We start from the raw sequence: 55,718 nt of genomic DNA, 5'->3' as shown, positions 1-55,718 counted from the left end.
TAACCCACGCGTTGAGCAGCATGGTCAGCACGAGGATGCCGCCTACCACGCCAAGCGAGACGGCGATCGGAATATGGAAGAAATCGACAATCAGCATCTTGATGCCGATAAACACCAGAATGACCGACAAACCATATTTGAGCATTGAGAAGCGCTCCGCCACGCCCGCCAGCAGGAAGTACATCGCACGCAGGCCCAGAATCGCAAACAGGTTTGAGGTCAGCACGATAAACGGATCGGTGGTCACGGCAAAAATAGCCGGGATACTGTCGACCGCAAAAATCACATCGCTCAATTCGACCAGAATCAGCACCAGCAATAATGGCGTCGCGAACAGCAGGCCATTTTTGCGCACGAAAAAGTGCTCATTTTCGATGGTATCGGTCATGCGTAAATGGCTGCGCAGCCAGCGCACCAGCGGCTTGTCGCCGATGCCGGTTTCATCCTCTTTCGCCAGCGCCATTTTCACGCCGGTAAACAGCAGGAACGCGCCAAAAACATACAACAGCCACGAGAACTGGGTGATAAGCCAGCTGCCAGCGAAAATCATAATCGTGCGCAGCACAATCGCGCCGAGCACGCCGTAAACCAGCACCCGGCGCTGCAACGCGGCAGGCACGGAGAAGTAGCTAAACAGCATCAGCCAGACGAAGACGTTATCGACCGCCAGCGCTTTTTCAATCAGATAACCGGTGAGGAACGCCAGCGCCTGCGTGTCGGCAACAGCGCGTCCTTCGGTTTGCGTGAGATACCACCAGAAGGCGGCGTTGAACAGCAGGGAGAGGCTGACCCAAACCACAGACCAGGCGGCCGCCTGCTTCATGGTCATCGTATGGACGCCGCGACGCCCCTGAAGCAGAAGGTCGACGGCCAGCATAATCACGACCACAATCGCGAAGCCGCCCCATAACATCGGTGTACCGACAGTATTCATTGTGTGAATCCTTACCTAAAAACAAAAACGGCTAACGTCGGAAGAGGTTAGCCGTTTGCTTTAGGTGCAATGGATCCTCGCCTTCCGGCAAGGTCTCACTTACGTCTGTGAAGACGCCCGGCGACCGGATGCATATACGCATCGTAATGGCGATCCACCGGCAATGAAGTTACTCCCCTTTGCAGGTAACAAAATATGTCAGCATATTGATTCCGTCAATGTGAAGCCATCTATGCTTTACGAACCTTTACGCCGGCAGCTGTTCGCCGATGTCATCCGCCGGGAAAACGACGCCGATCTGGCGGCGAATTTCGGTCAGCAGTTTTGCCGTGACCCGGCTTACGTCCAGCCCAGGGTGGTTGACTTCGTTCTCTTCCACCAGGCGGGCAAAGGTTTCCGCTTCATATAGCATGGTATTGATGTGCTGCGGCTGTGTCAGTTCCTGCGCTTTGCCGCCGCGCGGCACGAACGAGACTTTCTGGCATTCGGAGATTTTCTCGATCACCAGCGATCCGGCCTCGCCCTGAATTTCGCTCGGCAGCACGGAATCACTCACTTTCGAGTGTTGCAGCGTGACGCTGAAATCACCGTAATCCATCACCACCACGCCGTGGGCATCCACGCCGCTTTCCAGCAGGCTGGCGGTGGCCTGAACGCTGTGCGGCTCGCCCCACAGCGCCACGGCGGACGCCAGGCAGTAGAAGCCAATGTCCATAATCGAGCCGTTGGAAAACGCAGGATTAAAGGTATTCGGGTTTTCTCCGTCCAGGTAACGCTGGTAGCGCGACGAATACTGGCAGTAGTTGATAAAGGCTTTACGGAGCTTGCCCGCTTTGGCCAGCGTTTGTTTCAGCAAAATAAAATTCGGCAGGCTGGCGGTTTTGAACGCTTCAAACAGCACCACCTGATTTTCCCGCGCGCAGGCGATGGCCGCTTCCACTTCACGCAGGTTGGAGGCCAGCGGTTTTTCGCAGATCACATGCTTTTTGTGACGCAGAAAAAGCTGCGTCTGTGGGAAATGCAGGGAATTCGGGCTGGCAATATAAACCGCGTCAATCGCATCGCTTTGTGCCATATCTTCAAGCGAGGTAAACAGATGTTCGACCGGGTAGTCGTTGGCGAACGTTTGCGCCTGTTCAAGGCTGCGGGAAAAAACGGCGGTGAGTTTATATTTGCCCGTTTCATGGGCGGCATCGACGAACTGGCGGGTGATCCAGTTCGTACCTATGACAGCGAAACGTATCATACAGGCGCTAATTCTCCGTAGGGGGGTCTTCGATCACTCTAGCACGACGAGATGACAAAACCAGTGCACTGCCCCGCACAAGCACAAAAGGTGATGGCGAAAATCTCACCCGTTACGATCCAGCGTCAGATGCGTTAGCCACAACCGCGTATCAAACTCGAGCTGGTGGTACTGCGGCTCCATATAGCAGCACAGCTGGTAGAACGCTTTGTTGTGATCTTTCTCTTTCAGATGCGCAAGTTCGTGAACCACGATCATCCGCAAGAAGGCTTCTGGCGCGTCGCGAAACACCGTGGCGACGCGGATTTCCGCTTTGGCTTTTAACTTGCCGCCCTGGACGCGGGAGACCGCCGTATGTAAGCCGAGTGCATTGTTTAACACATGGATTTTACTGTCATACATCACCTTATTCACCGGCGCGGCGTTACGCAGATACTGATTTTTCAGCGCTTGCGTATAGTGATAAAGCGCTTTATCGGTGGTGATGTCGTGGCTTTCCGGATAGCGCTTTTTCAGCACCTCGCCCAGCCGGTTCTGTTCAATCAGGGCGGTAACCTGCGTCAGCAGGGATTCAGGGTAGCCCTGAAGATAGGTCAGCTTGTTCATGGCGAAATGTGTTTACATCTCCGGATAATTAAGCGATAAAACGCGCGAATTTTAGCATTGCGGAGGGGCGATGAGCCAGGTTGAGTTAAACGGACAATCATTCACTTTAGACAGATTCCCTGTCGGCGTGGAAGAGGCGTCGCTACAGGCGTGGGACGCGGCGGATGAATATCTGCTGCAACAGGTGAATGAGGTCGATGGCCCGGTTCTGATTTTTAACGACAGCTTCGGCGCGCTGGCCTGTGCGCTGGCGTCGCATCGCCCGGTTTCCGTCAACGACTCCTATATAGCAGAGCTGGCGACACAGCATAACCTGCGCATTAACGATCTGGACGAAACCGCCGTCACGCTGCAAGACAGCCTGCACCCGCTGCCTGCAAACCCGGCGTTAGTGCTGATTAAAGTGCCAAAACAGCTGGCGCTGCTCGAGCAGCAACTGCGCGCGCTACGCGAGGTTGTCACGCCGAGCACGCGGATTATCGCCGGGGCGAAAGCGCGCGATGTCCACAACTCGACGTTAGCGCTGTTTGAAAAAATTCTCGGGCCGACCACCACCACGCTGGCATGGAAAAAAGCCCGGCTCATCAACTGCACGTTTAACGCGCCTGCGCTTGAGGAGAGTTCTGTGCTCGCCAGCTGGAAGCTGGACGGCACGAACTGGACTATTCATAACCATGCCAATGTCTTTTCCCGCAGCGGGCTGGATATTGGCGCGCGATTTTTTCTGCAACATCTTCCCGAAAACGTGGAAGGTGAGATGGTTGATTTAGGCTGCGGCAACGGTGTGATTGGTTTAAAACTGCTGGCGCAAAACCCGAACAGCCGTGTGCTGTTCGCCGATGAGTCGGCGATGGCGGTGGCTTCCGCGCGGCTGAATGTGGAAGCGAACCTGCCACAAGCCGTTGAACGCAGCGAGTTTATGATCAACAACTCGTTGTCCGGCGTGGAGCCGGACAGGTTTGACGCAATCGTGTGTAACCCGCCATTCCATCAGCAGAGCGCGATTACCGATCATATTGCCTGGCAGATGTTCAACGATGCGCGTTTCTGCCTGAAATATGGCGGCGAACTGCGCATTGTCGGCAACCGCCACCTCGACTATTTCCGCAAGCTAAAACGCGTATTTGGCAACTGCGAAACCCTCGCCACTAACAACAAGTTCGTGGTGCTGAAAGCGGTGAAAGTGCGTAAGAAACGCTAATGGAAAGTGGCCCGCTTTGCGGGCCACTTTGTTATCCATAGAAAACTTTCAGCCAGGCTGGGGGGCCGGAAAGCGTTAAGCCAGTTATTTTAAATCGCCAGCGCCAGTTTTGTCCCTTGCGCAATCGCCCGGCGGGCATCCAGCTCCAGCGCCACATCGCATCCACCTATCAAATGAACTGTTTTGCCCGCTTCACGCAGCGGTTCCGCCAGCTCGCGTTTTGGCTCCTGGCCTGCGCAGATCACCACATGATCAACAGCCAATAGCTGAGGTTCACCGCCGATCAACAGATGTAAACCGGCATCGTCGATCTTTTGATAACTGACCGCCGGGATCATTTTCACGCCACGCGACAGCAACGTGGCGCGGTGGATCCAGCCGGTGGTTTTCCCCAGACCTTCACCAGGCTTGCTGGCTTTACGCTGCAACATCACAATGCGGCGCGGGCTTTTCGGCAACTGCGGTCCTTCCGGGCGCAGACCGCCCACTTCATTCAGGCTGGTATCAATTCCCCATTCCACACAAAATTCGGCGATGTTCTGGCTGGTTGGTTCGCCCGGCTGGCTTAAATACATTGCGGTATCAAAGCCGATCCCGCCGCAGCCAATAATGGCCACACTTTCACCCACCGGTGCTTTATCGCGCAGCACATCGAGGTAGTTCAGCACTTTCGGATGGTCGATCCCGTCGATTGGCGGCATCCGCGGTTCAATACCGCTGGCAAGGATCACCTCGTCAAACCCCAGTAGGGTGGCCGGATCGACGCGTTGATTCAGGCATAACGTAACGCCGGTCAGATCGATCATCCGCCGGTAGTAACGCAGCGTTTCGTAGAACTCTTCTTTGCCGGGGATCTGTTTGGCGACATTAAACTGCCCGCCGATCTCCGCCTGGGCATCAAACAGCGTTACGCCATGCCCGCGTGCCGCGGCATTAATGGCGAACGCCAGCCCGGCAGGGCCTGCGCCGACCACCGCCAGGTTTTTCTTTTGCACAGTCGGAAGTACCGGCATCAGCGTTTCATGGCAGGCGCGGGGGTTAACAAGGCAGGAGGTGACTTTACCGGCGAAGATCTGATCCAGGCAGGCCTGGTTACAACCGATGCAGGTATTGATCTCATCCGCGCGACCATTTTGTGCTTTCGACACAAACCCGGCATCGGCCAGAAACGGGCGCGCCATCGATACCATATCGGCATCACCACGCGCGAGGATCTCGTCGGCCACCCCAGGATCGTTAATGCGGTTGGTGGTAATAAGCGGCACCTTCACTTTGCCTTTCAGCTTGCGCGTTACCCAACTGAATGCGCCGCGCGGCACCGGCGTGGCAATGGTCGGGATGCGCGCTTCGTGCCAGCCAATACCGGTATTAATCAGCGTTGCGCCTGCGGCTTCCACCGCCTGCGCCAGCGCGATGGTTTCTTCCAGCGTGCCGCCGCCTTCGACAAGATCCAGCATCGACAGGCGGTAGATAATAATAAAATCGCTGCCGACGCGCTCGCGCACGGCGCGCACCACTTCCACGGCAAAGCGCATACGCCGGGCATAATCGCCGCCCCATTCGTCCTCACGGTGATTAGTGCGCGCGGCGAGAAATTCGTTAATCAGGTAGCCCTCAGAACCCATCACTTCAACGCCGTCGTAACCGGCCTGCTGTGCCAGCGCAGCGCAGCGGGCGAAATCATCAATCAGCGTGAGAATTTCATCATGGCTCAATTCATGCGGCGTAAAGCGGTTGATCGGCGCCTGTAACGCCGATGGCGCGACCAGCTGCGGCTGATAGCTGTAGCGTCCGGTGTGCAGAATTTGCAGGGCGATCTTGCCACCTTCCTGATGCACCGCTTCAGTGATTTGCCGGTGATGGGGAAGCTGGCTGGTATCGTTCAGCACCGCGCCGCCCTCCATGGTGACGCCGGAAAGTGCGGGCGCAACCCCGCCGGTGACTATCAGCGCGACGCCATGACGGGCGCGTTCAGCATAGAATGCCGCCAGCCGCTCTGCGCCGTCCGGGCGCTCCTCCAGCCCGGTGTGCATCGAACCCATCAGCACACGGTTTTTTAGCGTGGTAAAGCCCAGATCGAGTGGGGTAAACAGCGACGGGTAATGGCTCATGCTCTCTTCCAGTGTAAAATTATTGTTATGTGGTCGGATGAGTTCTACTTTAGCCGTCGCGGCAGAAAAGGGAAAAGGCGGAGCGAATGATTGTGATGGGATTCAAATATCCCTCTCCCGTAACGGGAGAGGGAAAAGCGCGTCAGGCGCCGGTTGTCAGGCCGGGTGCCTGCCACAGGGATGTGGTTAAACCGCTGTCGACGAGGCCGAGTTGTTCTGCGTAGATTTTCTGCCACTTCAGCATCATGGTGTCGTACAGCTCGCGATGTTCCGGGTTCGGCGTAAATTCCCGGCTCCAGCGCACCAGCCGCTCGCTGGTGGCTGCCATATCGTCATACAACCCGGCACCCACACCCGCGGCGATAGCACAGCCCAGCGCGGTGGCCTCTTTCACTTCCGGCACACGTACCGGCAGGCCCGTGACATCGCTTAAAATCTGGCTCCACAGCGCGCCTTTCGCACCGCCACCGGCGAAGACCAGGCTGTCAAACTGCACGCCGGAAAAGCGTGAAATCTGCGCCAGATTGCAGGCGGAAACAATGGCGGCGTTCTCTTCCAGCGCGCGGAACAGCGTGGCTTTGTTGCATTTTTCCGGGTCGATGGAGAGGTTAATAAACGACGGTGCAGCGTGATACCACTGCTTGAAGTGCATGGCGTCGGAGAAAATGGGCATCACGCCCCATGAACCCGCCGGTACCCGGCCTGCCATCTCTTCCAGTAAGGTGTAGGCGTCAATGCCCATCCGCTCGGCAATCAACTTTTCTTCGGCGCAAAACGCGTCGCGGAACCAGCGCATGGTCAGGCCGGTGAAAAAGCTTATCGACTCCGCTTGTACCATGCCAGGAATGACATGCGGATTGACGCGGATATTCATTTCGGGGTCGGTGCGCACTTGCGGCAGGTTCACCACTTGCTGCCAGAATGTACCGCCGAGCACGGCGGTTTGTCCGGCGCGCACCACGCCAAGGCCAAGGCTGCCGAGCTGTACATCACCGCCGCCCATCACTACCGGCGTGCCTTCGCGCAGACCGCACTCTTGCGCCGCCTGGTGAGTGACTTCGCCCAACAGGCTGCCGGTCTCTTTCACCGGTGATAACAGATCCGGGCGTAACCCGGCCATATCCAGTAAGTCGGGTCGCCAGTCACGCGTGAAAAGATCGAGCATACCGGTGGTGCCGGCATTGGAAGGATCCACCGCTAACCAGCCGGAGAGGCGCGAGGCCAGCCAGTCGCTGATCATGGTGATGGTGGCGGTATCGCGGTAAATGTCGGGGCGATGGTGCGCCAGCCACAGCAGACGCGGCATGGCGCTGAGCGCCAGCGTCTGCCCGGAAACGCTGTAGACTTCGGCTTCAAACTGCCAGTCATGGATCTCTTTTAACTCGGCGACTTCATGGCTGGCGCGGGAATCCACGTTGGCGCACGCCCAGATGGCGTCGCCATTATTGTTATACAGCACAATGCCTTCACGCATGGAGCAGCAGGCGACTGACTGGATATCCGCGCCGCTAAGACCGGCGGTTTTCAGCGCCTGGCGGATGCACTGGCAGGCCAGTTGCCAGTTGGTGTTGAGGTCGAACTCCATTGAGCCGGGGACGTTTTCCACGCTGAGGTGTTTCCACTCGGCCTGGCCGACGGCAATTTGCCGCCCGCTTAAGTCGAAGATCACTGCCCGAATGCTGCCAGTCCCTGCATCTAACGCTAAAAGGTAACTCATGGGTTTTGCCCCCTCGCAAGCATCATAGATAAAACTGTGATCCTCGTACGGTCGTAAATATAGTTCAGCGCCTACGCTTTTGAACATTCATCAGTCACAAAATCACTTGTTCTATCACAGCTTTTTGCGGGAGGCAGGATGGCGGATGTAGATGACATCAAAGATGGCAAAGACTTTGGCCTGGGCACCGCGCAGCAAAATGTGCCTTTCACCCTGAAGGGCTGCGGTGCGCTGGACTGGGGCATGCAATCGCGGCTGGCAAGGATCTTTAACCCACAGAGTAACCGCACGGTGATGCTGGCCTTCGATCACGGCTATTTTCAGGGACCGACGACCGGGCTTGAGCGTATTGATCTATCGATTGCGCCGCTGTTCGCACAAACCGATGTGCTGATGTGTACGCGTGGCATTTTGCGCAGTGTGGTGCCGCCCGCCACCAATAAACCGGTGGTGCTGCGCGCCTCTGGCGGCAACTCAATCCTCGCCGAACTCTCTAACGAATGCGTGGCGGTGGCGATGGAAGACGCGCTGCGGCTCAACGTCTGTGCGGTGGCGGCGCAAATCTATATCGGCAGTGAACATGAACACCAGTCGATTAATAACATCATCAAGCTGGTGGACGCGGGCAACCGCTACGGTGTGCCGACGATGGCAGTGACCGGTGTAGGTAAAGAGATGACGCGCGATGCGCGTTATTTTTCGCTGGCCAGCCGTATCGCCGCCGAAATGGGCGCGCAGTTTGTGAAAACCTACTTTGTAGAAGAGGGGTTCGAAAAGGTCACCGCCAGTTGCCCGGTGCCGATCGTGATTGCTGGCGGGAAAAAGTTACCCGAGCAGGAGGCGCTGGAGATGTGCTTCCGCGCCATTGATCAGGGCGCGTCGGGCGTGGATATGGGGCGCAACATTTTCCAGTCCAGCGCGCCGCTCGCCATGCTCAAGGCGGTGAAAAAAGTGGTACACGAGCACATGCACGCCCGTGAGGCGTACCAGTTCTGGCTGGAGGAAAAACAAGGAGAGCAACCATGAATGTGACGCTGGTGGAAATCAATATCAAACCGGACAGAGTAGATGAGTTTTTACAGGTCTTTCGTGCCAATCACGAAGGCGCTATCCGCGAGCCGGGGAATCTGCGTTTTGATGTATTACAGGATCCAAAAGTGAAAACCCGCTTTTTTATTTATGAAGCGTATCAGGATGACGCCGCCGTCCAGGCGCACAAGGAGACACCGCACTACCTGGCGTGCGTGGAGAAGCTGGAAGAACTGATGTCGGAGCCGCGCAAAAAACGCAGCTTTATTGGTTTACTGCCGAAGTAAACATCCGCTTTCATGGCAGCATTGATTGCGCCTGAAAGCGCATACCGCACCTGCAAAAGACATTTCTGCGAGAGTGTGAAATTGCAAGACAGCAGGGCAGAAAACCAGAGCGTGTTGATGATCCCGGATTTTCTGTGAGCAATAAAAAACCCTCTCCCGCCGGGAGAGGGTTTTATGCGTCTGTTTACGCCAGTTCTTCAGAAACACGCAGTGCCGCCAGCGCATTAGCTGCTGCTTTTAGCACCTGCTCACACTGTTCAATCGTCAGCGTCAGCGGCGGTTCGATACGAATGGTTTTCGCGTTATTGAGCGTTCCGGCAACCAGCACGCGCTGGCGGAACATCTCACTGGCAAAGTTGTAGCCCGTTTCGTTATCGACAAACTCAATCGCCATCAGCATCCCGCGACCACGCGCATCCTGCACCAGATCCGGATATTGACGCACCAGCGCGCGGAAACCGTCCAGCAACATGTCGCCTTTCTGCTCCGCCTGAGCGGGCAGGTTCTCTTCCAGCAGCACATTGATGGTCGCCAGCGCGGCCGCACAAGCCAGCGGGTTGCCGCCAAAGGTGGTGGTGTGCAGGAATGGGTTATCAAACAGCACCGAGAACACCTCTTCGGTAGCGACAGTCGCGCCAATCGGCATCACGCCGCCGCCCAGCGCTTTCGCCAGGCACAAGATGTCTGGCTGCACGTTTTCGTGTTCGCAGGCGAACATTTTGCCCGTACGCCCCATGCCGGTTTGCACTTCGTCAAAAATCAGCAGCGCGCCAAACTCATCGCACAGCTTGCGTACCGCTGGCAGATAACCGGCTGGCGGTAAGATCACGCCACCTTCCCCCTGGATCGGCTCCAGGATCACGGCGGCGACATCATCACCGGTTTTCCGGCATTCGCTAAGCAGCGTACGCATCGCGTCGATGTCGCCAAACGGTACATGACGAAAGCCCGGCAGCAGCGGCATAAACGGTTTGCGGAAGGTCGATTTTGCCGTTGCCGACAACGCGCCCAGCGATTTACCGTGGAACGCGCCGCTGGTGGCGACAAAGGTGAATTTACCGCGCGGTGACTGGTAGGCTTTCGCCAGTTTTAGCGCCGCTTCGACGGACTCCGTGCCGCTGTTGCTAAAGAAGCTGTATTTCAGTTTGCCAGGCGTCAGTGCCGCCAGTGTTTTCGCCAGCATGGCGCGTAACGGGTCGAGCAATTCCTGGCTATGCAGAGGTTGTTTTGCGAGTTGATTCTGTACGGCGGAAACCACAACTGGATTACGGTGCCCCACATTGAAAATTCCAAACCCACCCAGACAATCTAAAAACTCCTGCCCCTGGGTGTCGACAAGCGTGTTCAAACTGCCAGCTTGCCACTCTACGGCTCCGTAATCCCCGCCGGCGGTAACAGATTTTCGATACTCTAAAAACCCCGGATTGACATGCTCTTTAAAGTAATCCACCACCTCTCGGTTTAATGCTTTCATCTCCTCATGGTCGAGCGTTCGCTTTTCAATGAGATTCAGTGCGTGAGCGCTGCACGCTAATGCCGATGCGCTGGAAGGTAACCTGTTCAAAATGGGCTCCAGGGACTCGCGTATCACATGATACCGATTTAAGTATTGCAGGGATTACGCCACTTCGGTGCGGGGAGCATAAATCGGGATAAATGCCAGGGGAAAATGAAGGCGCACAAAATTTAATCATGCCGTCCCGTTAATATTTTGTATCTTTTGTGGTTAAAAATCATTCATTGCGGACGGAGAGATGGCTAAGTTGCGCCAATATAGTGCAATAAATGCGCGATAATGATGCATTCTCATGAGGTAATCGTGATGGTAACGCTACGAAATTATTAAAATCATAGGGTTAACGAGCCCACGAAAAACAGGGTTTTATTGCAAATTGCGATCTAAATCAAATTTAACAACTAAAGATAAACCCATTATCGCCGAAATAACATTCGCAGTAATTTTTAACAGCAATATAACCTGCATAGGACGCAATCATGTCTTCTCCTCCTTATGTCAGCCAACAGCGCTTTATGCTGGAGGATGACACCACGCTGATGTCGACAACTGACCAGCAAAGTTACATCACCCACGCCAACGACGCGTTTATCCATGCCAGTGGCTACTCCCACAGCGAATTGCTCGGCCAGCCCCATAATCTTGTTCGCCACCCGGATATGCCAAAAGCGGCTTTTGCCGATATGTGGTACACCCTGAAACAGGGCGAGCCGTGGAGCGGCATCGTCAAAAACCGGCGTAAAAATGGCGATCATTACTGGGTGCGAGCCAATGCTGTGCCGATGGTGCGCAACGGTAAAGTCACCGGCTACATGTCGATTCGCACCGAGGCGAAAGATGAGGAGATCGCCGCCGTTGAGCCGCTGTACAAAGCGTTAAATGAAGGGCGCTGCAACAAACGTGTCTATAAAGGCCTGGTCATTAGCAAGCACTGGTGGGGAAAACTGGCGGGCATGCCGCTACGCTGGCGTGCCCGTAGCGTCATGACGTTGTTGTGGGCTGCGCAATTTGCTGGCTTATGGTTCACCGGTGCAGGCGGCCTGGCGCTGGCGGTGAGCACGCTGGCAATGTTGCTGGGCTGCCTGACATTTGAGTGGCAAATCGTTCGCCCGGCGGAAAACGTGGCGCGTCAGGCGCTGAGTGTGGCCACCGGGGAACGCAATAGCGTGCAACCGTTGAACCGCAGCGATGAACTGGGGCTGACATTGCGGGCGATCGGGCAACTGGGGCTGATGTGCCGTTGGTTGATCAATGACGTTTCAACCCAGGTTCACAGTGTGCGTAGCGGCAGTGAAACGCTGGCGAAAGGTAATGAAGATCTTAATGAACGCACGCGCCAGACGGTGGTGAATGTGCAGCAGACGGTTGCCACCATGAGCCAGATGGCGGCATCGGTACAAAACAACTCGCAAACAGCATCGGCGGCAGACGAGCTCTCCAGCTCCGCCAGTAGCGCCGCCACGCACGGCGGTAAGGCGATGGAGACGGTGGTGAAAACCATGGACGAGATTGCCGACAGCACCGGGCGTATCGGCTCCATTACCAAGCTGATTAATGACATCGCTTTCCAGACCAATATCCTGGCGCTGAATGCCGCGGTAGAAGCGGCCAGGGCAGGCGAGCAGGGCAAAGGGTTTGCGGTCGTGGCGGGTGAAGTTCGCCACCTGGCGAGCCGCAGCGCCAGCGCGGCGAATGATATTCGTAAGCTGATCGATGCCAGTGCCAGTAAAGTGCAGTCTGGTTATGACCAGGTGCATGCCGCAGGCCGCACGATGGAAGATATTGTTAATCAGGTACAAAACGTCACTGCGCTGATCGGCCAGATTAGCCAGTCGACATCGGAGCAGGCTACCGGGCTTTCTGAACTGACGCGCGCAGTGGCGGAACTGGATGCCATCACGCAGAAAAACGCTGGTTTGGTAGAGGAGAGCGCGGCGGTTTCGGCAATGGTTAAACATCGCGCCGCCCGCCTGCAGGATGCCGTCGCCGTTTTGCACTAACAGCTTACCTTGCTCTTAAAAAACCACTGGCCGCGCGCTGGTGGTTTTTTATTGGTAAGCGCTTGATTTCTGCCATTTCATGTAAGTGCGATATATATATTTTGTTAATTTTATATTAAGCACAGTTCGCATTGTGAAGTATTAATATATTTTCGCGCCTCTTATTTTATGCAGAGTTAAATCTGATGTAGCGATATTAATATGCCCTGCGCTAATCTTTATTTTCGTATATATAACGATCGATTGATCATTATTAATAGTTGATTGCTATCAGAAAGTTCATTAAGTAACTAAAAAAACGATCAAACTCATAAAGTTAGCGCTAACGTTACCGATAACGGCTAGTGGCTGCATTCTTTTAATTTGCGCCAGGGACTTAAGCGCGCCATTAGGGTGAGGGCGCGGAACTTTCGTCAATAAAATAATCAAACCCATGGAGAATATATGTTTTTACATGATGTAAAAATCGGCACGAAATTATTTCTGGCGTTCGGCTTTTTTATTGCGTTAATGGTAGTGAGTTCCTGTCTGTCTCTCTTCAGCCTGAACCGCGCGAATAACGGAATGCAAGAGATTGTGCACGAGGATTACCCAACCACGGTAAAAGCGAATCAGCTTATTGATAATTTCCAGACCTTTGTCAGCACCCAGCAACTGATGCTGCTGGATAGCGACGGCAAATGGACCGGTGAGTCGCAAAAGCAGCTTGCTGAGATAAGCTCCCACATTACCGCTCTGCTGGAGGATTTATCTAAAAACCTGCGTGATGATAAATCGCAGAAAATCCTCGCCGACATCCGCACCGTGCGCCAGCAGTACCTCGACTCACGTTTCCGCATTCTCGATGCCGTTAAAAATAATGACCGCGCGGGTGCGATTCAGGAGATGATGACCAAAACCATTAACATCCAGAATGCTTATAAAGAGCGGGTGCTGGCGCTGATCGCCATTCAGGATGGGCAAATGCGTGCGGCGGGCGAGCAGGTGCAGAACGATTTCAGTTCTAACCGCCTGATGCTGATTCTGCTGGCGATTGCTAGCATCGGCATGGGCAGCCTGATTGGCTGGTATATCGTACGGATGATCACGCGCCCGCTGAGTGAGGCGGTTGCCTTTGCTGAAGCGATTGCCGATGGCGATTTGACGCGTACCATCGATTCTCGCCACCGCGATGAAACCGGCGTACTGCTGCGTGCGCTGATGGAGATGAAAAACCGTCTTGTTGAGATCGTTCATCAGGTGCAAAACGGCTCAGAGAGTATTTCCAGCGCGGCGGCGCAGATTGTGGCCGGTAACCAGGATCTGGCGGCGCGTACCGAAGAGCAGGCCAGCTCCGTCGAGCAGACGGCGGCGTCTATGGAGCAGATCACCGCGACGGTGAAAAACACTGCCGATCACACCTCCGAAGCGACCCACCTTTCTGCCGATGCGGCGACGGTCGTGAAGAACAACGGCGAGATGATGAAGCAGGTCACCGAAAAGATGCGCGTGATTAACGACACGTCCAACCGTATGTCCGACATTATCAACCTGATTGACGCAATTGCCTTCCAGACAAACATTCTGGCGCTGAACGCGGCGGTCGAAGCGGCGCGCGCCGGTGAACACGGTCGTGGTTTTGCGGTTGTGGCGGGTGAAGTTCGTCAGTTAGCCCAGAAGAGCGCTTCCTCTGCCAACGATATTCGCCATCTGATTGAAAGCTCTACCAGCCAGACTCGTGAAGGCATGGCGCTGGTCGAAAAAGCCAGTGCGCTGATTAACGGTATGGTCAGTAATGTGGAAGAGATGGATGTTATCCTGCGCGAAATTGGTCAGGCGAGCCGCGAGCAGACCGATGGTATTTCGCAGATTAACAGTGCGATTGGCCTGATTGACTCCACCACCCAGCAGAACTCCAGCCTGGTGGAAGAGTCGGTGGCAGCAGCAGCGGCGCTGAACGATCAGGCGTTACATCTGCGCGAGCTGGTGCAGGTGTTCCGCCTGCGCGACGTGCCACAGGCAGTTTAATCGAGTTGTGAAATCTCCAGCGCTGCGCGGTCGATAATGCCAATTATCTGTTTAAGCTGCGTGGCGCTGACTTCCCCCTGATTCACCCGTAAATCCAGTACCGCTTTAAAGTTCTCCAGCGCCCGTTTCATCTGTGGGTTTTTGCGCAGTTGATAGCCAACGTTGCGTGCTTTAATCCGCTCTTCAATCTGTGCCAGCGATGGCGCATTTTCCGCCAGCCACTGCATACCCTGCGGCGTAATGGCGATCATTCGGCGTCCGTTTTCTTCATCGCTAACGCTAATTAACTGCTGCGCTTGCAGAGCATCCAGAGTGGGGTAAATCACACCAGGGCTGGGTGTGTAGTTGCCCTGCGTCAGCGCTTCAATGGCTTTGATCAGCTCATAGCCGTGGCTGGCGTTTTGGCTGAGCAAATGCAGGATCACCAGACGTAATTCGCCGTGACCGAAAAAGCGCTGGCGTCGGCCGCCGTGTCCGTGGTGGTGCTCCCTGTCGGTATTGCCGTGATGATGACGCATAGCTGCTTACTCATTTAATTTGATATATCTAATTTATATCTAAAATAACCCGCTTGAACAACACTGACGGCGTTTTTTATTTAATAGAATGATTTTTAATGACTTTATTTCCTGGTTTAGCAACCGGTGCGCTTTCGTGTGGCTATATCTTAAAAAGATCTTGCCTTCTGCCTAATCAACAATCATTATCATTTGCACAACATTTAGATATATCGTATTCACGTTCACGAAGGCCGATTATGACAACCCACTCTCAACGCTATCCCCAGCGCGTGCGCAATGAGCTGCGCTTTCGCGAGTTAACTGTTTTGCGCGTCGAACACCCAGGTGCGGGCTTCCAGCGCATTGTGCTCGGCGGCGAGCAACTGGATGGCTTCACCTCTCGCGGCTTTGACGATCACAGTAAAGTCTTCTTCCCGCAGCCGGGTACGCACTTTGTACCGCCAGTCGTGACCGATGAAGGTATCGTCTGGGGCGATGGCCCGCGCCCGGCTTCCCGCGACTATACGCCGCTGTACGATGCCAGCCGCCACGAACTGGCGCTGGATTTCTATATTCACGACGGCGGCGTAGCGAGTAGCTGGGCGATGCAGGCGCAGGTGGGCGATAGATTGACTATTGGCGGGCCGCGCGGTTCGCTGGTGGTGCCGGAAGATTACGCCTGGCAGTTATATGTGTGCGATGAATCCGGTATGCCGGCGCTGCGCCGCCGCCTTGAAGCGCTCAGCCAGCTTGCTGTACGCCCGCAGGTCACAGCGGTGGTGAGCATTGCGGATGTTGCTTATCAAGATTATTTCGCGGATATAAACGGCTTTGATATTCAGTGGGTGCCGGGGCATCACCCGCAGGCCGTTGCCGACAAACTGGCGGCGATAAGCGTGCCGGCAAACGACTATTTTATCTGGCTGACCGGGGAAGGGGAGGTAGTGAAATCGCTGATGGATCGCTTTGAATCTGCCGACATCGATCAACAACTGGTGCGTGCGCAAGCCTACTGGCACAAGAAATAAACGCAAAGCCCGGCACGATTACCGGGCTCGTTGCGCTCAGGCCACTTCGTCGTACTCGGCTTCGCTGACCTGCTGCTCCAGCGTCTGGCGGATCTCGGCCAGCGCTTTCTCCTGCTGGCGGAAGTAGGTTTCCCTGTCGCCAAGCGTGGAGATCAACTGCCAGGATTCCTCTTTTTCCAGCGTCGCCAGCTCTTCAATCAGGCTGGCAATATGCTGTTTGACTTCAACAATGCGCTGGCGCAGACGCTGCAGATCGTTGAGACGATCGCTTGCCATTAATGGCTCCAGCCCTTTTTGCAGACGGGTCAAAATCGAGCGGATGGCGCTCAGATCGCCGCGCTGGCGCGCCTGGTTAAGCTGCACCATCATGCTGTGAGCGTCATTTTTCAGTTCGTTATCCACCAGGTCCGGGTGGCAGAGCTTACTGGCCTGGCGCCACAGGCGTTTCAGCTCATGCCGTTCGTCTTCGCTCATCTTCTGCTCGAAGCTAAAGCGTTTTTCCGCGTCGTGCTGCTGCTCCTGGTAGCTTTCATACTCCTGACGCGCTTCGTCGCGCGCCTGGCGAGTGGGCTCTTCCTCCCGCGTGAGGCCGCGCTCCAGCTCCTGCGCTTCGGCGAGCAGCGAGGCAATCAGCTCGCTTTGTTGTTGCAGATGCTTGCGCGCTTCCGCCGCCTGTAATGAGTGCGGTGGCATGCTCTGCCAGCGTTGCGTCAAGGTCACTAAAACGTCCACGGCTTGCGACAGGTATTTCTGGCAGCGCAGATAATCCGCCTCGCGACGGCGCGCTTCCGCTTCCTGGCGGCGCACCGCGGCTTCGGCCAGCGTTTTACGCAGCCGCAAAATTTGCGACATCAGTGGCCCAAGGCGAGTTAAGTAGAGATCGTTGAATTCATCCAGCAGCTGGATACGCGCATTGCGTTTATCAATGAGTTCGCGCATTTGCTCTTCCAGCGCTTTCAGTTCCAGCTTGCTGGCGGCCACTTGCGGATCCTGCCAGCTGACCACTGAGCGCTGGTTTTGCAGCCAGACGGTGATGGCGCGCATCGCTTCGCTGTAATTTTTCTCTTCAAGTGCGTGAACGATAAACGCTAACTCCGGGTCCGTAACTTCATTTTTGAGTAAAGGAAGCTGGCTGAGGATGATGCCGTCATCCTCCAGTTCAATGGCGTATTTGATGATTTCAAGCCGTTTTATAGGTTTGTTCATGGCGTTTCGTCAAAGCGCGTTGAGTGTGTTAAAGGGAGTTGTTAATTCATCAAATCTGGACCATGGATGCAAATCTCGCAATAGCCCGGAGCCATATTACATGGGACATATTTCAATGCGTTAGTCTTTCTGTGAAAATTGCGTTTATGGCGCCTTTTTGCCGCGAAATGAGCAAAAAATTGCTTTATGGCGGGGTGTTTGCCCCGCCTGCAACGATTTACCTCTCTGCAACATAACGACGCGATGACTCTCCCAATCGCGTACCGATCATGCCGATGCGGTGCTGTCTGGCAGCCCGCGAACCCGGATGGGTTCCTCAATGGCATTAGCCGCGAGCAAGCGTTGTAATGCCGAGATCGCCGTGTCGGTCAATTCGTGCCCTTTGGTCAGCACCATCAAGCCATTAGTGGTGCGGATATCTTCGTCTACCACCCAACCCGGCATCAGCTCGCGAATACGCGCAGAGCGCACGCCGGTCACATTGGAGCGGAAATCTGACAGGGATTTAATGATGTATTCAGGTAACGGTGGGTGCGCCGCCCGTAAAATTTCCCATGGCCGCTCCAGGCTCCATCCCCGCGCCGCATGTCGCTCCAGCTCAAGGGCTGCGCGCAGCAGATGGGCACCGCGTAAAACCTCAAGCGGCACATTCGGCGCCGGCTCTTTTGCCTGGTGGCGAATGATCCCGGCGACCAGTTCAAGACGGGGAATATTTTCCACCAGCTTTCCCGCGACGTCGGGATGCCCCAGCAGCAGTTTTTTCTCCTCCTCGGAGAGTTTGCGCTGAGCGGCGTCGGCCTGAACGATATCGGCGGGAATACCAACGCAGCCAATTTGGCTTAATGACGCGGCAATCGTGTAAATCCACTCATCTGGCCACTCCAGCTTCGGCAGCGCGTGGCGAACGCAAGATTGGGCGAACGCCGCCCGCTGAAACGCCCACGGTGCGACCATGGCAAGCACTTCCGTCAGCGTTTTGACCGAAGCGGTAAGGGTGGTTGCCAGCAGCTCTTTTTCTGCGCAGACGAGACGATACTGGCGCACAGCGTCATTAAGCGCCGCGACCAGTTCTTCTTTCGGACACGGTTTGCAGAGATAGCGGAAAATGGCGCCTTTATTGATGGCGGCGATAGAGGACTCCACATCGGCCTGCCCGGTAAGCAGGATCCGCACGCTATCGGGCGAGAGTTCCCGCGCTTTCGCCAGAAAAGTGGCGCCATCCATGCCGGGCATGCGCATGTCGGACATGATTACCGCAAAGCGCTCTCCCCAACGAACAGCGTCCAGAGCGGCTTCGCCGCCTGGTGCCACCACCACATCAAATTCGCCAAACAGGTTTCGTTCCATCGCGGCGAGCACGTTAGGTTCATCATCTACGCACAGCACCCTGGGCAAGGCGGTATCAGTCATGAAGTGTGTCCTGTAGGTTAGCGAGCATCTGTTGCCATAAGGGGAGCTGGTCAAGCACGCCTGCTTTTTCAAGATAATCGCGATCGGGGGGGCTGTTGTTGGCCAGCGCCACAGCGACATGCACCACACCAGACGCTCCGAATGCATCATGTGCGAAACGTGAGGGCTGAGCCTGCTCCGCCACTATTTCGACAATCTCCAGCGGTAATCCCCACACTGCCAGCAGGTAAGCGCCCACTGCTGAATGCATGGGAATAGCATTACATGTGGTTGTTTCGCTACCGATCTCGCTCATTTCGGGGATCAGCTTCGCAATATTCGCGAGTAGCGCGGCGGTGGATTCCAGCCCCTGATGGCCCGTCATACGGGCGGCGAGTGAAGAGGCAAGATGAGAGACCCGGCGTAATTCGCTGACCAAAGGATCCCTTTTCGCATCGGTAAAACAGTGTGACGCCAACACCAGCAATTTCACCTGATCCATGCCGAGAAGCGTAATAGCGCTACCGATATCATGGATCGGCGAACCTCTGTTGAACCAGGCTGAGTTCGCAAGCTGCATGATTTTGGCGCTCAGCGCCGGGTCGCTGCCCAGCAATTCGGCAATCTGCCGGGTATCGCTCTCTGGGTTATTGAGAAGGTGCTGAACTGCAATGAACACCTTCGGTGCGGGGGGCAACTGATTGATTCGACCGACCATGTCGAGCACCGTCGGATCGTTGAACATGGTGCGCAGAGAAAGCGCGCTTTCAATTATCGCTATTAACGTCGCGCTGTCGCAGGGTTTCGAGACAAATCGATGTGCAACTTCCAGCATACGCTGGGTGGCACCGGGTTCTGAGTAGCCGGATAAAATGATACGTATCGTACCCGGCCAGCGGTTGCGCACCTGCGCCAGTAACTCTGCGCCATCCATAAAGGGCATACGCATATCAGAGACCACGACATCCGCCGGTGTGTCTTCCAGCATGGTCAGCGCTTCAGGGCCGCTGTTGGCGAAGCGGCACTCCCAGTCGATATCTTGCAACATGATGGCGCGCTCAATGCCTGAAAGCACCCGGCTTTCGTCATCAACGAACATCACTTGCATGCAGGCTCATCCTCGTTGCGGCAATGGAGCGGAAATTGCAGGATAAACGTGGAACCCACGCCTTCTTCTGACTCGCAGCGAATCTTTCCATTATGTTTGTCCACCACGGTGGAGTAGACAATCGCTAAGCCTTGTCCAGTCCCTTTACCCACCGCTTTAGTAGTGAAGAACGGATCGAAAATGCGGTCGCGGATCGCTGCGGGTATGCCACTGCCATCATCCTGGACGTGGATTTCTAGATAGTCGCCGTTCTGTAATGCTGAAATAACGATGCGGCCTTTCTCTTTCACTCCTTCCTGCAGGGTATCCGCAATGGCGTGGGCGGCATTAACCACCAGGTTGAGAATGGCCTGGCCGACCATGTCACGCAGGCAGGGGAGCTGCGGCAAGTTGTCGGCGATGTTAGTTTCGAGCTCCGCCACATATTTCCACTCGTTGCGGGCCACCGTGACCGTGGTATTAATCACATCGCGCACATCTATCCGCTCTTTCACATTCTTCGAAGGGTGGGAAAACTCCTTCATCGCGGCGACAATCCGCGCAATATGCTCAAGCCCCTCCAGAGACTCGTCCAGCGCGCCTGGAATTTGTCGACGCAGAAAATCAATTTTTGTGCGTTTGAGCGTCGTATCGAACTCTGCCATCGCCGGATCATCGGCCATTTTTTCGCGTGCAACGTCCGCGAGCGCGAGGGCGGCATTCAGCAGTTTTAGCAGCGAGTCCGTAGCACCTTTGATGAAGCCGACATTATCGGCAACATACTGCGTCGGGGTGTTGATTTCGTGGGCGATACCGGCGGCGAGCTGACCGATAGACTCCATTTTTTGCGCCTGAAGTAGCTGGGTCTGCGCCAGACGCAGCTCGGCCAGCGCCTTTTCCAGCTCATGCCGTTCGTTTTCGAGTTCCATTGTCTTACGCGCGACCACTTTCTCAAGCCCGACATTTTGTTCGAGAATGGCAAATGGTGTGGCGTGACTGTGCCGGGCTTCCTGGGCGATGCGGCGTTTCAGCACATCAATGGTTTTATCCCTGGCTGCGAGTTTGCGCTCGTAGTCAGCAGGGGAAAGAGGCGGGGTAGAGGCTTCGGAAAAGAGCGACATGATATTTACCCTCCAATGGCGACACCGGTAAATGTCTGGTTGACATGCAACCCGTTGTACTGCTCACCGTAGGTTGAAAACCCTACCACCCGGTTCTGCACCATGATTTCGCCGATCTGCTGTTCCAGCCCCTCTTTTTCGAACTGGAGACGGCGCAGGATACAATCGCAGCCGATGATCACGGCAGGATTTGGGATCGTCTCGTGCACTTTTTCAAATGCCTGGCTAAACGTCTGGATCGGATCTTCCGCTTTGCCGATCGAGACGATCAACCCCTCTTCGATAGCGCAATAACAGGTAAGCGAGAGATCGTCGTTCATTTTCTGAATGGAACGGACGTAAGGCTCATCGCCGAAAGAGAGCACCAGCGGGTTGCGGGAAAAGACAGTTGGTGTCAATTCATCGACGGTAAGACCAAGGGATTCGGCATAGATCTGCGCGGCGGGTTCACCGTTGATCTCCATAATGAGCCGTTTTTCCGCGTCCGCCTCGGTGATAACCAGCTCAACATCGCTGGGTACAAAATGCTGGATCTTAAACGTGGCGACCGGTGAACTGGTTTCGATAACTGCGAAAACGGCAGCGTCAGAGATAAAATGACCATCGCCATCATATATAAAGCTTTTTTCGAAACGCAGATCGTCACCGGCAGAGCCGCCAATGAGGGGCACATTACCAATCTGTTGATAAAGGTTTGCCACCAGCCGCTCTTCGGCCATCGACAGACCATCCACCAGCAGCAGACCAAAACGATGCAGGTTTGGTCTCTCTTCGCTGTCGCGGCGAATGGTTTCTGCGATATCCGTAATGACCGAGGTGTATTCAAGCAGAGGATGAATGATAAACGCGCGGGCGTGAAAACCATCGCTCAGCCCGAGACCCAGCAGCCCAGAATGCTGAAAGCCTTCAGTGCCAATATGACCGGAAGAGGTACAACCGATGCAGGGGCAGGAGAAGGTGTTTTTTAATTCGCGGCCTAACACCTCCAGATCGTAATCCGGAGAGCAAAAGAAAAGGATGGTTTCAACATCGTCATGACCGATTTGGGCGGCAAACTGGGCAACGGCTTCGACCGGATCAGGAGATTCACTGCTGGCATATCTGGGCTGGAAACTCACGGCAAATTCTCCCACTCTGTGCAGCGGTTTTCGCCTCTGCGGTAGCATGGCCCAATGCATTGCTCATTGGTCTGATGAAGGAAGATTAGGAGGTGGGTGAGTAAATATCAAATCGGCAGGTTGATAATTTGACAGGCTTTTTACTTCGCTTTTCTTTTTGCATCGGTACGGTAAATTCCGCGCATTTCCGCCGGTACAGACGCGGCTGAAGGATTAACTTTTTTAAGCGCAGAAGTTGCTCGTCGAAGAGATGAGAAACTTGTTGATGAGGTTATTCGGTGCCACGAGTCAGGTCGATATGCTGTGGCGTGCGGGGGCAATTATTCAAAGAAATCAGCGCTTAGCTCATTTCAAACGCCACTATTTCATTCCTCGCTTACTGTGGCGGGATTATTGGCAACGGGCGATCAGATTATTGTGCTGGTCATATGAGGCCGAGCATTTCTGCGCCGTTGCCGGAACCACCAATTCGACAGTTTGCAGCGTATTTTTATACCGGCAAACAACGTAGAGCGATGTTTTATGCTGCCTTGCTTCGTCCTGATAATCTGCCAGGGTCCAGGCAGTGTCTTTATCAGTATCCGGCATGAGTTCGACCTGTTCTTTTGGCGGCCCGACAAACAAGCTGGCATCCGTCAGGGCATGTTGTTTCATCGTCAGGGAGGGGAATTGCGGGCACTGAATGCTGTCTGCCTGCGCAATTCTGGCGAACGACAACACGGCTAAAGTGAAAAGAGTACGTTTATTCCACAACTTCATAATTATCCCCGTTGTTTGCCGTGTGTGATGCATGATGAACACGAATTATACGTTTGCTGACAGGATAAAGTGCAGCCACTTTTTTACCAGAGGGTAAATAAATTTCTTTTTGACAGACCTATGTATGCCCCTGTCTCAGGGATTAGATTTTATTTTTGCTCAGGAAATTGCTAAATGAAAACGTGACGAACTTCCTGTGCCGGATGATGGCTCAAATTATTCACTGTTTAGAAGTTTTTTAACAATAGTAAAAATGCCCCTGACGAAGCATTTTAGCTGTGATAAGTACGGTGCTAATACCAACGGTTATATTTAATATAAAAATAAGAAACGATAATAAACCATAAAAAAGTAAGTGTCCCTGAATAATTAGGGATGAATTGAATAAACAAAAATGCCCCAGCCAGAATAAGTGCTATGGGCACTAGGTGTGAGTGGGCTCCCCAAAGGAATAATAATAATTTCTTCATCTTTTCAACATTTCATATAAAGCGTCACCAATAATCTCCTCATTATTTCCGCCTGATTCGACTTGATATATTACTTTAGACATTTGAGGTTCTATAAGAAAGTAAAGCATTTCTAGCTTTTCACGATAAAGTATTTGGTAATATGTCGCATCCTGAAATTTCAGTTTGTTTGCTGCTAGTGCGGCTATCTGAGCTTTAGCATAGAATACCGCCACTTTCACAAACCAAGTGGACATTTCATTTACTTTTTTAATATATGATTCCTGAAAATCAGCGCTGCTTACAATCAATTTCGCAATCGTCAGTGAAATAGCCAGCTTACTCGAACGATCAGCTGCTTCGTATGCTTTCTCTCCGATTTTCTGCTTTATATATGACACCAGCGTATTGCTTTTCTCATCTCCGAGACGCTTGAAGGTTTTTTGGAAATAGAGTTGAACCATATCAAGAACGACATCATTTCTTTTGTATATTTCCAACAAAGACAAATACAAACGCTTATCTTCACTCCATTGTTCATGGCACGTGCTTCCGTAGTATTCGTCAGGCACTAAGCAGGAGCCATAGTTAATAAGCCGCTGACTGCCAAGTTTAACGTTTTCGATAGTCTCCATATGACTGGCATGGATCTCCCTTAACGCTTTAGTTAAAGCAATCGCCATCCTTCTATCTGACTGCGCTTTCAATTTTAGATAGTTTTCTGCCATTTCCATTTGCCTTGCTGTAACATTAATGTTTAATGATTGATCATGGTCGCTCACAGGGGCAAGGTTGAGAATGAAAAAAAGTCGAAAAATCCTTATTTATGTTATGGCGGCAATTATTTCCTTTCTAATAATTCCTGAGATTATCTTAAGGAAGGTTCCGAATGACATACTTGCCAGACTTAGCGATTTTACAAGTTTGGGTGGTTTAATCAGCCCATTCCTCTCGGCGATGATTTTCATTGGTCTGTCATCCATCTTTGTCGGGATTATTGGCGTGTATGTCGTTGGTAAAGTTTATTGTGCTTTAACTCAGGTTAAGCATGATTGAAATAATCAATGACCATGTACTGACGAGGCAAGGAAGGTTATGAAAAAAAATGGAAAAAAGGCAGTTAGTATTTTGGTCGTGATTATTTGCTTTCTAACTATCCCGGAAATAGTGATACGTGCACTGACGCCTGAGCAGTTCGCACGGCTGAGCGATTTCACAAGCCTCGGGGGGCTCTTCAGCAATATTCTCTCGGTGCTGATTTTTCTTGGTTTGACGTCTGTATTGCTCGGTGTGCTTACCATTTTCTTAACAACAAAAATTTACCGGCGCTTTTCCCGATCCCGCAGTTAATCAAGACCTAATATTCACGCTTCCACTTCATTCATACCCTCGCATGCATCAGGCGCATTACTTTGCATGCGGGAAGTGTTTTTGATTCTGTCTGATGCCAGTGCTGGCAAGGAGCCATTGACCAGGTGCAACTGCATTAAAACCGACCCATAAAGCGGGCAGGCGAGGCGGGAAAAGCATTGCGCGCTTGTTCATCAAATGTTTAATCTAAGTGGCAATAGCGTAATTAACCCAGACCTGAGAAAAGGAAATCACGACGGCAATAGAAGAACATTTGAGAAGCCTTGCACAAACAAATAGTAACTATTTGTTATTATTTTCACTGTGGGAATTTGTTAAAAAACTTCTGCAAAGAGCCCTTAATGCTGTATCAACTACTTTCCCTCACTATAGTCTGCATGACTCATCCCATTCATCAACAATATTATCTGTCCGGGAGCTCAAAAAATGCATGGAACCAAAACAGGTTTATTTACACATTTATCGCGGGATTGCCAAAAAAATGGTACGACACTTTTGCGACGCTCAATGATCTGAAACAAAAAAGCCACCGTGAAAGGTGGCTTAATTATATGATTTTAAATGTAAAATTTGGTGGCCCCTGTTGGGTTTGAACCAACGACCAAGCGATTATGAGTTAGGATGCAACTTCTTACCTAAAAATACTTATCTATAATTTTCAGTTAGTTAATCGATATCAGTTTACTGTATAAATAACCAGAAATACTCTAAAATACTCCCTTGCGGTATCCTATAGGTATCCTGGAGCCTGCAAGCGATTCGCAGGATACCCTAATCGCTTGGTGCGGAGTGTTTGTGGAAACATTCAAATTTACAAAAGCCAAACTCGAAAGCCTACCACCCGCTGATCGTGGGCAGGTCGAGTATGCTGATACCGTTGTTAATGGTCTGCGGCTTCGGGTAGGGATCAGTGGCGCTAAGAGCTTCTGTATTTCGCGTAAGCGTAATGGCAAGTTCATACGTGCTACGCTCGGCCGTTTTCCAGATCTTACTATTGATAATGCCAGGGCAAAGGCACTTGAGCTCCTTGGAGACGTTGCGACAACCGGGAAGAATCCCAATGTGGTTAAACGTGTCAACGAAAAGGCGACTGTTACGCTTGCCGATGCACTGGCTACCTACATTGAGAATCGCGACGAGAGGCTAAGCGCCGATACAGCAAAGCAATATCGTTCCATTCTGCAAAACTTCTCTGGTGACTGGATGAAGCAGCCACTTTCCTCAATAAGCCGCGAGCGTGTAGAAAGCAGACATAAAGCAATCACCGATGGTTCAGTGTGGTTTGGTGCTGACAAATCAACGCTACGAGCTGGAGTTGGAACAGGCAGTAAAGCGCAAGCTGATCTATGGGCGCGAGTGCTGCGGGCTATATACCGTTTCTCTCATGATCATTACCGCGACGAACAGGGTAAAACCCTTCTCCCTGACCCTCCCACGATGGTGCTCAGCACGAAGCGAAAATGGCATGGAACCGTCAGGAAAACTGAGCGTATCCGCACCAATGAACTTAGCCGGTGGTTTAATGCCTTATCTTCCGTGCGTGCTACTGCTGAGTTGGCGCGAGATGATATAGCCGCAGCAGTGTGCGACGCTGTGGAAATGGCTATTTTTACCGGGCTGCGTAAGTCAGAAATTTTAGAACTGAGCTGGGAGCGGGTTAATCTCGGTGGTCGCTATTTTTGGATTGATACTACCAAGAATGGTGATCCGCTTGAATTGCCTGTCACTGAAACTCTTTTAAAACTCTTCCGTCGTCGCGCCAAAATGAAAGCCAGTGATGGCGTATTAGTTTTTCCTGGCGATAAGGGCGTCATTAAAGAATACAGACATATTATTGATCGCATAAGCGCAGCTACCGTCCCAGACCCAAATCCTGATTTGCTCCAGCCTATCCTTTTCAAATGGCATGACGGCCGCCGAACGTTCGGGACCATTGCTGAGCTGGTGGGCGTGGGCAACTACATTCTGAAACGCCTGCTGAATCACCGAACGATGAGAAGCGCTGATGTTACACAGGGCTATTTACATTTTAGCGCTGATGAATTGATGGAACCGGCATCAAAAATAGAATGGGCAATACTTGAGCACGCTGGAAGAGTGGAGTGTAAAAAGGGTGTCGATACACAATTGCTATCTATTATGGAAAATTTAAGTGATGACGAAAAACGTAAACTTTTATTTGATTTGATGAATTCTGGAGGGCGTAATGTCAGGGGTTAGGGCTGAGTTTTCTATTGGTGAAGAAGATTTCAATGATCTTGATATTTTGGTTGATAGAATAAGAAGTGGTGTTTCCTCGATATTCCAGGAAAGGAGTATTTGTGAAATGCTGAACATTAAATACGATAATCTTGATGCATTGGAGAAAATATCTCTCCTCAATAAAATTAATGAAATGAAATTCGGTACTAAATTTGAAAATGAAACTGTTCACCCAGGTAATCCGGCCATGTTACAGACTGAGGAGTCAAGTGAACTAATAAAGGCTTCATGTATGTTTGAAATACTGGGTTTTGAACAATTAGCGAAAAATATGCGACGTTTTTATGCTGAAATGCTGATTGAAACAATGATGAAGGAGGCTAGGCAGCAGGCTAGTGCAAAGAAAATAATTAGCGCTGACAGGAGTAAAGCAAAAAAAGGTAAGACTAATAGACATCAGTCGGCTGCCTTGATTATAGCTTCAAGTACGTGGGGTAAATATCCTAATGCAAGCCTTGCAGGGTTAGCTCAGGAAATATATACGCATCTTCGTACCAAATGGAAGGACGTACCTGTTGTTGGGACTATTGAGAAGTGGTTGAAAGAATCCGGGTTAAACCCTGATGTCAAACCTAAAAATAGATCATTCAAAATAGTGATTCCCGAGGGGGAGTAAATCCAGATATACCCCCCCCTTACTCGATTTTACTACAGTGAACCAGATATCATATGGTATATCTGGTTCCTCTGGCTGCCTGAGTATATTTATCAATTATAAAGTAGCGCCGTTATTAACTGCTAATACACGGTGATAAATATGAAGTTAGTCAATTCATCTCTCTCCTTAGAACGCCTTACCCGCGCAGAGGCGGCTGCTTATCTAGGTGTTAATTCTCAAACCTTAGCTAATTGGGCCCACACCGGAAAAGTGGAAATTCCACACCACAAGGTTGGGCGCAAGGTCATCTATATGAAGACGGACCTCGATTGCTACTTGGCTTCAACACGCCGTGTCCAGACTTCATAAAAACATCTGGTTCATTTGTTGCGTGCCGTTGAGGTAGTAATGATGCAGGATTGCTCATGCTGTCGCGGCGGCTCTCAATATAGCGAATTTGGAGCACTGAAATGGTATCGAAAAAAATTACTGCTTTAACTGGCAGTGGACAGACTCACCCCGGAATCAGCCAGAACGATATTTCCGGCAATAACTTTGCTGTGCAAATCCCTGTAGCCATGAGCAATATCGGCGGGAAAGAAATTCAGTCTGTAAGCGGGCGTAAGCTGCATACGTTTCTGGTTATTGGTCGTGACTTCACCAATTGGATTAAAGGACGTATTCAGCAATATGGATTTGTTGAGGGGCTCGATTATGTGATTGTTGAAAATTTGACCTCGCCAAAACGGGCGAGCGCAAAATCTCGGCAGCAGATGGAACATGATTACCTGATAACCATCGATATGGGTAAAGAGCTGGCAATGGTTGAGCGCAATGAAAAAGGGCGGGAGGTGCGCCGCTACTTCATCAACTGTGAACGACAGTCAAAAGCCGCCGCGAATATTCCCAAGACTTTACCAGAAGCCCTGCGCCTTGCTGCCGATCTGGCAGAAAAGGCAAGCGAACTTGAAAACCGACTAGTGGCCGTTGCCCCAAAAGTTGATTTCGCTGATCGCGTGGCAGATATCAGCAAGGGTATTTCCATTCCTAACTATGCCAAAGCTGTAGGGCTTGGCCCGATCAAACTCTTCGAGTGGATGCGACAGAAGGGGATTCTCATCAATGGCGGCCAGCGCCACAACCTGCCTATGCAGCGCTATATCGACAGCGGTTATTTTGCCGTTCGCCAGGGGACGTATGAAACGAATGGCGAGATAAGAGCCTCATTCACGACAATGCTGACGGGGAAGGGAGAGCAGTGGTTAACGCAAAAGCTGAGCGCAGGTGGTGTATTGCCGGAGGTGCCAAATGCTGACACTAAATAAAACAAAGGCAGCTTTGCCGAGCTGCCAATGTCACTACAAAGAACTAAATCAAATCCAGCATACCAGGCGTTGCGCTGGTGGTCAAAGCCTGACCGTTCCTGCAAATACAGGAGCGCTTAACTTCCCCCAATGGGGTGAGTTGTTGGGCATTGAAATTTCAGCCAATCCTAACGTCCTCCATTGGAGGGAGCTAGCCGCCGCCGAAATCTCAGAGATTATTGACTTACACCGCTGGTGGAAGTTAGTGAGTAACCGTGTTGCAAATCTGCAACTCGCTATTTGCACCCGGCAGGGGTATGCGCCATCGGCGCAGACCTACAAAAATTTTGTAACCCCTGCAATCTCCCCAGATTTGGGGCGACTGATTTTTAACCGAGGGCGGAATTCCGCCTACCGTTATCCGGTTATTGGGTATCACCCCTTCGGTTCAATACCGCGCTGCTGTAGCTCTTTGCGAACAATGCGCTTTATCCATGCAGCCAGCGACTCATCACCATCTTGTTGTTGCGCTCTTTCCATCATGTCGCGGAGTTCAGGATCAAGCCTGAATTGGAAAGGGGGGTTACCTCGGCTTACGTTTTTGTGTGTTGACACGTCAATTACACCCGATGTAATGTGTTTATGTGTAATTACACATTACATACACAAAGTGAAAAAAGCAACGCCCCGGAGTGCGGGAACACTACCGAGGCGTCTCACCAAACCGTTAAGTGAGGTAACAGTTATGGCTGACAATCAGTCTACCCAAACTCGCCCTAAATTTACATGGCGTTTTCTCGCCCTCAACCGCCATGACAAGAAGGCCAAGCCCTGCCGCCTGTCTGTTGAGGCTGCAACTGAACGTGAAGCCCGCAGCATTCTGGCGCCACACTTCATCCTTTCTCTGGCTGCCCGCCTGCCAGCGCCGGAGGTGTTTTCATGATCAGGAAAATTGACGACCTCGATTTTGAAGATGAATTCCGCCGGCTGAGTGCACTTTTGACTGCCAGCGCAGAGTTGCATGGTGCAGACCCCGATGAAAATGAGCTCTCCTTCGAGCTTCTGGATAAGGCACTGTTTCGTGTTCGTGAAATTGACCAGGCCTTCCGTGATGAAGGAGGGCGTAAAAATGCGTGATATTTACCATCAGCTTGTAAAGAGTAGCCCTGATTTTAAGCACTTCTCTGATCAGGATTTAGCTGAATCCAGTGATCTCTATGCCGCTGGCGCATTTGCCATCAACAGTGCGCTCACCCTGATTGGCAATCTGGCGTTCGATGCAACTAATGCAGAAGACTACTCTGATGAAGATGCGCGCCGGGATTTGGTACTTGTCAGCCATGCACTACGTCACCTTCCGAGGATGGCTCAGGCTCTGAATCAAAACAGTGATGCTGCGGACTATGTGCGCACCCAGCGTGACAAGGGGAAAAAGTCATGATCAGCAACGTTAAATTCAATGAACTGGAAAAGCGCGTTGATCTGCTGGTGAACCGCGTGGTTGAGCTGGAACAGCATGTCCGCTCACTTACTAACAGCCAGGGGGGTGAGATCCCCCCGGGCATGACACCTGTTGCCACACTGGCGGCCGAGTTCGGCATATCGACTAAAAAGGCCGAGGAACTGGCGAAAAACACCGGTGTGATGCTGGTCAAAATGAGATCCGGTGGTTTCATCGCGCCTGATGAGAAATTCAGGGAAGCTGCCCGGCTGGTGCTGCGCAGCGCCAAACGTAAATACGGGTCGGCCTACTGGTTTCATCCACTGCTTGGCAAGTTCCAGATGAGCGGAGGTATACCGCAATGACGGCTCAACTCGCAGCAGTAGAGACAGTATCTGATGCCCTGTTTACCTGTTCGTATCTGTGGGCGCATGGCCGGAACTACAGCCGCACGGATGCTGATAAAGCGCTCCACCAGCACAAAGACCCGACAACACGCTACGGCAAGCTGGCGGTTAGGTTAAAGCAGATCGTAGAAATGTCGTATGAGGATCTATGTAATGCCGGTTATCTCGATACCGACCGTAAGCAGATGATTATTGCCCGCCGTTCTGTACTGGCGGAGGAAATAGGCGAGGTTGAAATGAATACCTTGCTGGCGGACACGCAGCGTATTCAGCGTGCTTTTCCTGATGCCACTACTGGTGAGCGACGTTCAAAGTTACCTCTTACCCGCGGCTCTGAGGGCTATAACGTCCGGCAGGACTACGTGATCAAGCATATGCTCCCTGCTCAGTCTCTGTGCAGCATATACGGCCCCAGCGGCTCGTATAAGAGCTTCCTCGCAGTGTCATGGGCTTGCCATATTGCCGCCGGTGCTGCCTGGTCTGGCAAGAAAGTTGAGCAAGGTGCGGTGCTGTACGTTGTTGGTGAGGGTGGTGTGGGTGTTCCACGTCGGATCAGGGCATGGGAGCAGGTGCACGGCCAGCAGGTGGACAATCTCTGGCTGGTGAATCGCCCTGTGTTCCCGGTGCGCGAGTCCGAGGTGTCAGAGGTGATTCTTGCCGCAAGGCAGATTGCTGCGGAATGCGGTATGCCGGTTCGCCTGGTGGTGATCGACACGCTGGCCCGCTGTTTCGGTGGAAATGATGAGAACGATGCCCGAGATATGGGGGCTTTTATTGAGGGCTGTGACGTTATCAAACAGAAAACTGGCGCCACGGTGCTGGTGGTACATCACTCCGGTAAGGATGAGGCAAAAGGTGCGCGGGGTTCCAGTTCTTTCCGCGCCGCGCTTGATGCCGAGTATAACGTTAAGCGCGAGGGGGAAGGCCCGGCGCTGATCCTTTCCTGTACAAAGATGAAGGATGCCGAGGAGCCGGAACGCAGGGCGTATGACTTGCGCGCTGCTGAACTGTATACCGATGAAGATGGGGAAATGGTCTGCTCGCTGGTGGTTCGTGATGTGGCCAGAGATGCCAGAGAAATTGATCCAGAACTGGTGGGCGTGGAAAAGCTCAGTGATAACCACATGGCATTGTGGCAGGCCATACGAAGCCGTATTGCCCGCAATGAACCCTGTAACCGGTCAGTCATTCGTGATGACCTCAAGGCGCTGGGAATTAACACCAAGCATTTTACGCGCTGGGTTCAGAAACTTATCGATGCCGGCCTGGTGATACAGGATGGTGATTTGTTATCAGTGCAGTCACTAAGGGAAGTGGGCAATTAAGTGGGGTGCTGGTGGGGAAGGTGGGGAATGTCTCTCACGTTTCCCCACATAGCGCCCATATACAGGGACGAAGTGGGTAAAAGTCGTGAAACCCGCGTCATTACTGGTCTAAGCGGGTATATTTGCAAATACCGATGGGAAGCAAGTGGGGAGCTTGCTAAGTGGGCCGAAAGTGGGAAACACCTCCTCCTGAATACCAAAAGTAAGGAGGTGTATTTAGCCATTTGCCCGCGAGCTAGATCCTTTTAGCACTGATGCCAGAATTTGGCCCTGCAGGCAAACCAAAGGCACTATCAACGCCTTGGCTGGACCTTAGGTCATTGAGAATGTTTTCTGCCGAAAACCTTTGACCAATAATAGCTATTGATGCGGTTCTTGGGTTTTCTGAATGCCTGGCTCTGTATGCTTCGATTTCTCTGCCTCCTTCCGCTAGGACCCGTGCGCATAATCCTCTTACATAGAGACGATTAAATTCGCCCTCTGCTAATGTCTGCGCGGCGGTCACAGGGACGCGTGCTTGCATTAAAGCTTGGCTATTGGGTTTCCTCTTTGTGTAAAACTGTTCTAACAAACCCAGACGTTGGATTTCTCTTTCTAACCAAGCGTCATCATGCCCGATTGATTCTTCAAGTAATTCTGCCCAAATTTGTTTACCGTGTGCTGTTAAGAAGGAACTTCGGTAAAAATTATCGCTTTCCTTATCCAACTGAATTTCCTGAAACATGAATCGTCGTGTTTCATCATCTAAGTCCAGTAAGTTCAATGCCATTTCAAGTCTCCGACTTAAGAAGAATTTTTAGACAGCATGTAAAACCTACTGCTTTTTTCTTGACCATTAGTTGGGTTAAATCAAACTTATATGAAGATCTTATAAATCTAATATTGTGATAGATTTGAATATATGCACCAATTTAATAGATTAATTATTGTACTTGTGCAATCAATCAAGATAAGGGTAAGAATATGTTAGATAAGAACAAAACGTTATGCGGTTAGTGAAGAGACTAAGGGGGATTTATGCCACTGAGCATGCAAGAAATTAAAGAGCACTATGACCAGTATGGGCTTCATGATATGAGCGTCATGCCTACTGCGGAATACCGACAGGCGCTAGCTGATGGAGCACTATTTTGGGCTGATCATCACGATTTCGTACGCAGTACGCTATCAGGGGAAATTTTTGCAACTAACAAAGAACAGCTTGATGCGATGATTGAACACTTAATGGAGTACCGGGACAGGATGCCGACTCCACCAGAATGGTTGAGCGAGGAAAAATGATGCCACATTTCGTTTTAATGATACGAGATGCATTTAATGAATCAGCAAACTATCTTACCTGGTCATTTTATTCTCTTATTACTGCTTATGTATCTATAGCAATGCTTGAGAAAAGTAATTTTAAAAATAAGTTTGATAATTTTTTTAGTAAACTTCTTTTTTTAATTTCAATGCTAATATTTATTCCGAATATATTGTTTATATCTCAGGTTTTTGGGGATAAGTTAGGAAACTTCGCAGGAGTTGCTTCTTTCGTTATTTGTCTTCTTATGTTGATGCTTAATTCAGTTCCCGCAATAACAGGTCTAGTTGACAAGAAAAAAGATTTGTAAATTATTTGTACCCATACATACCTATTGTTACCCCTGCATCTGACAGGGGTTTTCATTATGTTTTTCATGTATATCTTGAAGAGTGGCACTCAGACGTGAGCCGCCACTGTCCACCTGGTTCTTTCCGTTCTGCGACGGTTTCCTCTCCAGGTGGACATCCCTCCAAGCGCTGGTTTCACGTCTCAACGTTAATTGTTACGGAAACCACTCCATGAAGAAATTACTCGAATTACGCCAGCAGAAAGCCTCACTCAAAACCCAGATGCGTTCCATGCTGGAAAAAGCCGACAGTGAGAAACGCAGCCTGAACGATGAAGAGGGTAAACAGTTCGATGAACTCCGCGCCCGGGCTGATGCGCTTGAAGTTGAAATTACCCGCCTTGAGGCCGTCGCCGATGATCAGCGCAATCTGCCAGGTGCCCCCGTTGAAGGTAAAGGCGTGACCAATGATGAGCTGCGCCACTACATAATGACCGGCGATACCCGTTCTCTTTCCACGCTGGTGCAGGCTGACGGCGGCTATACCGTTATCCCTGAGCTGGACAAAGAGATCATGCGCCAGTTGCAGGATGACAGCGTTATGCGCTCTATCGCCACGGTGAAGACCACCAAAACCAACGAATACCAGAAACTGGTGTCAGTGGGTGGTACTACCGTTAAACGCGGTACCGAAGGCGAAGCGCGTACCGAAACCAGCACACCGAAGATGGAGCGCGTTGATATCAAACTCAACCCGATCTACGCCTACCCGAAAACCACGCAGGAGATCCTCGACTTCTCTGAGGTGGATATTCTGGGCTGGCTGTCTTCCGAAATCACTGACACCTTCACCGCTACCGAAGAGAGCGACTTTGTGAACGGCGACGGTGATAAAAAATCCAGAGGGTTCCTGTCCTATCCGCGCGCAGCCACCAGCGATAAAACCCGTCCGTTCGGCACGCTGGAGAAGATGGAAGCTGCTGCCGTTTCCTCTGATGGTCTGATCGACCTGCTGTACAAGCTGAAAGCCAAATACCGCAAAAATGCCGTATGGGTGATGAACTCCAACACCGCCGCCACGCTGCAAAAGCTGAAAAACGGCAACGGCGATTACATCTGGCGTGATCGTCTTGTCGCTGACTCCCCTGATACCCTGCTGGGCCGTCCGGTTCAGTATCTGGAAACCATGCCTGATGCGGCTGCGGGTGAAGCGTTCCTGGCAGTCGGCGACTTCAAGCGCGGTTACTTCATCGTGGATCACACCACTGGCGTGCGTACCCGTCCCGACAACATCACCGAACCCGGTTTCTACAAGGTGCACACCGATAAATACCTGGGCGGCGGTGTGGTGGACTCCAGTGCCATCAAGGTGCTTGAGCTTTCCGGCTCCGGTTCCTGATCTGACGTTTAAGGGGCTTCGGCCCCTTTTTGCCCTTTGTGGAGTCCAGTAATGAAAACAATCGATTTTGAAATACGCACCTCCGAACTGAGCGCCAGCAACAAAAAGCTGGTGGGGTATGCGGTGCGCTGGAACAGCCTGTCAGAAGTGATCTGGGATGAGTTCCGCGAGCAGTTCGCGCCGGGAGCGTTTAAGGACAGCCTGGCTTCCGGTAGCGATGTGCGTGCGCTGTACGAGCATAACTATACCCAACTGCTGGGGCGTACCAAATCCGGCACGCTGGTACTGTCCGAAGATGATACCGGGCTGCGCTTCGAGCTGACGCCACCAGACACTCAGCTTGGTAATGATGTGCTGGCGCTGGTGGAGCGTGGAGATATTTCCGGCATGAGCTTTGGTTTCCGGGCACTGAAAGATGCGTGGGATGTCGGCCAGTCTCCTTACCTGCGTACCGTGACCGCTGCCGAACTGCGGGAAATCACCGTTACCTCAATGCCTGCTTACCCTGAATCCGGCGTGGAAATCGCGCACCGTTCGCTTTTCTCCCAGCATCCTGAACTTATGCGCACTGGTGATAACCGTCGCCGCTGGGCTGACTTGGCGGGGCTGTGATATGTGGAATATCTGGCCTTTTGGCCGCAAAACAGATCAGCGCAGCCTGACCATTGATGAGTTTCTGGCGATGGCAGGGATTCCAAATACCGGATCAGGCGAATATGTGTCTGCGGGTACTGCGGAATCCCTGCCGGCGGTAATGAATGCCGTGGCGGTTATCAGCGAGGCGGTGGCAACCATGCCCTGCTATCTGTACCGGGTGCGCAACGATAACGGGCGCGAGGCGCGGGAATGGCTGAGCAATCACCCGGTCGATTTTCTCCTGAATGAGCAGCCGAACGACTGCCAGACACCTTACCAGTTCAAGCGCACGATGATGCGCCACTGTCTGCTGAACGGTAACGCCTATGCGGTGATCCAGTGGGGCCGAGACGGCCAGCCGCAGTCCCTGCATCCGTATGCGCCGGGTGCAGTGGTGCCTGAGCGTATCGGCGAGCATAAGTACAAATACACCATCACTGAACCGTTTACCGGGGTAGTACGTACCTACCTGCAGGAAGAGATTCTGCACCTGCGTTACTCGACCGATGATGGTTTTCTGGGGCGCTCGCCGATCACCATCTGCCGTGAGGCGCTGGGGTTAGGTCTGGCCCAGCAGCGCCACGGCGCCAGCATTATGAAAGACGGCATGATGGCGGCGGGTATCGTGAAGGCTAAAGAATGGCTCGACAGCACTAACGGCAAGAAAGCGCTGGATGCGCTGGAGCGTTACAAAGGTGCCAGAAATGCCGGTAAAACGCCGATCCTTGAAGGTGGCATGGAATACGAGCAGCTTGGCATGAGCAATCAGGATGCCGAGTGGCTGGCCTCCCGCCGGTTCTCTATTGAAGACATTGCCCGCATGTTCAACGTGTCGCCCATCTTTCTGCAGGAATACAGCAACAGCACCTACAGCAACTTCAGTGAGGCGAGCCGCGCCTTTCTCACCATGACAATGCGCCCCTGGCTGGCCAACTTCGAGCAGCAGATTAAATCCGCGCTGCTGGTGGCATCACCTGTACCGGGCATCCGCTATCAGGTGGAATTCGACTCTGCCGATCTCCTTCGTGCCACCCCTACCGACCGTTACGCCACTTATGAGCGCGGGATCAAGAACGGGATTATTAACCCGAACGAAGCGCGAGAAAAAGAGGGGATGCCGCCGCGTGAAGGTGGCGACGAATACAGCCAGGCATGGAAACAGGAAGTGAAGATCAGCAATGACAACAAGGAAGGTGACGAATGAGAGCCGGAGGACTGAGAAATCGCGTCACTATCCGCACTTTCACTTCATCGAGAACACCTTCCGGGCAGGTTATTCAGGTATGGGAAGACGGGGAAACTATCTGGGCTGAGGTAAAGGGAATCAGCGGTCGGGAATTAATGGCGTCAGGTGCTGAGCTTGCCGAAGCGACAATCCGCGTGTGGGTGCGTTTTCGCCGTGATATCACGGCCGCCAGTCGTCTGAAAGTACTCACTGGTCCATTTGCTGGCAGCACTCTCAATATTATCGGGCCTCCTGTACCTGATGCGGAAGGTACGCGGCTAGAAATTCTCTGTAAGACAGGAACGGAAAAATGACAGCAGAAATCACACTTGAAGAAGCAAAGCTGCATTGCCGTATTGATGATGATTACGAAGACACTCTGATACAGGCGTATATAGAAGCGGCGCTGGAAGTTTGCCAGAAGCATATCGGCAAGCGATTTGATAACGGTCTGGAGTTTACCCCCGCGATCAGGATTGGCTGCCTGATGTACGTCTCTCAGTTGTATGAGTACCGCACAATGATTGGTGATACCGACGCCAGAGAGATACCGATGGCGGTCTCTGCTTTGTGGTCTGTCTATCGTGATGTGGGGGTGTACTGATGCCGTGGCAACCACTACGCCGGTGCACCGAGCCGGGATGCAATAAGCTGGTGAAGTCCGGCAAATGCGATGAGCACAAGCGGGAAGCGTGGCGGGCAGAGGATGCCCGACGCGGCCACCGTCGCGCCCGCGGTTATTCAGCTTCATGGGAGAAGTACCGCGCTCAGTATCTGAAACGTCATCCCCTGTGCGTTGAGTGCCAGAAGCTGGGCCTCTACGTACCTGCAAAGATTGTCGATCACATCATCCCTGTCGACGGCGGTAATGATGTTCTGTTCTGGCCTGAGTGGAATCACCAGCCGTTATGCCAGACGCATCATAACCAGAAGACCACACAGCAAGACCCCATCACCAAAGTGCAGCGCAAAGCAGGTCTTTACCGCGAGCAGGAAGAGCGTGCAGCACAACGTAATGACTGGATGTATGAGGCACGCGATGAATGAGAAAGACGTGGTGAATCTGTACCGATCATTGATGCGCTGCCGTGATGGCTTCATGAAGGGCCGTGTTAGACGCGATGAGGGACAGCCCGTGAAGCGTATGAGTGAGCGTGATCGGGAGGTGATGGAATGTTTCCGCAACCGCTGAAGGGCCGCGTGGACGGGGTGGGGGAGGTTTTCAGGACAAAACCCCGGGTGCCAGGCACCGCCCGCCCCCTCAAATTTTTACGCACGGTGATTTTTTTGAAAATAAAACGCGATGGAAACGAGAAATTTTTATGGCAAGACCACCAAAACCGCCGACTTACCTTGATGAGTTAGCTGCGCAGCAGTGGAAAGCGAAGGCGAAGCAACTGGCGGAGCGCGGGGATCTGACGCCCGCCGACTGGAACAACCTTGAGCTTTTTTGCGTCAACTATTCGATGTACCGCAAAGCAGTGGAAGACCTTGCCAGCCGTGGATTCAGCATTGTTAACAGCCAGGGCGGCGAGAGCCGGAATCCGGCGCTGAGCGCAAAGGCCGATGCGGAAAAAATCATGATTAAAATGTCGTCGCTGCTGGGCTTTGATCCGGTAAGCCGCCGCCGGAACCCGGTGGAAACGGAAGAGGAAGACGAGCTTGACCGTCTGGAATGAGTACGCAAACGCGATAAGAACGGGTGAAATTCCGGCCTGTAAGCGTGTAAAACAGGCCGCGGAAAGGTACTTTTCAGACCTGAATGACCCTCGTTATGTATTCGATACGGCGACCGTAGAGCGGTTTATTGCGTTCTCGCGGCTCTGTCCACACGTCAAAGGCCCGCTTCGGGGCCAGCCAATCGAGCTGGAGCCGTGGCAGCAGTTCGCCTTTGCTAACCTGCTGGGCTTTAAAGTCAGGGAGTCAGGCCGCCGGAAATACAGCAGCGCTTTTATTGAAGTGCCGCGAAAGAACGCCAAATCCACCGTGGCCGCCATGCTGGCTAACTGGTTTCTGGTTATGGAAAAGGGCCAGCAGGATATCTACACGGCGGCGGTAAGCCGGGATCAGGCCCGTATTGTGTTCGACGATGCCCGCCAGATGTGCCTGCTCTCAAAGCCGCTGAAAAAGCGCGTCAGTATTCAGGCGCACAAGGTCATTTACCCAAAGAGCAACAGCCTGTTAAAGCCGCTGGCGGCAAAAGCGGCCACCATTGAAGGGACTAACCCCAGCCTGGCGATTGTCGATGAGTACCACCTTCACCCGGATAACGGCGTTTATTCCGCGCTTGAGCTGGGTATGGGCGCACGCCCGGAGGCGATTTTGTTCGCCATCACTACCGCCGGGAGTAACGTAGTCTCGGCCTGTAAGCAGCATTATGACTACTGCTGCCAGATTCTGGCCGGGGAAGAGAGCAACGATTCGCTGTTTGTCCTGATCTACGAGCTGGACGACGAAAGCGAGGTTGAGCAGCCGGAAATGTGGATCAAGGCTAACCCCAACCTGCATGTGTCCGTTGATGCGGCGAAACTGGAGTCCACCATCCAGAAAGCGCGGGGCATACCGTCGCAATGGGTGGAAATGCTGACCAAGCGTTTCAATATCTGGTGCCAGGGCTCCACGCCGTGGATGGGTGCCGGTGCATGGGATGCCTGTTCGCTCGACTATACCGAAGACGAGCTGGCCGGAATGGAGTGCTACGCCGGGTTTGACCTGTCCTCAACCAGCGACATTACCAGCGTGAGTTACGCTTTCCCGTTCGACAGGGAGATCCGACTCCTGACCCGCCATTATCTGCCGGAAGCGCAGTTGCTTAACGTCGCCAACAAAAACCGCGCCATCTACCGCCAGTGGGTGAAAGCGGGCTGGATACGCACCACGTCAGGCGACTGCATCGACTATGACCGCATCCGTGACGATATCCTGCGCGACGCTGAAACCTTCAATATCCGGCTGGTGGGATTCGATACGTGGAACGCCACACACCTGCGCACCCAGCTACAGGGAGCGGGCCTCGATGTGGAGCCGTTTCCGCAAACCTATCTCAGGTTCAGCCCGGTAGCGAAATCCTTTGAGGTCTTCGTTAACCGCAGGGTGGTGCGCCATCGCGGCGATCCAGTTCTGGCCTGGGCGATTGGAAATGTGGTGATGGAGTCTGACGCCAACGCCAATATCAAGCCCAACAAAAAAAAATCTTCCAACAAGATCGACCCGGCTGTGTCTGCGCTAATGGCGTTCGGCACATTCCAGGCCGAGCATGAGGATTTTGCATTTGATATGAGTCATCAGCATAAGGAACGGCTCTCGAGATTCATTGGCATCTAGTGATGAGATGCAACGAAAGATGTCGATACGAAACGGTAGATTAACTCTTTTTTTGAAGTTAGTATCATTTCTAACAGGCGAATCAGGCCAATAAGATTTGCTAGACTTCCGTCGTATTAACGTCTAGTATAGGTACAAGAACCCTGACTCCCGAGCTTCATGTTGTACGACATGCGGCGCTCTTAAGGAGGCAGGGTTTTTTTTTGGAGAAAAAAGTGGCCAAATATCAGATATTTGCAGATGAAGCTTGGACTCACAGCACTCCCCCCCCAAATAGGTATCATTGCTTTTTTGGTGGGATCTTAGGATCTGAGTCTGACGTTGATAGATTACAGACAGCCCTTACGAAAATTAAATTGAGACACAACATAACCCAAGAAGTCAAATGGTCGAATGTGTCTTTAAAAAATAAAGACTATTATAAAGAATTAATTGACTGTTTAAAGTTTCATGTTTTAAATCATGACATTAAATATCGCCAAATGTTTCGTGACAGAGCTTATCATCATGATGCTGAACCTGACGAGACCGAACTGGATATACAGTTCAAGCTTTATTATCAATACATAAAATACATGTTTGGTTGTAAACATATTCCTGTAGACACCCAAGGCAGCAGTATTCTTGTCAGGCTTGATGGGCATTCAAGCGAAAAGCATAAAACTAGGCTGAAAGATTTTCTTGAAAATTTGCCAAAAATGTGGGATCGACCTGATATCACGCTCAATGTGACATATGAAAATAGTGCAAATTCTATTCGCTTGCAGGTGTGCGATCTCATGATGGGAGCTGCTGGTTACTATGGTAATAAATTCCATTTGCGTAGGCCAAATGGGAAAAGGGGTATGACTGGCAAGCAAAAGCTAAAATTAGAAATGGCTAAGTATATCTATGAAACAATAAAAGATATTGATGCACAAACAAGAGGGTCTAAAGCATTTAATTGGTTTGAATCAACTGGTATTAGTGGTGATTCGAAAAACCATTTTGCCCATAAGCTGCGCATTTGGAAATTTATTCCTTCTGTACATCGAATCAATAAAGGTTGGCAGAATGACAACTTAGATAAAGAAGGTCGATTTGTTAAGGATCTGTTTGAGTGATTTCATATGGATGGTCGGTTTGACCGGCCTCCTAATTTACCTTTCTAATTTTTTTTCATATTTTTCCATGTTTGGATTAAGAAAATAGAAACGCTACCAGCTAGATTTACAGCTAAAAGCGCATGGCGATCAGATGGCTTGACTGGTTTCTTACCCTGCCCGTGAGAGTCTCCAAACTTATTTCGCAAAGTGCCTAGTCCATTAACTACAGAAGAACAACCTTTAAGAATCTGTTTAAATATTTGCTCTGAATGCTGGTCTGGAGCAAGCTTTAGTTCTTTTGCTACAAGTTTATACAGTTCACTCATATCAAAATTTCTGTCATATGAAACGTTAATGTCATCCAGGATATGTTTACATACAGTCTCTAATAATGTCCGCGATGAGGTAATTGCGCCTTCCGGATCTGTTAGTCGCCTGTCTAATGCTTTAGCCCAAGCTTCATTCACTCCTGCTTCATCATAGCTCCTTAATCCTTCAGTAATAAAGGTATCTGCAGGAAATGTGTTTTTTCCTTCTAGATGATCTAAGAGAGGCTGAAACTCAGCCCATATCATCTCCCGTCTTTGGGCATAACCTTCTATTTTTTTTATATGTTGCCAAAACTGGCTAAGTGATCGGCATGTCCGAATGAATTGGGGAAGGAGGTCAGAAATGGAGGTCAAGTTAAGAAAGTGGTGTCGAAGCTGCTTATAAGCAAACTCATCATCACCCTTACCTGTTGCTCTATCTAAAAGGGTGTTCTGTAAGGCTAGAGCGCGCTCTAAATCATCGCGTAAAGTTTCAAGTAAGCTATCCATGAAGATCACCAAAGCTTAGATTTTCGATCTTGTAGGTAAGGATACCTGTTGGATTTACTCACTAATACTTGACTCAGGTATCCTATAGGTATCCTATAGGTATCCTAGGAAAAGCCAAAAACTACGGATTTAATGTAACTCATTGAAATTTGGTGGCCCCTGTTGGGTTTGAACCAACGACCAAGCGATTATGAGTCGCCTGCTCTAACCACTGAGCTAAGGGGCCGTGGCGGGGAATTATAAAGTAACTTACCCCTGCAATCCAGCAGGAATCACCTGGCTGATGTTTTTATAAACAACGCGTTTTCAATCTCTTATACTGGAGTTTATCGCTTTTGTTCGGGAGTTAAGCATGATCCACGATATTCTGGCGCCGGGACTGCGGGTGGTGTTTTGTGGCATCAATCCGGGTAAATCATCTGCCCATACCGGTTTCCATTTTGCTCATCCGGGGAATCGTTTCTGGAAAGTTATCCATCAGGCCGGTTTTACCGACCAGCAACTGCGCCCCGAAGATGAGCGGCATCTGCTGGATACCCGCTGTGGCATCACTATGCTGGTTGAGCGCCCAACAGTGCAGGCCACGGAAGTCGGGTTGCATGAGCTGCGGAACGGCGGCAGGGAACTGGTCAAGAAAATTGAGGATTATCAGCCCGCCGCGCTGGCGGTGTTAGGAAAGCAAGCCTTTGAGCAGGCGTTTAGCATACGCGGTGCGAACTGGGGTAAGCAAAATATGACGATCGGCGTGACGCAGGTCTGGGTGCTGCCAAACCCCAGTGGGCTTAATCGTGCAACGCTGGATAAGCTGGTGGAAGCGTATCGTGAACTGGACGAGGCACTGGTGACGCGCGGGCTGTAACGGCAACTAGCGGGCAAAAAAAAGCTCCCGTGCGGGAGCTTTTTTTATCGCCTGACGAATTAATCGTCGAGGAAGCTACGCAGCACTTCAGAACGGCTCGGATGGCGCAGTTTACGCAGCGCTTTCGCTTCGATCTGACGGATACGTTCGCGGGTCACGTCAAACTGTTTACCCACTTCTTCCAGCGTGTGGTCGGTGTTCATATCGATACCGAAACGCATACGCAGAACTTTCGCTTCACGGGCGGTCAAGCCAGCCAGAACGTCGTGCGTTGCGGCGCGCAGACTTTCAGTGGTTGCAGAGTCCAGCGGCAGCTCGAGGGTGGTATCCTCAATGAAATCACCCAGATGCGAATCTTCATCATCACCGATTGGTGTTTCCATGGAGATAGGCTCTTTCGCGATTTTCAGCACCTTACGGATCTTATCTTCCGGCATCAGCATACGCTCAGCCAGCTCTTCCGGCGTGGGTTCACGGCCCATTTCCTGCAGCATCTGGCGGGAGATACGGTTGAGCTTGTTGATAGTCTCAATCATATGCACCGGAATACGAATGGTGCGCGCCTGATCCGCGATAGAACGGGTGATCGCCTGACGGATCCACCAGGTTGCGTAGGTGGAGAATTTGTAACCACGGCGGTATTCGAACTTATCAACCGCTTTCATCAGACCGATGTTGCCTTCCTGAATCAGATCGAGGAACTGCAGACCGCGGTTGGTGTATTTCTTGGCGATAGAAATAACCAGACGCAAGTTCGCTTCCACCATCTCTTTCTTCGCACGACGCGCTTTCGCTTCGCCGATAGACATACGACGGTTGATGTCTTTTACCTGCTCAATGGTCAGGCCGGTTTCTTCTTCAATCTGTTGCAGTTTCATCAGGCTGCGTTGAACTTCTTCTGCCACTTCATGCAGTTTTTCCGACCACGGTTTGTTCATGGCCAGCGCAGCGTTGAACCAGGTTTCGTTGGTTTCGTTGCCGGTGAACAGCGTAATGAAGTTTTTCTTCGGCATTTTGCACTGTTCAACACACAGTTTCATGATGATGCGTTCCTGGGTACGTACGCGATCCATCATGACTCGCATGCTGTTGACCAGGTAATCGAACTGTTTTGGCACCAGACGGAACTGTTTGAACACTTCAGACAACTTCAGGATCTCTTCCTGCGCGGCAACGTGGCTGCGTCCTTTGGCTTTGATAGTGTCGCGAGTCAGTTCGTACTGGGTACGTAGCTCAGCGAATTTTTCACGCGCCAGTTCAGGATCGATGCTGTTGTCATCATCGCTGTCGTCGTCTTCTTCATCTTCTTCGTCTTCATCATCATCCATCTCTTCGCTGGAGAGTTCAGAACCGACGTGGGTCGCGGTTGGCGCCATGTCTTCTTCAGCGTTTGGATCGACAAAGCCGGTGATTAAATCAGAGAGGCGAGCCTGTTCAGCTTCAACGCGATCATACTGCTCCAGCAGATAGGTGATCGCTTCCGGGTATTCGGCAACGGAGCACTGAACCTGGTTGATGCCGTCTTCGATGCGTTTAGCGATGTCGATTTCGCCTTCGCGGGTCAGCAGCTCAACGGTGCCCATTTCGCGCATGTACATGCGCACCGGGTCAGTGGTTCGCCCGATTTCAGATTCAACGCTGGAAAGCACTTGTGCGGCGGCTTCTTCCGCATCTTCGTCAGTGTTGTTGGAGTTTTCGGCCAGCAACAGATCATCGGCGTCCGGTGCTTCTTCCATCACCTGGATGCCCATGTCGTTGATCATTTGGATGATGTCTTCGATCTGATCGGAGTCGACGATATCTTCCGGCAGATGGTCATTGACCTCGGCATAGGTCAGATAGCCTTGCTCCTTACCACGGGTGACAAGAAGCTTCAGCTGTGACTGCGGGTTTTGCTCCATAAGACGGTATCCACACTTAATTCATGAGGGTTGGTGTCGGTCGGCGAAATAAACCGCCAACATTTAACGCGAGGGTGTATTTATATTTTTGCCGCTGGCCCTCATCGCGGCTGTCGGGATCTTCCCGATCGGTTATCGGCACTTAAGCCGTTGAATTCACTTTTTTGCCAGTTCCTGGTTCAATTGCCAGAGTTCCCGGCGTTCTTCGCTGCTTAAACCATGTGTGCGGTCACGAGCTATTAACTCTTCTTGCCGCCGTTCAAGCATCGAATCAAACATATGATTGAGCGCGTCGGTGAACGTTTTTTCAGCGATGTCTTTATCTGCTATATCGTCCCACATCGACAGTTTTTCAAGGGTTGTGGCCTCTTTTGTGCCGCGATAGTGCTCAAGTAACTGGCCAGTAGTCAGGCCAGGCTGTGACAAACAAGTGTTGACCAGTTCTGTAAATAAGCCAAGCCCGGCAAGCCTTGAGTGATCCAAACCCTCTAACGGCGGCACCTTCGGAGCCAGTTCCGGGTTCTGGATCAATAACCCTATCAGTATACGCATGGTTGTGCGTTTTAGCTGCGGAGCGGGGCGCGGCGTTGCGCTTTCCACCTGTTTTGGCATTAATCGATCAAGTTGCGCATCGTCGAATATGCCAATTTTATTCCCCAACAGCTGGCGCAACTGGATGCGTAGCGTTTCGCCCGGCACCTGGTTGATTAACGGCAGCGCTAATGCGGCAAGCTGCGTTGTACCATCCGGTGTGGTTAAATCCGCCTGCGGCAACAGGCTGTTGAACAGAAACGTGGAGAGCGGCAGTGCCTGCTCCATCCGCGCTTCGAACGCCTCTTTGCCCTCTTTACGCACCAGCGTGTCCGGATCTTCGCCATCCGGTAAAAACATAAAACGCAGCTGACGGCCATCGCTCATATAAGGCAGCGCGGTTTCCAGCGCTCGCCATGCGGCATCACGGCCAGCACGGTCACCGTCGTAACAACAGATAACATTTTTAGTTACGCGAAAAAGTAACTGAATATGATCCGCCGTTGTTGACGTTCCAAGCGACGCCACCGCATAGTTGATGCCGTATTGCGCCAGCGCCACCACGTCCATATAGCCTTCGACGACTAGCAGTCGCTGAGGCTCGTCATTGTCCTGCTGCGCTTCATAAAGGCCATACAGCTGACGGCCCTTATGGAAAATATCTGTTTCCGGGGAGTTCAGGTACTTAGGCGTATCGTTACCCAGAACGCGCCCACCAAAACCAATCACCCGGCCACGTTTGTCACGAATGGGAAACATGACCCGTTCGCGGAAACGATCGTAACTGCGTCCCTGATCGTTTGTGACCAGCATGCCCGCATCAATCAATGATTTACGGTTTTCGCTATTGCCGCCAAAACGCTTTAATACGTTGTCCCAGCCGGGTGGCGCGTAACCAATGGCGAACCGCTCAATGATTTCGCTGCTCAAACCGCGTCTGGACAGATACTGGCGTGCAGGCTCTGCGGCAGGTTGTGTCAACGATTGCTGATAAAACGCGTTTAGCCCATCCATTAATTGATAGAGCGTTTGCCGTTGATGGCGCTCTATCAGGCTGGGTCCACTGCCTGCTTCAAATGGCACGTCAAGGTTGTGCAATGCCGCCAGTTCTTCGACGCTTTCGACAAACTCGAGCTTGTCGTAGTTCATCAGGAAGTCGAGGGCGTTGCCATGCGCGCCGCAGCCAAAGCAGTGGTAAAACTGTTTTTCACCGTTCACGGTGAAAGAGGGCGTTTTTTCGTTATGGAAAGGACAACACGCGTGATAGTTCTTGCCCTGCTTTTTCAGCTTTACACGCGCGTCGATGAGATCGACGATGTCGGTGCGCGCCAGCAGGTCATTAATAAAGACACGTGGAATTCGTCCAGCCATAAGCCCCGTTTTGATCTTTTATAGCCGTTGTTTTCCGGGCCAACATAATGCGACCGAAATCCGCAGGTTATATCAGGTTATAAACGAAAATAAGCCGCGCATTCCTTTCGGAAGCACGGCCTTACAACTACAACTCGGTCTAAACGAAAGGGCGCTTGCCCTGACAGATTAGTACAGACGAGTACGGCGTGCGTTTTCGCGAGCCAGTTTCTTCGCGTGACGTTTCACTGCGGATGCTTTAGCGCGTTTACGTTCGGTAGTCGGTTTTTCATAGAACTCACGACGACGAACTTCCGCCAGAACACCTGCTTTCTCGCAGGAACGTTTGAAGCGACGCAGAGCTACGTCGAACGGCTCGTTTTCACGTACTTTAATTACCGGCATGTGCCTCTCACCTTTGATTAATTCGGTTTGCCGCTGGCGTTCACGCCAGCTTATTTCAAAATGGTGCGGAATTTTACTGCAAGTGCTGCTGCTTTGTAAAGCACCGCCGCCCTTTTTGAAAGGGGACTTTTGTAAGGGTGAGGAGTATACACGAACTCCGCTGCAGGAGTGAGCAAAGTTTTACTTCGACCCGCATTCGCCCTACACTGCGCGCTATTGCAAAGAGGTAAACAGAGTCATGCGCATACTGGGCATTGAAACATCCTGCGATGAAACCGGCATCGCAATCTATGACGATCAACAAGGGCTGTTAGCCAACCAACTGTATAGTCAGGTAAAACTTCACGCCGATTACGGCGGTGTTGTGCCAGAGCTGGCTTCGCGCGATCACGTGCGTAAAACCGTACCGCTGATTCAGGCCGCGTTGAAAGAGTCCGGATTAACTGCGAAAGATATCGATGCAGTGGCTTACACCGCAGGGCCTGGTCTTGTCGGTGCGCTGCTGGTTGGCGCGACGGTTGGTCGTTCGCTCGCTTTCGCCTGGAACGTTCCCGCCATCCCGGTTCACCATATGGAAGGGCACTTGCTGGCGCCAATGCTGGAAGAGAATCCACCGGCGTTTCCATTCGTTGCGCTGCTGGTTTCCGGTGGGCATACGCAGCTTATCAGCGTAACCGGCATCGGACATTATGAGCTGCTTGGTGAGTCGATTGATGATGCCGCCGGGGAAGCTTTTGATAAAACGGCTAAGCTGCTGGGGCTTGATTACCCGGGCGGGCCGATGCTCTCAAAACTGGCGGCTCAGGGCACGGAAGGCCGTTTTGTTTTCCCGCGTCCGATGACCGATCGTCCGGGGCTGGATTTTAGCTTCTCCGGTCTGAAAACTTTCGCGGCGAACACCATTCGTAACAACGGTTCTGACGATCAAACCCGCGCCGATATTGCGCGTGCGTTTGAAGACGCCGTAGTCGATACGCTGATGATCAAATGCAAGCGTGCGCTGGATCAAACCGGTTTTACGCGTCTGGTTATGGCCGGTGGCGTGAGCGCTAACCGTACGCTGCGCGCGAAACTGGCGGAAATGATGCACAAGCGTCGTGGCGAAGTATTCTATGCACGCCCGGAGTTTTGCACCGATAACGGCGCGATGATCGCCTATGCGGGAATGGTGCGTCTGAAAGCGGGTAATGATGCAGGGCTGGGTGTGACTGTGCGTCCACGCTGGCCACTGGCGGAGTTGCCTGCGGCGTAAACCGTGATGGCCCGGTAGCACACTGTGCGCCGGGCGATATTATGACGCTTTTCCTTTCTCTTCTTTTTTCTTCTTCAGCTTCGACCAGATTTTGCCTTCCTGATGTCGCCACAGGCGCTGAATATTGTCGTGATGGCGTAGCAGGATCAGGCAGGACAGCATCGCGACCGGGAAAGTGAACTGCGGTTTGAACCACCAGACGTAAAATGGCGCGATCAACGCGCTGACAATCGCCCCCAACGATGAATAGCCGCTCAGCAGTACTGTTAACAGCCAGGTTCCCGCCATCACGCCCGTTAAATCCCAGCCGATAGGTGCGATAGCGCCGAATGCCGTCGCCACGCCTTTACCGCCTTGAAACTTAAAGAAAACCGGCCAGATATGACCCAGACAGGCGGCAATCGCGATAAGGCCGAGCCAGAACGGCGTGACGCCAAGCGCATACGCGCCCCACACTGGCAGCATGCCTTTTAAGACATCAAAAATCAGTACCGTTAGCGCGGCACCTTTGCCACCAATGCGTAATACGTTGGTCGCTCCGGGATTACCGGAGCCACTCTCGCGCGGATCGGGCAGACCGGCGATGCGGCAGACCAGAATGGCGCTGGAAATAGAGCCACAAAGGTATGCAAGGAGAATCATCCCAGGCGCGATTGCACTCATAACGCTGTTCCGTTGTGAAAATGTCGTTTTATTCTCTGCATCCATGGATAATACGCATAAATGATGGAAAGTGGTATCCAGGTTTTGCGCAAAATCTGACAGGCAGCCAATAAAGATGCGGCCTGGCGGCGGCAATGGCGGGGCAAATAGCAGGCGAGGTGAAATGGACATTGTATTTATAGAGCAACTTTCGGTTATCACCACCATTGGTGTTTACGACTGGGAACAGACCATTGAGCAGAAGCTGGTGTTCGATATCGAAATGGCCTGGGATAACCGCGTGGCGGCGAAAAGCGACGATGTGAATGATTGTCTGAGCTACGCGGATATCGCTGATGTGATTATCGGCCACGTCGAAGGCGGGCGTTTTGCACTGGTTGAACGCGTTGCGGAGGAAGTCGCTGAGCTGCTGCTGGCTCGTTTTAATTCTCCCTGGGTACGTATCAAATTGAGTAAACCTGGCGCGGTTGTGCGCGCGCTGAATGTGGGTGTGGTTATCGAACGTGGCCTAAATCTGAAAGAAAGTATTTAAATTCATAATAGTTAAACCAAGCGCTAGTATTCAGGTCATAGATCTCGGTCTTTCGCGGCTTCTCCACGGGATAAGCCGTTTTTTATATCTTTTTAGGGGTTTATTTGATGGGCGATATGCATTCATTGCTGGTAGCAGCCATTCTGGGTGTCGTTGAAGGTCTCACAGAATTTCTGCCCGTATCCAGTACCGGTCACATGATCATCGTGGGGCATTTATTAGGCTTTGAAGGTGATACGGCAAAAACGTTCGAGGTGGTGATCCAGTTAGGTTCGATCCTCGCGGTGGTGGTGATGTTCTGGCGACGTTTGTTTGGCCTGATTGGCATTCATTTCGGCAGGCAGCCGCATGAAGGGACTGGCACCGGCCGCCTGACGCTGATTCATATCCTGTTAGGCATGATCCCGGCGGTGGTACTGGGGCTGGTATTCCACGATACCATCAAATCGCTATTTAACCCGCTCAATGTGACCTATGCGCTGGTAGTCGGGGGTTTCTTGCTGATCGCCGCCGAAGTGCTGAAGCCGAAAGTCCCGCGCGCGCAGGGCGTGGATGATATGACCTATCGCCAGGCGTTTATGATTGGTTGTTTCCAGTGTCTGGCGCTGTGGCCGGGTTTTTCCCGCTCCGGGGCGACGATCTCCGGCGGCATGTTGATGGGCGTTAGCCGCTATGCGGCGTCCGAGTTCTCTTTCCTGCTGGCGGTGCCGATGATGATGGGCGCGACGGTACTGGATCTCTACAAGAGCATGGGCTTTCTCACCGTGGGTGATATCCCGATGTTCGCCGTGGGCTTTATCACCGCATTTATCGTTGCGCTGATCGCTATCAAAACCTTCCTGGAGCTGATTAAACACATCTCCTTTATTCCGTTTGCGATTTACCGTTTTGTGGTCGCAGCAGCGGTTTATCTGGTCTTCTTCTAAGACTTGCGCCCTCAGTCTTTCGGCTGAGGGCAACGATGTTCCTTCCAGACCGCCAGCGCTGCAATCCGTCGACGCGTCAGTTCTTCCCGCACTTCTGCTCCCGTAAACCCTGCCTCTATGACTGCTTTCGTTGGCACGGCGCGCGCCACTTCCCAGGCTTCACGCAGTAAACGCCCCTGCGAATAGTCGCAGGCTTCAAAACCGGTGCGCCCACGCACGTCCGCTTCGCTGGTCAGTGCGATTTGCTCGACACGCTGCGGTTTACGCCATGCGTCGATGGAATCGAACAATTTGACGATGGTTTTCGGCTGCAAAATGGGGAAGGTATGGATCAGGTCGTGAAACTCCGCCACCAGTTTGGCTAAATCGCGGATCTCGTTGGGTACGCGCAGCCGCTGGCACAACCCCTCGACCAGTTTAACGCCCGCCGGGCCGTGCCCATGATGGCGCGGCCAGAGCGATTTTGGCGTCAGCGCTTTGCCTAAATCGTGGCACAACGTGGCGAAACGCACATCCACCTGCGGGCTGAGCATCGCCGCCATCGAGAGCGTCATTAACGTGTGCACACCTGTATCGATCTCCGGATGCCATTTCGCCGGTGCCGGTACGCCAAACAGCGCGTCGATCTCCGGGAACAGCACTTTCAGCGCACCGCAATCGCGTAGCACCTGGAAATAAACCTGCGGATTGCGGGTTTGCAGCGCGCTCTCGGTCTCTTTCCACACCCGTTCGGGTGTCAGGTGTTCAAGTTCACCCGCATCGGTCATCGCGCGCATCAGAGCCAGCGTTTCATCGGCGATACGGAAGCTAAGGTGCGCGTAACGGGCGGCAAAGCGCGCGACGCGTAACACGCGCAGCGGATCTTCACCAAAAGCCGGGGAGACGTGGCGCAGAATGCGGTTACGCAGATCCTGCTGGCCGCCATAGGGATCGATAATCTCGCCCTGGCTATCTTGCGCCAGCGCGTTCACGGTTAAATCACGGCGCAGCAGATCCTGCTCCAGCGTCACGTCTGGCGCGGCATAACAGGTGAAACCGGTATAGCCGGAGCCAGATTTGCGCTCGGTACGCGCCAGCGCATACTCTTCGTGGCTTTGCGGGTGGAGGAATACAGGAAAGTCGCGGCCTACCTGCTGGTAGCCCGCGTCGAGCATCTCTTGCGGCGTCGCGCCGACAACAACCCAATCTTTGTCTTTGACCGGCAGGCCCAACAACGTATCACGAACTGCACCACCGACCAGATAACTCTTCACGCCGCCACTCTCCTCTACACATTTGCCGACAGATAATACGTAAGTGTAGAGAAGATGGCGAATCTGCTTAGTTCATCCAGCGATCTTTGCGTTTACGGGTGGGGATCATATGCGGTAACAACAGGCCGAGGATCAGGCCCGCGCCCAGCACGCCGCCGCCATACATAAACCACTGCATAATGATGGTGCGCTGTTTGTCATCGAGTTGCAGGTTCGCGGCATTCACCTTCTTCTGCGCCACAATTAACTCATTTTTGAGCTTTTGATTTTCATCTTTCAGACCGCTAATCACGCCATCGCTCTGGGCGACTTTCTGCTGCATCTCAGCGGTTTTCTGGTTCCAGGTATTATCGATATTGCTCAGTTTATCGGTCAGCGTTTTCACCTGGTTTTCCAGCTCTGGCACGCGGGTGCGCAGACTTGGCTGGCTGTTCAGCTCTTTCAGTGGGATCCACGCGGTACGCCCGGTGCTATCGCGCACCTGGCCGTAATCACTGTTTTCCTGCAACAGCGTGACTTCCTCGCCGGCATTTACCGTGCCGACAAGGCGATAATTATCGCCCGGGCCGCTACGTACCCAGGTATTCAGTTCATCGGAAACATAACGTTTTTCTTCGGCGTGGGTACCAACAGACACGCTAAGTGCAAAAAGGGTTAATCCAATCAGGCGTAATTTTGGCATCAGGCAGTCATTATTTTCATTAAACGTGAGTGATAAACAGTGGCAACAGTCTGACGACACCCGGCTGCTGGCATCAATCGGAATCTTCCAGGTCAAACTGCGCACTTACGCGAACTTTTGCACCCGTCAGATTGCGCATTGCATGGCAATTTGACGCAAAATACTATCTACTGACAAACATCGGGCGCGTTAGTTCGCCGAAATTTTCACTGATGTGACATAACCATAAGTGCAAGGCCATGGCTCAGGAAATCGAATTAAAGTTTATCGTGAAGAGCGATAGCGTGGAAACGCTTCGTCAACTTCTGCACACGCTGACCGAAGAACATATCGCGTCCAGCCAGTTACTCAACATCTATTACGAGACGCCGGATAACTGGCTGCGCGGCCACGATATGGGGCTGCGCATCCGCGGTTTTGACGGTCAGTACGAGATGACGATGAAAATCGCCGGGCGGGTAATTGGCGGTTTGCATCAGCGGCCTGAATACAATATTCCGCTTACCCAGCCGGAACTCGATCTGGCGCGCTTCCCGGCAGAAGTATGGCCTGATGGCGTACTTCCGCAAGATTTACAGGCGCGAGTGCAGCCGCTGTTTAGCACCGATTTCTACCGTGAAAAATGGCTGGTTAACGTTGGCGAGAGCCGCATTGAGATTGGCCTTGATTTAGGCGAAGTCAAAGCGGGTGAATTTGTTGAGCCGATTTGCGAACTGGAGCTGGAACTGCTGAGCGGTTCTCCGGCGGATATCCTCAAGCTGGCGCGCCAGCTGGTGAATGTCTCCGGGCTGCGTCAGGGTAGCCTGAGCAAAGCGGCGCGCGGTTACCACCTGGCGCAGGGCAATGCCGTGCGCGAACGCCGCCCAACGGCGATTCTGCAAACCCCTGCCAAGGCCAGCGTTGAGCAGGCTTTTGCCGCCGCGCTGGAACTGGCGTTGTCGCAATGGCAATACCATGAAGAGCTGTGGGTGCGAGGAAATGAGAAAGCGAAAGCCGATGTTCTGAGCGCCATTGCCTTGCTGCGCCACACGCTGGCGCTGTTTGGCGGTATTGTCCCACGCAAAGCGAGCGCTCACTTACGTGATCTGCTGACCCAGTCTGAAGCGACCATTACGTCTGCCGTTTCAGCGAATACGGCGGTGTGGAGCGCGCAGTCAGCCCTGGCGAAACTGGTGCTCACCGAGTGGTTAGTGACGCAGGGCTGGCGAACCTTCCTTGATGAAAAAGCGCAGGCCAAATTCGCCGACTCCTTTAAACGCTTTGCCGATGTCCATCTGTCACGCTGCGCCGCCGAGCTGAAAAAAGCCTTTGCCCAGCCGCTGGGCGACAGCTATCGCGACCAGTTGCCGCGCCTGGCGCGTGATATCGACAGCGTGTTACTGATGGCCGGGCATTACGATCGCGCACGCGCCGTGGAGTGGCTGGAAAACTGGCAGGGGCTTCAGCACGCCATTGAAACGCGCCAGAGAGTCGAAATCGAACATTTCCGTAATACCGCGATTACCCAGGAGCCGTTCTGGTTGCACAGCGGAAAACGTTAACGAAAGGATATTTCGCATGCCGCACCACGCAGGATTGTCGCAACACTGGCAAACGGTTTTTTCTCGTCTGCCGGAAGCGCTCACCGCGCAGCCACTGAGCGCGCAGGCGCAGTCAGTGCTCACTTTTAGTGATTTTGTTCAGGACAGCATCATCGCGCATCCTGAGTGGCTGGCAGAGCTTGAAAGCGCGCCGCCGCCGGCGAATGAGTGGCAACACTATGCGCAGTGGCTGCAGGCGGCGCTGGAGGGTATCACCGATGAAGCCTCGCTGATGCGCGCGCTGCGGTTGTTTCGCCGTCGCATCATGGTGCGCATCGCCTGGAGCCAGGCGCTCCAGTTGGTGGCGGAAGAGGATATCCTGCAACAGCTCAGCGTGCTGGCGGAAACCCTGATTGTTGCCGCGCGCGACTGGCTCTATGACGCCTGCTGCCGTGAGTGGGGAACGCCGTGCAATCCGCAAGGCGTGCCGCAGCCGATGCTGGTGCTCGGTATGGGCAAACTGGGCGGCGGCGAACTCAATTTCTCATCCGATATCGATTTGATTTTTGCCTGGCCGGAAAATGGCGCAACGCGCGGCGGACGCCGTGAACTGGATAATGCGCAGTTTTTTACCCGCCTTGGTCAACGGCTGATTAAAGTCCTCGACCAGCCAACGCAGGATGGCTTTGTCTACCGCGTCGATATGCGCTTGCGCCCGTTTGGCGACAGCGGCCCGCTGGTGCTGAGCTTTGCCGCGCTGGAAGATTACTACCAGGAGCAGGGGCGCGACTGGGAGCGCTACGCGATGGTGAAAGCGCGCATTATGGGCGACAACGACGGCGACCATGCGCGAGAGTTGCGCGCAATGCTGCGCCCGTTTGTTTTCCGCCGCTATATCGACTTCAGCGTGATCCAGTCCCTGCGCAACATGAAAGGCATGATTGCCCGCGAAGTGCGTCGCCGTGGCCTGAAGGACAACATAAAACTCGGCGCTGGCGGGATCCGCGAAATTGAATTTATCGTCCAGGTTTTCCAGCTGATTCGCGGCGGTCGCGAGCCTGCGCTGCAATCGCGTTCGCTGTTGCCGACGCTTGCGGCCATTGATCAACTGCATCTGCTGCCGGATGGCGACGCAACCCGACTGCGCGAGGCGTATTTGTGGCTGCGACGGCTGGAAAACCTGCTGCAGAGCATCAATGACGAACAGACACAGACGCTGCCGGGCGATGAACTGAATCGCGCGCGCCTCGCCTGGGGAATGGGTAAAGAGAGCTGGGAAGCGCTGAGCGAAACGCTGGAAGCACATATGTCGGCGGTGCGCCGGATCTTTAACGAACTGATTGGCGATGATGAAACGGATTCGCCGGAAGATGCCCTCTCTGAGAGCTGGCGCGAACTGTGGCAGGATGCGCTGCAGGAAGAGGATTCTACGCCTGTGCTGGCGCATCTCGCAGAGGACGATCGCCGCCGCGTAGTGGCGCTGATTGCCGATTTTCGCAAAGAGATGGATAAACGCACTATTGGCCCGCGCGGGCGGCAGGTGCTCGATCACTTAATGCCGCATCTGCTCAGCGATGTATGCTCGCGTGACGATGCGCCAGTGCCGCTGTCGCGCCTGACCCCGCTGCTTACCGGGATTATTACCCGCACCACATACCTTGAGCTGCTGAGTGAATTCCCTGGCGCACTGAAACACCTCATTTCCCTGTGCGCCGCCTCGCCGATGGTTGCCAGCCAACTGGCGCG

At 52.6% G+C, this 55,718-nt stretch carries 58 protein-coding genes and 1 tRNA gene (2 of these 59 cut by a window edge); 35 read left to right on the top strand and 24 right to left on the bottom strand.

The genetic code is table 11. From position 1 onward, the window contains the following. The 3 genes from AAIG26_RS15440 to AAIG26_RS15430 all read right to left on the bottom strand — a co-directional run. A protein-coding gene (locus AAIG26_RS15440) for a TerC family protein (protein ID WP_343180910.1) crosses the window boundary here: on the bottom strand, window positions 1-934 show its 5' portion. Its footprint begins 32 nt before the window's first position; only the first 934 of its 966 coding nucleotides appear in the window; it begins with the start codon at window positions 932-934; the stop codon falls past the left edge of the window. 247 nt (window positions 935-1,181) lie between these two features. After that, on the bottom strand, window positions 1,182-2,180 hold the full coding sequence (locus tag AAIG26_RS15435) for a Gfo/Idh/MocA family oxidoreductase (RefSeq protein WP_020455371.1): 999 nt from the start codon (window positions 2,178-2,180) through the stop codon (window positions 1,182-1,184). A gap of 105 nt (window positions 2,181-2,285) precedes the next feature. Next, window positions 2,286-2,786, bottom strand: a complete 501-nt coding sequence (locus tag AAIG26_RS15430; protein ID WP_160268581.1) for a M48 family metallopeptidase — start codon at window positions 2,784-2,786, stop codon at window positions 2,286-2,288. Between the two features lie 70 nt (window positions 2,787-2,856). Here AAIG26_RS15430 and rlmG point away from each other — a divergent pair, with 70 nt between their 5' ends. Further along, a complete protein-coding gene (gene rlmG / locus AAIG26_RS15425) occupies window positions 2,857-3,987 on the top strand; it encodes a 23S rRNA (guanine(1835)-N(2))-methyltransferase RlmG (RefSeq protein ID WP_343180909.1) in 1,131 nt (376 codons plus the stop codon). An 89-nt stretch (window positions 3,988-4,076) separates the two neighbouring features. On the opposite strand, the gene AAIG26_RS15420 is transcribed toward rlmG, so the two are convergent. After that, window positions 4,077-6,098, bottom strand: a complete 2,022-nt coding sequence (locus tag AAIG26_RS15420) for an NADPH-dependent 2,4-dienoyl-CoA reductase (RefSeq protein ID WP_313627704.1) — start codon at window positions 6,096-6,098, stop codon at window positions 4,077-4,079. Between the two features lie 142 nt (window positions 6,099-6,240). After that, window positions 6,241-7,815 (bottom strand): autoinducer-2 kinase, encoded by a 1,575-nt coding sequence (gene lsrK / locus AAIG26_RS15415; RefSeq protein ID WP_343180908.1) that lies wholly within the window; start codon window positions 7,813-7,815, stop codon window positions 6,241-6,243. A gap of 138 nt (window positions 7,816-7,953) precedes the next feature. Between lsrK and lsrF the strand changes: the two genes are divergently transcribed. Together lsrF and lsrG are read left to right on the top strand one after the other, a co-directional pair. Next, the gene (lsrF, locus tag AAIG26_RS15410) at window positions 7,954-8,841 is read left to right on the top strand and encodes a 3-hydroxy-5-phosphonooxypentane-2,4-dione thiolase (protein WP_020455366.1); all 888 of its coding nucleotides are present in this window, start codon (window positions 7,954-7,956) and stop codon (window positions 8,839-8,841) included. Further along, window positions 8,838-9,131 (top strand): (4S)-4-hydroxy-5-phosphonooxypentane-2,3-dione isomerase, encoded by a 294-nt coding sequence (gene lsrG, locus AAIG26_RS15405; RefSeq protein WP_020455365.1) that lies wholly within the window; start codon window positions 8,838-8,840, stop codon window positions 9,129-9,131. The genes lsrF and lsrG overlap by 4 nt, the downstream gene beginning before the upstream one ends. A gap of 184 nt (window positions 9,132-9,315) precedes the next feature. Here lsrG and ygjG read toward each other — a convergent pair whose 3' ends face one another. Continuing rightward, complete coding sequence (gene ygjG / locus AAIG26_RS15400) at window positions 9,316-10,695, bottom strand: putrescine aminotransferase (RefSeq protein WP_174240561.1); 1,380 nt, start codon at window positions 10,693-10,695, stop codon at window positions 9,316-9,318. A gap of 431 nt (window positions 10,696-11,126) precedes the next feature. On the opposite strand from ygjG, the gene AAIG26_RS15395 reads away from it, so the two are divergent. Further along, window positions 11,127-12,647, top strand: a complete 1,521-nt coding sequence (locus tag AAIG26_RS15395) for a PAS domain-containing methyl-accepting chemotaxis protein (RefSeq protein ID WP_045513151.1) — start codon at window positions 11,127-11,129, stop codon at window positions 12,645-12,647. Window positions 12,648-13,091: 444 nt separating this feature from the next. Continuing rightward, on the top strand, window positions 13,092-14,654 hold the full coding sequence (locus AAIG26_RS15390; protein ID WP_020455362.1) for a methyl-accepting chemotaxis protein: 1,563 nt from the start codon (window positions 13,092-13,094) through the stop codon (window positions 14,652-14,654). Here the strand turns inward: AAIG26_RS15390 and AAIG26_RS15385 are convergent. Further along, entirely contained in the window at window positions 14,651-15,172 is a 522-nt protein-coding gene (locus AAIG26_RS15385; RefSeq protein WP_343180907.1) for a PadR family transcriptional regulator, read from the bottom strand. The genes AAIG26_RS15390 and AAIG26_RS15385 overlap by 4 nt on opposite strands. A gap of 239 nt (window positions 15,173-15,411) precedes the next feature. Between AAIG26_RS15385 and AAIG26_RS15380 the strand changes: the two genes are divergently transcribed. Next, complete coding sequence (locus AAIG26_RS15380) at window positions 15,412-16,182, top strand: siderophore-interacting protein (RefSeq protein WP_343180906.1); 771 nt, start codon at window positions 15,412-15,414, stop codon at window positions 16,180-16,182. Window positions 16,183-16,218: 36 nt separating this feature from the next. On the opposite strand, the gene AAIG26_RS15375 is transcribed toward AAIG26_RS15380, so the two are convergent. From AAIG26_RS15375 to AAIG26_RS15345, 7 genes are all read right to left on the bottom strand, one after another. Further along, window positions 16,219-17,388 (bottom strand): DNA repair ATPase, encoded by a 1,170-nt coding sequence (locus AAIG26_RS15375; protein WP_020455359.1) that lies wholly within the window; start codon window positions 17,386-17,388, stop codon window positions 16,219-16,221. Window positions 17,389-17,655: 267 nt separating this feature from the next. After that, a complete protein-coding gene (locus tag AAIG26_RS15370) occupies window positions 17,656-18,798 on the bottom strand; it encodes a response regulator (RefSeq protein ID WP_017457425.1) in 1,143 nt (380 codons plus the stop codon). Beyond that, entirely contained in the window at window positions 18,791-19,885 is a 1,095-nt protein-coding gene (locus AAIG26_RS15365) for an HDOD domain-containing protein (RefSeq protein WP_343180905.1), read from the bottom strand. The genes AAIG26_RS15370 and AAIG26_RS15365 overlap by 8 nt, the downstream gene beginning before the upstream one ends. Beyond that, window positions 19,876-20,985: an ATP-binding protein gene (locus tag AAIG26_RS15360; RefSeq protein WP_343180904.1), complete on the bottom strand. Its 1,110-nt coding sequence runs from the start codon at window positions 20,983-20,985 to the stop codon at window positions 19,876-19,878. The genes AAIG26_RS15365 and AAIG26_RS15360 overlap by 10 nt, the downstream gene beginning before the upstream one ends. Window positions 20,986-20,990: 5 nt before the next feature. Beyond that, a complete protein-coding gene (locus tag AAIG26_RS15355; protein ID WP_020455355.1) occupies window positions 20,991-22,103 on the bottom strand; it encodes an FIST N-terminal domain-containing protein in 1,113 nt (370 codons plus the stop codon). 390 nt (window positions 22,104-22,493) lie between these two features. Then, window positions 22,494-22,862: an STY0301 family protein gene (locus AAIG26_RS15350; RefSeq protein WP_343180903.1), complete on the bottom strand. Its 369-nt coding sequence runs from the start codon at window positions 22,860-22,862 to the stop codon at window positions 22,494-22,496. Between the two features lie 466 nt (window positions 22,863-23,328). Further along, window positions 23,329-24,039, bottom strand: a complete 711-nt coding sequence (locus AAIG26_RS15345; RefSeq protein WP_343180902.1) for a hypothetical protein — start codon at window positions 24,037-24,039, stop codon at window positions 23,329-23,331. A 70-nt stretch (window positions 24,040-24,109) separates the two neighbouring features. Between AAIG26_RS15345 and AAIG26_RS15340 the strand changes: the two genes are divergently transcribed. The 6 genes from AAIG26_RS15340 to AAIG26_RS15315 all read left to right on the top strand — a co-directional run bounded on the left by AAIG26_RS15340 (window position 24,110) and on the right by AAIG26_RS15315 (window position 28,867). Continuing rightward, window positions 24,110-24,367, top strand: a complete 258-nt coding sequence (locus AAIG26_RS15340; RefSeq protein WP_045513125.1) for a hypothetical protein — start codon at window positions 24,110-24,112, stop codon at window positions 24,365-24,367. A 39-nt stretch (window positions 24,368-24,406) separates the two neighbouring features. Then, window positions 24,407-24,661 (top strand): hypothetical protein, encoded by a 255-nt coding sequence (locus AAIG26_RS15335; RefSeq protein WP_045513123.1) that lies wholly within the window; start codon window positions 24,407-24,409, stop codon window positions 24,659-24,661. Between the two features lie 816 nt (window positions 24,662-25,477). Then, window positions 25,478-26,902: an integrase family protein gene (locus AAIG26_RS15330; protein WP_343180901.1), complete on the top strand. Its 1,425-nt coding sequence runs from the start codon at window positions 25,478-25,480 to the stop codon at window positions 26,900-26,902. After that, window positions 26,889-27,560, top strand: coding sequence for a hypothetical protein (locus AAIG26_RS15325; RefSeq protein ID WP_343180900.1), 672 nt, complete (start codon window positions 26,889-26,891; stop codon window positions 27,558-27,560). The genes AAIG26_RS15330 and AAIG26_RS15325 overlap by 14 nt, the downstream gene beginning before the upstream one ends. 141 nt (window positions 27,561-27,701) lie before the next feature. After that, entirely contained in the window at window positions 27,702-27,911 is a 210-nt protein-coding gene (locus AAIG26_RS15320) for a helix-turn-helix domain-containing protein (RefSeq protein ID WP_343180899.1), read from the top strand. A 101-nt stretch (window positions 27,912-28,012) separates the two neighbouring features. Then, window positions 28,013-28,867 carry a phage antirepressor KilAC domain-containing protein gene (locus AAIG26_RS15315; protein ID WP_271069308.1) on the top strand — a complete coding sequence of 285 codons (855 nt, stop codon included), beginning with the start codon at window positions 28,013-28,015 and terminating at the stop codon, window positions 28,865-28,867. 414 nt (window positions 28,868-29,281) lie between these two features. Here AAIG26_RS15315 and AAIG26_RS15310 read toward each other — a convergent pair whose 3' ends face one another. After that, window positions 29,282-29,461 (bottom strand): hypothetical protein, encoded by a 180-nt coding sequence (locus AAIG26_RS15310; RefSeq protein ID WP_343180898.1) that lies wholly within the window; start codon window positions 29,459-29,461, stop codon window positions 29,282-29,284. Window positions 29,462-29,591: 130 nt separating this feature from the next. Between AAIG26_RS15310 and AAIG26_RS15305 the strand changes: the two genes are divergently transcribed. Genes AAIG26_RS15305 through AAIG26_RS15285 form a run of 5 tightly spaced genes read left to right on the top strand, consistent with a single transcriptional unit; the run spans window position 29,592 to window position 32,019 of the window. Next, window positions 29,592-29,789, top strand: a complete 198-nt coding sequence (locus AAIG26_RS15305; protein WP_271069310.1) for a host cell division inhibitor Icd-like protein — start codon at window positions 29,592-29,594, stop codon at window positions 29,787-29,789. Further along, window positions 29,786-29,983 carry a hypothetical protein gene (locus tag AAIG26_RS15300; RefSeq protein WP_271069311.1) on the top strand — a complete coding sequence of 66 codons (198 nt, stop codon included), beginning with the start codon at window positions 29,786-29,788 and terminating at the stop codon, window positions 29,981-29,983. Before AAIG26_RS15305 ends, AAIG26_RS15300 begins: the two co-directional genes overlap by 4 nt. Then, window positions 29,976-30,287, top strand: a complete 312-nt coding sequence (locus AAIG26_RS15295) for a hypothetical protein (RefSeq protein ID WP_271069312.1) — start codon at window positions 29,976-29,978, stop codon at window positions 30,285-30,287. Before AAIG26_RS15300 ends, AAIG26_RS15295 begins: the two co-directional genes overlap by 8 nt. After that, window positions 30,284-30,652 (top strand): hypothetical protein, encoded by a 369-nt coding sequence (locus tag AAIG26_RS15290; RefSeq protein WP_343180897.1) that lies wholly within the window; start codon window positions 30,284-30,286, stop codon window positions 30,650-30,652. The genes AAIG26_RS15295 and AAIG26_RS15290 overlap by 4 nt, the downstream gene beginning before the upstream one ends. Continuing rightward, on the top strand, window positions 30,649-32,019 hold the full coding sequence (locus AAIG26_RS15285) for a helicase RepA family protein (RefSeq protein WP_343180896.1): 1,371 nt from the start codon (window positions 30,649-30,651) through the stop codon (window positions 32,017-32,019). Before AAIG26_RS15290 ends, AAIG26_RS15285 begins: the two co-directional genes overlap by 4 nt. Window positions 32,020-32,254: 235 nt before the next feature. On the opposite strand, the gene AAIG26_RS15280 is transcribed toward AAIG26_RS15285, so the two are convergent. Then, entirely contained in the window at window positions 32,255-32,788 is a 534-nt protein-coding gene (locus tag AAIG26_RS15280; protein ID WP_343180895.1) for a hypothetical protein, read from the bottom strand. Between the two features lie 248 nt (window positions 32,789-33,036). On the opposite strand from AAIG26_RS15280, the gene AAIG26_RS15275 reads away from it, so the two are divergent. The 12 genes from AAIG26_RS15275 to AAIG26_RS15220 all read left to right on the top strand — a co-directional run bounded on the left by AAIG26_RS15275 (window position 33,037) and on the right by AAIG26_RS15220 (window position 41,298). Beyond that, complete coding sequence (locus AAIG26_RS15275) at window positions 33,037-33,300, top strand: hypothetical protein (protein ID WP_222167644.1); 264 nt, start codon at window positions 33,037-33,039, stop codon at window positions 33,298-33,300. Further along, window positions 33,297-33,632, top strand: a complete 336-nt coding sequence (locus AAIG26_RS15270) for a hypothetical protein (protein WP_343180894.1) — start codon at window positions 33,297-33,299, stop codon at window positions 33,630-33,632. Before AAIG26_RS15275 ends, AAIG26_RS15270 begins: the two co-directional genes overlap by 4 nt. Window positions 33,633-33,843: 211 nt before the next feature. Beyond that, window positions 33,844-35,010 (top strand): phage major capsid protein, encoded by a 1,167-nt coding sequence (locus tag AAIG26_RS15265; RefSeq protein ID WP_343180893.1) that lies wholly within the window; start codon window positions 33,844-33,846, stop codon window positions 35,008-35,010. Between the two features lie 51 nt (window positions 35,011-35,061). After that, window positions 35,062-35,622: an HK97 family phage prohead protease gene (locus AAIG26_RS15260; protein WP_343180892.1), complete on the top strand. Its 561-nt coding sequence runs from the start codon at window positions 35,062-35,064 to the stop codon at window positions 35,620-35,622. Between the two features lies 1 nt (window position 35,623). Further along, on the top strand, window positions 35,624-36,850 hold the full coding sequence (locus AAIG26_RS15255) for a phage portal protein (RefSeq protein ID WP_044179436.1): 1,227 nt from the start codon (window positions 35,624-35,626) through the stop codon (window positions 36,848-36,850). Then, window positions 36,847-37,185, top strand: a complete 339-nt coding sequence (locus AAIG26_RS15250) for a phage head closure protein (RefSeq protein WP_032979707.1) — start codon at window positions 36,847-36,849, stop codon at window positions 37,183-37,185. The genes AAIG26_RS15255 and AAIG26_RS15250 overlap by 4 nt, the downstream gene beginning before the upstream one ends. Continuing rightward, window positions 37,182-37,475, top strand: a complete 294-nt coding sequence (locus AAIG26_RS15245) for a head-tail connector protein (protein WP_044179441.1) — start codon at window positions 37,182-37,184, stop codon at window positions 37,473-37,475. The genes AAIG26_RS15250 and AAIG26_RS15245 overlap by 4 nt, the downstream gene beginning before the upstream one ends. Further along, the gene (locus tag AAIG26_RS15240) at window positions 37,475-37,918 is read left to right on the top strand and encodes an HNH endonuclease (protein WP_343180891.1); all 444 of its coding nucleotides are present in this window, start codon (window positions 37,475-37,477) and stop codon (window positions 37,916-37,918) included. Before AAIG26_RS15245 ends, AAIG26_RS15240 begins: the two co-directional genes overlap by 1 nt. Continuing rightward, window positions 37,911-38,063, top strand: coding sequence for a hypothetical protein (locus AAIG26_RS15235; RefSeq protein WP_044180648.1), 153 nt, complete (start codon window positions 37,911-37,913; stop codon window positions 38,061-38,063). The genes AAIG26_RS15240 and AAIG26_RS15235 overlap by 8 nt, the downstream gene beginning before the upstream one ends. A 130-nt stretch (window positions 38,064-38,193) precedes the next feature. Continuing rightward, a complete protein-coding gene (locus AAIG26_RS15230) occupies window positions 38,194-38,550 on the top strand; it encodes a phage terminase small subunit P27 family (protein WP_123923246.1) in 357 nt (118 codons plus the stop codon). After that, a complete protein-coding gene (locus AAIG26_RS15225) occupies window positions 38,534-40,195 on the top strand; it encodes a terminase large subunit (RefSeq protein WP_343180890.1) in 1,662 nt (553 codons plus the stop codon). The genes AAIG26_RS15230 and AAIG26_RS15225 overlap by 17 nt, the downstream gene beginning before the upstream one ends. Window positions 40,196-40,398: 203 nt before the next feature. Then, window positions 40,399-41,298 carry a DUF3800 domain-containing protein gene (locus AAIG26_RS15220; protein ID WP_343180889.1) on the top strand — a complete coding sequence of 300 codons (900 nt, stop codon included), beginning with the start codon at window positions 40,399-40,401 and terminating at the stop codon, window positions 41,296-41,298. A gap of 44 nt (window positions 41,299-41,342) precedes the next feature. On the opposite strand, the gene AAIG26_RS15215 is transcribed toward AAIG26_RS15220, so the two are convergent. Together AAIG26_RS15215 and AAIG26_RS15210 are read right to left on the bottom strand one after the other, a co-directional pair. After that, a complete protein-coding gene (locus AAIG26_RS15215; RefSeq protein WP_248246112.1) occupies window positions 41,343-42,098 on the bottom strand; it encodes an abortive infection family protein in 756 nt (251 codons plus the stop codon). 150 nt (window positions 42,099-42,248) lie between these two features. Next, window positions 42,249-42,324: transfer RNA gene (locus AAIG26_RS15210), tRNA-Ile, on the bottom strand. 126 nt (window positions 42,325-42,450) lie between these two features. On the opposite strand from AAIG26_RS15210, the gene mug reads away from it, so the two are divergent. After that, the gene (gene mug / locus AAIG26_RS15205) at window positions 42,451-42,957 is read left to right on the top strand and encodes a G/U mismatch-specific DNA glycosylase (protein ID WP_343180888.1); all 507 of its coding nucleotides are present in this window, start codon (window positions 42,451-42,453) and stop codon (window positions 42,955-42,957) included. Window positions 42,958-43,016: 59 nt separating this feature from the next. Here mug and rpoD read toward each other — a convergent pair whose 3' ends face one another. The 3 genes from rpoD to rpsU form a co-directional block, all read right to left on the bottom strand. Continuing rightward, window positions 43,017-44,858 carry an RNA polymerase sigma factor RpoD gene (gene rpoD / locus AAIG26_RS15200; RefSeq protein WP_020455309.1) on the bottom strand — a complete coding sequence of 614 codons (1,842 nt, stop codon included), beginning with the start codon at window positions 44,856-44,858 and terminating at the stop codon, window positions 43,017-43,019. Window positions 44,859-45,014: 156 nt separating this feature from the next. Continuing rightward, window positions 45,015-46,760, bottom strand: a complete 1,746-nt coding sequence (gene dnaG, locus AAIG26_RS15195; RefSeq protein WP_343180887.1) for a DNA primase — start codon at window positions 46,758-46,760, stop codon at window positions 45,015-45,017. A 168-nt stretch (window positions 46,761-46,928) separates the two neighbouring features. Beyond that, window positions 46,929-47,144, bottom strand: a complete 216-nt coding sequence (gene rpsU / locus AAIG26_RS15190) for a 30S ribosomal protein S21 (protein WP_001144069.1) — start codon at window positions 47,142-47,144, stop codon at window positions 46,929-46,931. Between the two features lie 238 nt (window positions 47,145-47,382). Between rpsU and tsaD the strand changes: the two genes are divergently transcribed. Then, window positions 47,383-48,396, top strand: a complete 1,014-nt coding sequence (tsaD, locus tag AAIG26_RS15185; protein ID WP_313625838.1) for a tRNA (adenosine(37)-N6)-threonylcarbamoyltransferase complex transferase subunit TsaD — start codon at window positions 47,383-47,385, stop codon at window positions 48,394-48,396. A gap of 39 nt (window positions 48,397-48,435) precedes the next feature. Here the strand turns inward: tsaD and plsY are convergent, their stop codons facing one another. Then, window positions 48,436-49,059: a glycerol-3-phosphate 1-O-acyltransferase PlsY gene (gene plsY, locus AAIG26_RS15180; protein WP_020455306.1), complete on the bottom strand. Its 624-nt coding sequence runs from the start codon at window positions 49,057-49,059 to the stop codon at window positions 48,436-48,438. A 163-nt stretch (window positions 49,060-49,222) separates the two neighbouring features. Between plsY and folB the strand changes: the two genes are divergently transcribed. Together folB and bacA are read left to right on the top strand one after the other, a co-directional pair. Beyond that, window positions 49,223-49,591: a bifunctional dihydroneopterin aldolase/7,8-dihydroneopterin epimerase gene (folB, locus tag AAIG26_RS15175; protein WP_343180886.1), complete on the top strand. Its 369-nt coding sequence runs from the start codon at window positions 49,223-49,225 to the stop codon at window positions 49,589-49,591. Between the two features lie 107 nt (window positions 49,592-49,698). Further along, window positions 49,699-50,517, top strand: coding sequence for an undecaprenyl-diphosphate phosphatase (bacA, locus tag AAIG26_RS15170; RefSeq protein ID WP_020455304.1), 819 nt, complete (start codon window positions 49,699-49,701; stop codon window positions 50,515-50,517). Window positions 50,518-50,528: 11 nt separating this feature from the next. On the opposite strand, the gene AAIG26_RS15165 is transcribed toward bacA, so the two are convergent. Both AAIG26_RS15165 and AAIG26_RS15160 read right to left on the bottom strand, forming a co-directional pair. Then, window positions 50,529-51,770 carry a multifunctional CCA addition/repair protein gene (locus AAIG26_RS15165; protein ID WP_343180885.1) on the bottom strand — a complete coding sequence of 414 codons (1,242 nt, stop codon included), beginning with the start codon at window positions 51,768-51,770 and terminating at the stop codon, window positions 50,529-50,531. Between the two features lie 67 nt (window positions 51,771-51,837). After that, on the bottom strand, window positions 51,838-52,452 hold the full coding sequence (locus tag AAIG26_RS15160; RefSeq protein WP_020455302.1) for a TIGR04211 family SH3 domain-containing protein: 615 nt from the start codon (window positions 52,450-52,452) through the stop codon (window positions 51,838-51,840). Between the two features lie 239 nt (window positions 52,453-52,691). Between AAIG26_RS15160 and AAIG26_RS15155 the strand changes: the two genes are divergently transcribed. Together AAIG26_RS15155 and glnE are read left to right on the top strand one after the other, a co-directional pair. Next, a complete protein-coding gene (locus AAIG26_RS15155; protein ID WP_343180884.1) occupies window positions 52,692-53,993 on the top strand; it encodes an inorganic triphosphatase in 1,302 nt (433 codons plus the stop codon). A 16-nt stretch (window positions 53,994-54,009) separates the two neighbouring features. Beyond that, a protein-coding gene (gene glnE / locus AAIG26_RS15150) for a bifunctional [glutamate--ammonia ligase]-adenylyl-L-tyrosine phosphorylase/[glutamate--ammonia-ligase] adenylyltransferase (RefSeq protein WP_160268644.1) crosses the window boundary here: on the top strand, window positions 54,010-55,718 show its 5' portion. The gene runs 1,141 nt beyond the window's last position; only the first 1,709 of its 2,850 coding nucleotides appear in the window; it begins with the start codon at window positions 54,010-54,012; its stop codon lies beyond the right edge, outside the window.

The organism is Kosakonia sp. PSU_27 (genome assembly GCF_039409795.1).
Classification (GTDB): domain Bacteria; phylum Pseudomonadota; class Gammaproteobacteria; order Enterobacterales; family Enterobacteriaceae; genus Kosakonia.
This window is presented reverse-complemented; position numbering and strand designations above follow the sequence as displayed.

Excerpts from the sequence above, each read along its gene's own strand:
- AAIG26_RS15435 (WP_020455371.1), bottom strand. The coding sequence starts at position 2,180 with ATGATACGTTTCGCTGTCATAGGTACGAACTGGATCACCCGCCAGTTC.
- AAIG26_RS15430 (WP_160268581.1), bottom strand. The coding sequence starts at position 2,786 with ATGAACAAGCTGACCTATCTTCAGGGCTACCCTGAATCCCTGCTGACG.
- rlmG (WP_343180909.1), top strand. The coding sequence starts at position 2,857 with ATGAGCCAGGTTGAGTTAAACGGACAATCATTCACTTTAGACAGATTC.
- AAIG26_RS15420 (WP_313627704.1), bottom strand. The coding sequence starts at position 6,098 with ATGAGCCATTACCCGTCGCTGTTTACCCCACTCGATCTGGGCTTTACC.
- lsrK (WP_343180908.1), bottom strand. The coding sequence starts at position 7,815 with ATGAGTTACCTTTTAGCGTTAGATGCAGGGACTGGCAGCATTCGGGCA.
- lsrF (WP_020455366.1), top strand. The coding sequence starts at position 7,954 with ATGGCGGATGTAGATGACATCAAAGATGGCAAAGACTTTGGCCTGGGC.
- lsrG (WP_020455365.1), top strand. The coding sequence starts at position 8,838 with ATGAATGTGACGCTGGTGGAAATCAATATCAAACCGGACAGAGTAGAT.
- AAIG26_RS15395 (WP_045513151.1), top strand. The coding sequence starts at position 11,127 with ATGTCTTCTCCTCCTTATGTCAGCCAACAGCGCTTTATGCTGGAGGAT.
- AAIG26_RS15390 (WP_020455362.1), top strand. The coding sequence starts at position 13,092 with ATGTTTTTACATGATGTAAAAATCGGCACGAAATTATTTCTGGCGTTC.
- AAIG26_RS15385 (WP_343180907.1), bottom strand. The coding sequence starts at position 15,172 with ATGCGTCATCATCACGGCAATACCGACAGGGAGCACCACCACGGACAC.
- AAIG26_RS15380 (WP_343180906.1), top strand. The coding sequence starts at position 15,412 with ATGACAACCCACTCTCAACGCTATCCCCAGCGCGTGCGCAATGAGCTG.
- AAIG26_RS15375 (WP_020455359.1), bottom strand. The coding sequence starts at position 17,388 with ATGAACAAACCTATAAAACGGCTTGAAATCATCAAATACGCCATTGAA.
- AAIG26_RS15370 (WP_017457425.1), bottom strand. The coding sequence starts at position 18,798 with ATGACTGATACCGCCTTGCCCAGGGTGCTGTGCGTAGATGATGAACCT.
- AAIG26_RS15365 (WP_343180905.1), bottom strand. The coding sequence starts at position 19,885 with ATGCAAGTGATGTTCGTTGATGACGAAAGCCGGGTGCTTTCAGGCATT.
- AAIG26_RS15360 (WP_343180904.1), bottom strand. The coding sequence starts at position 20,985 with ATGTCGCTCTTTTCCGAAGCCTCTACCCCGCCTCTTTCCCCTGCTGAC.
- AAIG26_RS15350 (WP_343180903.1), bottom strand. The coding sequence starts at position 22,862 with ATGAAGTTGTGGAATAAACGTACTCTTTTCACTTTAGCCGTGTTGTCG.
- AAIG26_RS15345 (WP_343180902.1), bottom strand. The coding sequence starts at position 24,039 with ATGGCAGAAAACTATCTAAAATTGAAAGCGCAGTCAGATAGAAGGATG.
- AAIG26_RS15340 (WP_045513125.1), top strand. The coding sequence starts at position 24,110 with ATGAAAAAAAGTCGAAAAATCCTTATTTATGTTATGGCGGCAATTATT.
- AAIG26_RS15335 (WP_045513123.1), top strand. The coding sequence starts at position 24,407 with ATGAAAAAAAATGGAAAAAAGGCAGTTAGTATTTTGGTCGTGATTATT.
- AAIG26_RS15325 (WP_343180900.1), top strand. The coding sequence starts at position 26,889 with ATGTCAGGGGTTAGGGCTGAGTTTTCTATTGGTGAAGAAGATTTCAAT.
- AAIG26_RS15320 (WP_343180899.1), top strand. The coding sequence starts at position 27,702 with ATGAAGTTAGTCAATTCATCTCTCTCCTTAGAACGCCTTACCCGCGCA.
- AAIG26_RS15315 (WP_271069308.1), top strand. The coding sequence starts at position 28,013 with ATGGTATCGAAAAAAATTACTGCTTTAACTGGCAGTGGACAGACTCAC.
- AAIG26_RS15305 (WP_271069310.1), top strand. The coding sequence starts at position 29,592 with ATGGCTGACAATCAGTCTACCCAAACTCGCCCTAAATTTACATGGCGT.
- AAIG26_RS15300 (WP_271069311.1), top strand. The coding sequence starts at position 29,786 with ATGATCAGGAAAATTGACGACCTCGATTTTGAAGATGAATTCCGCCGG.
- AAIG26_RS15295 (WP_271069312.1), top strand. The coding sequence starts at position 29,976 with ATGCGTGATATTTACCATCAGCTTGTAAAGAGTAGCCCTGATTTTAAG.
- AAIG26_RS15290 (WP_343180897.1), top strand. The coding sequence starts at position 30,284 with ATGATCAGCAACGTTAAATTCAATGAACTGGAAAAGCGCGTTGATCTG.
- AAIG26_RS15285 (WP_343180896.1), top strand. The coding sequence starts at position 30,649 with ATGACGGCTCAACTCGCAGCAGTAGAGACAGTATCTGATGCCCTGTTT.
- AAIG26_RS15280 (WP_343180895.1), bottom strand. The coding sequence starts at position 32,788 with ATGGCATTGAACTTACTGGACTTAGATGATGAAACACGACGATTCATG.
- AAIG26_RS15275 (WP_222167644.1), top strand. The coding sequence starts at position 33,037 with ATGCCACTGAGCATGCAAGAAATTAAAGAGCACTATGACCAGTATGGG.
- AAIG26_RS15270 (WP_343180894.1), top strand. The coding sequence starts at position 33,297 with ATGATGCCACATTTCGTTTTAATGATACGAGATGCATTTAATGAATCA.
- AAIG26_RS15265 (WP_343180893.1), top strand. The coding sequence starts at position 33,844 with ATGAAGAAATTACTCGAATTACGCCAGCAGAAAGCCTCACTCAAAACC.
- AAIG26_RS15260 (WP_343180892.1), top strand. The coding sequence starts at position 35,062 with ATGAAAACAATCGATTTTGAAATACGCACCTCCGAACTGAGCGCCAGC.
- AAIG26_RS15255 (WP_044179436.1), top strand. The coding sequence starts at position 35,624 with ATGTGGAATATCTGGCCTTTTGGCCGCAAAACAGATCAGCGCAGCCTG.
- AAIG26_RS15250 (WP_032979707.1), top strand. The coding sequence starts at position 36,847 with ATGAGAGCCGGAGGACTGAGAAATCGCGTCACTATCCGCACTTTCACT.
- AAIG26_RS15245 (WP_044179441.1), top strand. The coding sequence starts at position 37,182 with ATGACAGCAGAAATCACACTTGAAGAAGCAAAGCTGCATTGCCGTATT.
- AAIG26_RS15240 (WP_343180891.1), top strand. The coding sequence starts at position 37,475 with ATGCCGTGGCAACCACTACGCCGGTGCACCGAGCCGGGATGCAATAAG.
- AAIG26_RS15235 (WP_044180648.1), top strand. The coding sequence starts at position 37,911 with ATGAATGAGAAAGACGTGGTGAATCTGTACCGATCATTGATGCGCTGC.
- AAIG26_RS15230 (WP_123923246.1), top strand. The coding sequence starts at position 38,194 with ATGGCAAGACCACCAAAACCGCCGACTTACCTTGATGAGTTAGCTGCG.
- AAIG26_RS15215 (WP_248246112.1), bottom strand. The coding sequence starts at position 42,098 with ATGGATAGCTTACTTGAAACTTTACGCGATGATTTAGAGCGCGCTCTA.
- mug (WP_343180888.1), top strand. The coding sequence starts at position 42,451 with ATGATCCACGATATTCTGGCGCCGGGACTGCGGGTGGTGTTTTGTGGC.
- rpoD (WP_020455309.1), bottom strand. The coding sequence starts at position 44,858 with ATGGAGCAAAACCCGCAGTCACAGCTGAAGCTTCTTGTCACCCGTGGT.
- dnaG (WP_343180887.1), bottom strand. The coding sequence starts at position 46,760 with ATGGCTGGACGAATTCCACGTGTCTTTATTAATGACCTGCTGGCGCGC.
- rpsU (WP_001144069.1), bottom strand. The coding sequence starts at position 47,144 with ATGCCGGTAATTAAAGTACGTGAAAACGAGCCGTTCGACGTAGCTCTG.
- tsaD (WP_313625838.1), top strand. The coding sequence starts at position 47,383 with ATGCGCATACTGGGCATTGAAACATCCTGCGATGAAACCGGCATCGCA.
- plsY (WP_020455306.1), bottom strand. The coding sequence starts at position 49,059 with ATGAGTGCAATCGCGCCTGGGATGATTCTCCTTGCATACCTTTGTGGC.
- folB (WP_343180886.1), top strand. The coding sequence starts at position 49,223 with ATGGACATTGTATTTATAGAGCAACTTTCGGTTATCACCACCATTGGT.
- bacA (WP_020455304.1), top strand. The coding sequence starts at position 49,699 with ATGGGCGATATGCATTCATTGCTGGTAGCAGCCATTCTGGGTGTCGTT.
- AAIG26_RS15160 (WP_020455302.1), bottom strand. The coding sequence starts at position 52,452 with ATGCCAAAATTACGCCTGATTGGATTAACCCTTTTTGCACTTAGCGTG.
- AAIG26_RS15155 (WP_343180884.1), top strand. The coding sequence starts at position 52,692 with ATGGCTCAGGAAATCGAATTAAAGTTTATCGTGAAGAGCGATAGCGTG.